Origin of the sequence: Arthrobacter sp. N199823, from assembly GCF_002929705.1 — a bacterium.
Classification (GTDB): Bacteria; Actinomycetota; Actinomycetes; order Actinomycetales; family Micrococcaceae; genus Specibacter.
Window position 1 is genome coordinate 1 of record NZ_PJIN01000013.1, and the last position, 57,671, is coordinate 57,671.

Below are 57,671 nucleotides of genomic sequence, written 5' to 3' on the forward strand. Positions count from 1 at the left end.
GTTCCTCGCAGACCCGACACGCGTCCCCGAGTGGGAACCTAGCATCGGTTCCGTCGAACACAGCGGACAGGAAACGAGGGTAGGTGCGGTCTGGCAAGGTCTCGCACCCACAAGTCACCCAGATGGGAAGCCGGTGAAGATAAAGCCCCAGTTTCGCCGCCGCAGCATTGAACTCGTCGCAGCGCTCCGACCGGAAAGGATTGCGTGGAGCTTCGCGCATCCCGACGTTGACCGAAGCAGTTCGGTTCTGACCGAGTTCACCTTGATGAACACAACCGGTGGTACTCAGGTCCAGATCACTAAGTCATGGTCTCGACGCCATGGTTGGCGGAGTCTCGTCGCATTGCCGTTACGACCCATCCAGAAATTCCTCGCGTGGATCACCCTGTTCCAGACTGGCAGCGCGATCAGCCGAGCATTTCGCTAACCCCAGGGGCGAGAACCAACTGACCCACTTGGAGCCGCGGCGAACACCTAAACCGAGAAAAGCCGACACGGAGGGCTGCGACTCTTAGCCACACGTCATCGACTTCGTCTGTGTATCGTGCCCGCAAGAGGAGCCAGGCAGAGCACTACTTTTGACTACCGAATCAGAGTCGTCGTCCCGTTAGGGGTCTGTCCGGATTGACGTTTCGGATCGTACCGCAAGGGGGTCAGGTTCCGGACGCGGCCGCGCCTCGAAATGGTCGCAGTCCTTGAGGCGCGGGTGCGGTGAATGCGTAGCGGCCCAACATGTTGATGTGAGCGTCAGCCAGCGGGGATAACCTCGTGATGTCCTCTTCCGGGATTTCTTGCCCATTTTCACGCAGTTCCGTGATGGCGGCATCGGTGTATTTGGTGTTCCAGAGCACGACGGCGTTAACTACCAGCCCCAGCGCGCCGAGCTGGTCTTCCTGGCCCTCGCGGTAACGCTGGTAGATTTGCCCGCGCCTGCCGTGGAAAATCGCCCGGGCCAGACGATGACGTGACTCCTGCACGGTGAGCTGGGAGTTGATGGCCCGCCGGTAGCTCTCATCGCTCGGGTCGATCAGGGACAACAAATGCAGGGTCTTGGCGATGCGTCCGTACTCAATGAGCGCTGCCCCGAGCGGAGCCGGGGAACCATTCTCACGGGTGAGCATGCGCAGCAGATCGTAAGCGCGCACCGATCCGGTCACCAAAGAAGCGGCCACACGAGTCATATCCTCCCAGTGCGTCGTGATCTTTCCCAGGTTGATCCTGTGCCGTGCGACGTCATTGAGTACCCCATAGTCGGCGGCCACCTCGCCAGGGAAAGTTGCGCGCCACAGGCGCTGGTCGCTCAGGTCCGCGATGCGTGGCGAGAATCTGTAGCCGAGCAGCGTGAAGATCCCAAAGACCATGTCCGAGTAGGAAGCGGTGTCCGAGGCGACGATCTCGGGTTTGGGTCCGCCGTCGAGATTGAGCATCGTGTCCAGCACGTACAACGAGTCCCGGGCCGTCCCCGGGACCACCACGGCACCGATGCCGGCGACCTGGTCGTTGACGGCGTTGAACCATGTCAGACCCCGCCCGTGGCCAAAGTACTTCGGGTTCGGGGCCGCGTTGATCGTGCGCACCGGGACAACAAACCGCAGCCCGTCCACAGAGGCCAGCAGCCCGCCGCCCCAAGAACGGGCTACCGGAACATTCGACTGGGCCTCGATGAGGAACTCGTTCGCGGCGGTGTGGGTCTCGGCGCGGATGTAGTTTGCATCCACATGCCCCAGCCGGTCCCGAGTCAACGCGGGATGCCCGTCGGCCACGACAGGGGTCAACCCCACATTGCAGGCCTGGGCGATGAGCGCGGCAGCCACCGACACCGGCAGCTCATCCATTCTGGGAACAGACCCGGAAATGTGAGTGTAGGCGTCAAGGAAACCGGTCCACGAATGCACTTCAAGCAGGATCTCGGGAAGATCCACCCTCGGCAGCATATCCGCGATTTGTACCCGCAACCGGGTGAGCGATTCCGGGATATCCAGGGCATCGAGCGGTGACACCGACAGTTTGGCTTTCCCCTCACCGTCATCGACCAGACGGACGCTGGCCTCCGGACCAGCCTGCCCGATTGATTCCGCCAAACCTCTCCAGGCGGCGTCTAACACCTCGAGCTTCGCCTGCAAGTGCTCGCCCACCGGGGCATCCAGACTCAACGACCGCAAGACCGGTTCGCGTGCCGCGTCCCACGCCGGGCCCGCGAGCAGTTGTGCGCGCGGATCACCCCATCGGGTTGACGTTGTTGCGAACACGTCACGGCGGCGCAGGCTCGCACGTAGCTGTTCCAACACGCACACCACCCACGCATCGCGGTCAACTTCGGCCTCGTTGCTCGCTCCGAACACGGCCGTGTGCCAGGACGGCGGCACCAGTGCCTCGTCGATTTCATCTCGGCGTACTTTGCGCCGCCCATGCAGAGCATCAACCCCAACCAGTGCCTCCACGACCCGTTCCCCGGCCGGTGTAGCGCCCCAGGGAATCGTGGTTCCAAGCAGCCTCAGGAATGGGGCAACCGTGCGGAAGCGTCGGGACATTTGCTCGCGCATCGCACCCTCAGCACTCGTTCCGTCCGGGACGAGTTCGCCCACTTTCGCCACTGCATCGACAATCCGGTCCCGGGTAGTGATCTTCTCCAGGGCAGCCCAAGCGGCACTGACATCAAGACTCTCACCCGCACCTTCAAGCACGCGCAGCAGCTCGGCTCCGACCCGGGCCAAGACGCTGGAGGCTTTCTCGAGCTCGGGCATCTTCGCCAATCGCTCCGCGGCCGCGGCACGACGAGAGGGACCCAGCACCTTTGTTGCCATCAGGAGATCAAATAGGTCCCGTGCATCATCGACTGTGGACGCTTCCAAGGCCGCGACCGTGGCCACCAACGTTGCCGTGCGGCGTGGCTCGGCAAGCCGACCCAGCGTCTGGGCCTTCGACCCCAAACCGTACCGGGCCAAAGAACGCACCCGTGCCGGAGGCACCATCGATAGATCCACCGCACCGGCCCCGAACGAACGCACCACAGCCGCCCGCTGCAAAGCCCTTTCCAACGCCGGGCCCGAAACCCGCGTTGGCCCAGTACGCAACAATTCCAGGCGGCTTGCCCGATCGCACTGACCAATCGTCAGCAAGCTCCACAACACCGCCGGCAACCGCGGATCGGCACTCTCCGCCGCAACAGCAATCTGTGCGTGCAAACGTACTGTCGCCTGTTCACGGGTCGCAGCCACGAGCCGTGCCAGGACGCTCACGCCCGGCAAAAGGACCTTCTCCCGGCGCAACCAGGCAACCGCGTGTCCGAACAACATGGTGAGCCCCTCGCCATGCGTCCAGGACCGCGAAAAGACGAACGCCGTCAATGCTTCAGTTAGCGGAGCATCAAGATCCCGGTACCCGTAAACGGCACGGATCTCGCGCGCATGCGCGTTGGCTGTCTCAACGCGCTCGGTGTATCGCTTGACCACCGAGGGATCCGCGACTCCGAGCTGCGCCGCAACGTAATCGACCACGGACCATGGCACATCGAGCGGGTCAGCAAGAAGCGCCCCCAAAAATCGTGCCGTCCCGACCTGTACGGCAAACCCAAGCCGACTGTGCTCACCCCTGCGCCTGCGGATCAACTCCTGATCGGTGTCGTCGAGATGGAAGAACCGCTCCAGATCGTTCTGCGAAGGTTCTCCCACGAACCGCCCGAACGCGGCAGCCTGCGCATCACTCAAGAATTCAACTGGCACAACCTACAGACTACCGACAGTCACGTAGCCGAGGGCTAAACGCGCAATCCTGTTCCATTACTACTCATACCCCAACGAATACTTACATGACCCCGACACGACAGCTGACCTGGTGAGCATGTTCGACGTGATGGCCGCGGGCGACAACCTGCCGGAGCCAGCGTGGAACATCAAGCCCACGAACCGGGTCCCTGTGGTGTTGGAATCTGCCAAGGGTGAGGATGAGCCTGTGCGCCGGCTTGAGGCCGGCAGGTGGTCCCTCACCCCCGTCCTATTCCAAGGAACTGAAAACGAAGTTCGCCACCTTCAATGCACGCTCCGAGACGGCGGCCGAGAAGGCCACGTTCCGGGGGTCGGTCAAGAGCAAGCGGGCGATCCTGCCGGCCGACTTCTATTACGAGTGGGAAACCGAGGGCAAGACCAAGACTCCCTATGCGATCCATTCCCCTGGGGATGAGATCCTGGCGTTCGCCGGCTTGTACACCTGGTGGCCGGATAAGTCCCTGCCAGAGGACCATGAGGACTACTGGACACTGACGGCCACGATCCTGACACGCGCAGCGGTCGGAGAAGTGAGCCAGCTCCATGACCGCACACCCGTGACCCTGCCACCCAGTTTCTGGGACGAATGGTTGGACGCTGACCAGGACGGCGACCAAACACTGGTAGACGCCGCAGTTGCGGCCGCTACACCTGTCGCCGAGGCATTGCAGTTCCACCGGGTAGGCCCGCTCAAGGGCGACGGCCCGGGGTTGGTGACGCCAGCTGAGTCGGTCTGAGTTGGGCTTCGGCCCCCATACTCCCAACCCCCGCGGACGCTACACCTCGGGGGGTGGAAGTTTCTAGGCGAATGTCGTCAAGAGAGGCTTTGGGACCTCGTCTTCGAATGTAGCCAGTAGAAAATGGCAGACTCCGGAAACTGACGTAACGACTAGTTCAGCAAGAATGGCGTCTGCTTGTGGTCCACGGACTGACCCATGTCCTGTCCCAAGTCCCAAATTCCTTAGTTCGGCGACTGCAACGGTGATCTGGGTGAGAGCACCAAATATTCGAACCCTTTGCTCGTCACCTGGCTTGTCCGAAACTTCAAGCTTGAGTTTGGTCTTGACCTCTTTGATGAGTTCAGGCAGGTCCTTACCGCGTGCGGCTTTGTCGTTGCCGTGGAGGCCAAGGATTTCCTTGCAAACAGTTTCAAGCAGGTCCTTGGCTTGGCCTATAGCCTGCTGTGGGTCATTGATCAATCCCTCACGTATTCTGCGCGAGTGGGCATCAACTTCCTTGATGTTTAAACGTTGAGCAACTTTCTCCAGGCCCGAGGTTGCATCTACAGCTCCTTGGGCCCTGTAAAGCGCATTGAAGAGTTCTGGTTCAACGCGCTCCAACCAAGAGCTGGTTCGGAAGACTTTCTCGATTCTGGCGAGTACTTCGGGGTCGATTACGGCTGGTTTCCCGGAGGACTTAGACGCTGTGAGGCCCATCTTGTCGAGGGCCTTCGTGCCGAATTTCACGGCATGCTCCGAGTAGTCTTCATCACCCCAGTCCAGGGAACGGAGCAGACGGTCGTGCTTGCTGATCTCATCGACCATGCCGACTTCTAGGCCCATTTCAATCCAGTCGGACCGCTCGAATGTCTTAGTGATGTAAAGCAGGATCGAGTCCCGCAGTCGCCCAGCGATTTCTTTATTGTCCATAGTTGATCAGATTACAGCCTTTACCAGGCCCGATAGGTGTCCTCAAATGAGAGACAGATTCCAGAGAATGGGGCAACAAAAAAAGACTAGCGCTGCACTCGTACATTGATGATGCGCTGCCCATCAGGCACATCTTTGCGCAGCTGGGCGAAGCCGGAGGCGTAGTCCTTTGCCTCTACTTCAGTGGTGGTGAAGGTGCTGCCGTCGATGGTTTCAAGGGTGGCGATGATGATCATGGAATGGTTACTTCTTTCATGAGGCTTTGACGAGTAGGAGCTCGTCCCAGTGGGTCGTGTAGCGCGGTGAGAGCATGTCGCGTTTCATGGACCAGTCCGGCCCGCCCCGGACGCCGGCACTTCCCAGGCCGATACTCCCCCGCCCGTACTTCTTGGACACGGATTCCATCAACGTTCCGATGCCGCGTTCCTCGTGCGGGTTCTCGAAGAGCTCCAGCGGTGATTGGTTGCCGGTGGGGCGCAGGTCGGTGACCATGATCCCGGCCCGGACATATTTCACGCCCTCATAGATCCGTTCACACAAACTGTTGGCGGCCTTGTGAAGCAGTACGGGATCCGCGGTGGGCATCGGCAACGGGACACACACCGACGGGTACGAAATATTGTCCTGGTTGTAGTGCGACGTGCCAGCAAAAGCAGTGAGTACCTTGGCTTGGAGGCCGTGCTTGGCTAGGCGGGCACTGGCTTGTTGGGCGTAGACGCTCATGACCTGGCCCATGGCCGCGGCCGTGGTGACAGGGGTGGAGAAGGAGCGGGAGAAGATGAGTTGGTCCCGTCCCACTCGTTCCTCTTCCATGGGGATGCAGGGCGTTCCCTGCAGCTCCAACACGGTGCGCATCAGCACCACGGAGAAGCGATCACGGATCATGACCGGGTTGGCGTTCTTCAAGTCCAGAATGGTGCGGATCCCCATGGCGTTCAGCCGCTTGGTCAAGCGGGTGGCCACGCCCCACAACTCCACCACGGACAACCTGGACATCAAACCATCCCGCACGTCCTCGGGGATGGATTCCCAGTGGCATACTCCGGCGAAGTCCTGATTGTGCTTGGCCAATTTATTGGCCAGCTTTGCCAGGCCTTTCGTCCGGGCGATACCGACGCATACCGGCACGCCGACGTGCCGGCGGACAGCATCTTTGATGGTGCGGCCAAGCTGGCGCATCTGCACAGGCGTGCCGTTCACGCCCAGGAAAGCCTCATCTATCGAGTACACCTCGACCCAGGCGCTGTAGCGGCCCAGCAGTTCCATGACCCTGGCGCTGATGTCGCCGTAGAGCTCGTAGTTGCTGGAGAGTGCCACAAGTCCCCAGGATTTGGCGCGGGGTGCGAGTTTGAACCATGGCTCCCCCATCGGGATCCCCAGTGCTTTCGCCTCGGCGGTGCGGGTAACCACGCAGCCGTCGTTGTTGGACAGCACCACCACGGGGATACCTTCCAGGGAGGGATTGAATGCCCGTTCTGCGCTGGCGTAGAAGGAGTTCACATCGACGTGGGCAATGTAGTCACTGCCAGGCATCAGGGCCGGGCTAGAGGGGTCAGCGGTGCGGATACGCATCAAAGCACCTGACCTATGGCCGGAGGTCGTGCAAGCACGTCTCGGCGGTTGCCCAAATCTCCAAGGACGCTGCGTCCGGCACTTTGATGTCCGGGTACCTGGGGTTCTCCGCATGCAGGACCACTCCCCCGGCTTTGAGCTGCAGGCGCTTGACGGTCAGCTCACCGTCCAGGATGGCAATCACGATTGACCCGTCCCGAGGCGTGAGGGCCCGGTTGACGATCAGCTCGTCACCGTCACTGATCCCGGCGCCCTCCATGGAATCACCACTGACCCTCACCACGAAGGTGCTGGTGACGTCCTTGATCAAGTGCTCGTTGAGGTTAATCCGGCCATCGAAGTAATCCTGTGATGGCGAAGGCCACCCACATGCCACCGATTCGCCAACCAGCAACGGGTGCACCGCCGCAACCGTAGCGGGCAACCCTACAGCAACAACATTCGAAACATGAGCCATGACACACCAACTACTAGAACAAAAATCTTATAGCTCTAGTGTAGGCCCGACCCCCGACATTGAATATCAGGTTGATCGTGAGTAGTTACTGGCTTTACAGTCTTTACAGTCTTTACTGTCTTTGCCTGTAAAGCCAGTAATCAAACCTTTCTTCCTGGAGGCAGCTTCTCGTTGTCGGTCTTGAAGGGCTGGTTTTCGTTGTATTTCTTCTGGCGTTTGTTGGCTTCGGAAAGGACCGCGTTTGCAATGAAGTTTGACCAGGTGCGGTCGCCTTCCAATCCCCCTGTTGCTTTGTAAGCAGCCTTAGCCCGAGCAAGGTCTGCTGGATCCATGTAGAAAGTGACCTGTTGAGGTTTGCCTTCAGGTTCCCTCTTGGTTGCGATGCCCTGAGCTGGGGGCGATGGCTTGTCCAACTCAGTGGGCCTCTCAAGCTTTGGTGGAGCAGAAGCCGCTTGAGCCGGTGAGGCAGGAGAAGCATTTCTGTTGGCCTTCACGAGGCTCTGGACAGCGGTTGGGCGCCGAGGGGGTAGGCCAATCGGCTCACGTACTGAGTCGGTCATGATGCGTTCCTTTCCTCGGCCTTCAACAGCCTGGATACCAATTCTTGTGTGATCTGGTGCAGATCTTCTGCGACATTGCCAGCTGAGCGAGGCTGGTTGGCAACACCTTCGGCTTTGCCGTTGAGCACTTCATACCATTTGGGGCCGTCTTTGACCTGCTGTTCAAGCTCGTGGACCAGCACCCCCTTCTCACGTGCCGCCTGGGCTGTGGCCTCCGCATAGCGGACCGTTCCATTGAAGAGAACGTCATGGGTACCAAAGGCCTCTGCGATTGCTTCCCTGGCAACGCGCTGGACATTTGTCGCTGAGGACGTGGTGGCAGTAACGACAACGCCAAGGAGATCGAGGTCGGGGTTCACATCGAGGACGGTATCCAAACGCTTGGCTACTCCAAGCAGACCTTCCCGTCCTCCCTTGTCGGTTTTTGTGGGAACAATGACGAATGCTGCCGCACCAAGGGCTGCAACCTGCAGGGGTTCATTGCCAGGAGGGCAGTCAATGAAGATCGCGTCGTAGTCAGTTGCCAGCTTTGAAATGGCCTTGGCTAGAGCAAGCTTTGCCTGGTCACCGTTCTTGCTGCCCATTGCAACTAGCCCAGCGGCCGCCTGGTCCAACTGCTCTCCCCCAGGAACCACATCAAGGTTCTCTCTAACGCCTTTGAGGGGCACGAGAGGGGATTCAAACATGAGACTCTGCGCCAAGTTCTTGCCATCGTCGTCATTGGGCCCATGCCTGTACCCAAGGTCAAGACCCAGATTCCCCTGGGGATCCATATCTATCAGTAGGACGCGCCACCCGGACGCAGCCAGAAGTCCGCCAACGTTGGCAGTCAAGGTCGTCTTAAGTACGCCACCCTTGCCATTCACGAAGCCGCAAACTCGTTCCATGCCTACCCGATCAAAGGGTGCTGATTTCGTCATAGTTCAACCCTACTGTCTTTACTGTCAAAAGGTGGGTTGACAGTAAATAAATACTGTCAATGTGTTCTTTACTGTCAAAGACAGCATAGCACGCTTTACTTGCTTTACTGTCAAAGACAGGATTGACAGTAAAAACTTCCTGTTGGTCTTACTCGTTCCAACTGCCTTGAACGAGAGCTAGGCGGTCGCGCCAGGGGATCCTTGGGGTGAAAAGGGCCGGCTTGGTGAGGCCGCTGGGGACGGCCACAAATCGGCAGAACTACCCATTGAGTCCACACGGCTCTGTCCCTAGTCTGTTGAAATGATGAATACGTTGAAGAAACGAATCCTTTCCACTGCAGTTGCGGCCGCGCTTCTTGGGGGTGGCGCAGTGGCGCTTGCGACCCCGGCAGAGGCGGCCGGCAACTATTACTTCTACTGGTATGGGTCAAAAGCCCAGTGCGACGCCGCACTGATCAAGGCCCGTCCGAACTTGCACGGGTATGTTCGCCTTGTCCACCCTTGTATCGCCAATGGCAGCGGGTACATGTACAAGGTCCAGTTCCTCTTCTAGGGCCGCGAGATCAGGTGTCCCACCCGGTTGCTCCACGCCTGTGGAGCTTCTTTGTATGGCTCATGACCTAAGTCTTTCAAGCGATGGATGCTGGGTGGGGGAGGGGTGCCGGTTCAGCGCTCCTTTTTTGCCAGGCTCATTTCAATTCCGGCGGCGAAGGAGGAGGCGTGAGTTTCGCGCCAACCTGGGCGAGCCGGGGTCCGAGGAAGATCGGTACGGAAATTCACGCTAAGGAATTGTGTGGTGTCGCCTGCGCGTTTGATGGCACGGTAGACGGTGGAACGGGCTACGCTGAAAAGCTCGGTAATTTGGGATCTGAGTAGTAACGGAATAGCACTGCTCGTTTGGGCACCGGCGTCTGCTTGGGGTACACCCCAACCAGGCGTAAATCCGCAGTAACACGATCCCAATGAACACGTGTCAACTTGAGGTCCGAAATATCCTATCTTGACACTTATGCATCAGGCTCTTAGAGTTGCCTTGACGCTATTTCGAGGGGAACAATGACTGGTCAATCATTCGGTTACATCCGGGTCAGCACCCTAGATCAAAATACGATCCGACAACTAGACGGCGAACCTCTCGACCGGGTATTCACTGACCATGCGTCCGGGAAAGACCAGAACCGTCCCCAACTGGAGGCGTTGATTGATTTTGCCCGTGATGGCGACACTGTTCTGGTGCATTCGATGGATCGTCTGGCCCGGAACCTCGATGACCTCCGTGCGATCGTCCGCCGGCTAACCGAGAAGAAGGTTCAGGTTCGGTTCGTGAAGGAAAATCTGGCCTTCACCGGAGACGACACCGCGATGTCTACTTTCCTGCTCTCCGTGATGGGGGCGTTCGCCGAGTTCGAACGAGCACTCATCCGAGAACGACAACGCGAGGGCATCACCTTGGCCAAAAAGGCTGGCGTCTACAAAGGCAGAGGAAAAATGCTCAATGCCGAGCAGGCGGCCGCACTCATTCGGCGCGCTGCTGCTGGCGAAGCGAAGGCCGACCTTGCCCGAGAATTCGGAGTCAGTCGCCAAACCATCTACCAATACATACGCCCTAACCCTTAGATTGCCCCTGACGACACCTTTAGGAGTACCGGGCCTTGTCGGGGTCGGCACACGTGAGGCATACCTTGCCGTGAGGTCAGATGACCAGCTGGAGAACAGGTTCGAACCGTTCGTTTTGCCGCTCTGGGAGGTGGGCGATGAAACCCGGTCGCTGCTGGCCAGCTTCGCTGCCTCGTTCCCTCTCCGCTCACCATCATGCATCGATGACGAGGACATGGCCCGGTACCTGCTTGCGCGTAGTGAGGGCACTATCGGAGAGCTCGCCCGTCTTCTGACTGCAGCTGCGGTTGCAGCAGTTGAAAGCGGGGAAGAGCAGATCAACCGCAAGACGCTGACCATGGCCGATTACATCGGGCCCAGCGAACGGCGCAAGCTGTTCGAAAAGCAACTGCTGTGACCGATTCGCGCCGCTGGCCAGTGCATCCTGCACCGATCCCCGGCGAGGCACTCTCGTCATGGCTGCGACGAATCGCCGTTCGCTACGATGTCAACCTTGACGATCTCGTGTCGGACTTAGGATTTGCGCCGGGCGACCCGAAGGACCTGGATACATTTCCGCCAACTGGATTCGCTCGCGAGCTGGCACAACGAACAGGTGTTGACGTACACCGGATTCAAAGGATGAGCCTCAGCGGCTGGGCACCCTGGCTTATTGATCAGACGGAACCGGACGCTGAGGCGTTTACGACCTATACACGACAGTTTTCCGTGCTGCTGCCGGCAGGAAGGCGGCGCCCGCGGGAGATCTCCGCGTGGCTGGCATGGCTTCCCTCACGAGAAGCACTCCGGGCGTGCCCGCTATGTATTGCGACCTCAATGCCACCGTACCCGTACCAATTGTTGTGGTTGCTTTCGTTGACGCTAAGCTGCCCTGCCCACGGGTGCCTCCTTGAACCGCGCGCAAAAGCTGCCAGCTATTTCTCCGACTGGGAGCGCAAGCCGCCTACCCCGCGGCCAGTCTCCGTTACGGCCCTCGCAATGGACAGCCGGACCGGGCAGGCCATGACAACGGGATCGGTCGACCTGCCCCGGCGACAGGTTCACGCCGGGATCTGGTTTCGCCTGATACGGACAATCATTGACGAGCTCGGAGCAACTCTGTCCGAGTGCCGCACCACCGCTGGCCGCCTGAACAAGCGCTTCTGGAAGGAAGCGGGTTATCCTCAGCGATTAGGGCCGCGGAGCTGGCAGCCGCACGAAGGCTATCCACTCGATGTGCAACTTCGTACTCTCGAAGCAACCGCGACTGCCATCCACCTCCTTGAAAGCAAAGTCCTCATAGGCCAAGGAACAGAGGCGGCGCTCTTCCTGCCCGATGACGCCACCAGCGGGGAACAGGCCGGGCAGTAACAAAATCGCTACGGGCAGGACAGAGGCTTCCGCCGTCTCAGACGACGTTGTTGCAAAGGCCTATGGCAACAAGACCGCCCACCAGGGGCGTAGTGAAGAGGACTTCTGACATTTAGTGCCGTCAGCTTCTGAAAATGACACACCGAGCGCCGTGCACGCCAGAATCAACACTCAAACCCGTCTATTTTTTGCTGTTTAAATTCCTTGAAATGTAGGGATAAAAGACCTATTTATTCATATGAATGAAGAGTATAATTAAACATATACAGCAGCACAGACGAACGAAACTTTTGACCATACGAAACCAGGTACTGACCATGCTGACCATTACTCTCTATTCAAAGCCCGGATGCTTCGGATGCCGCAAGACAGCTGAGAAGTTCACCGCACTAGGGGTCCCTTTCCATGAGGTTGACCTGACAGCAACACCGAACGCCATGGAGTACGTCACCGAAGACCTCGGCTACTCCCAGGCCCCGGTTGTCGTGGTGGATGACCATTTCCATTGGTCAGGTCTCCGCCTGGACTACATCGCCGAAGCCGCAGCCATGCACGCCGCCAACACAGCTGGCATCGCCAGCGGGGAAGAGTAGGGGAGAGGGATGGACGAGGAAGAGATGGCCATTTTCATTACCCGCGACCCAGTGGCTTGGCGTATCTGGATGACCGGCTATGCAGCAGGACTGGCCGACGGCCACAAGGACGAACGAGCCGGCATGGAGCAACTCGCCGATCTCATCGCCCGCAGGAAGATCATCCTTGAACAGTGCCAGGAGCACATCGTGTCGGAGCGAGCCAATACTATGACCATGGCAGAGGTCCTCAGAGCCAGAGATCGCACAGAAATCGGCAGCTACACGGGCGGCCCGGTCCCCTGGGAAGAGAAAGACCATGAGTAAAAAGAAGCCTTCATCATTTGCCCCCTACTTCACGACCATGGACGCGGACCAGGTCAGGGCAGCATTCCTGGCCGCCGGCCATCTCGAAGGCTACGCCTCGATCTCCGAGCTGATCGAAACGGCCACTCTAAAGGAAGTGAGGCGGCTCCAGCGCAAACATAACAATGCCCACCCCTGGGACGGTGCCAGCCCTGGAAGCCTGCGTCCTGGGCAACGAACCCGAGCCGAACAAATCCCAGAACACCGGGACAAACCGTGAGAATCGACAAGGCCCACCTACGAGACACCCCAGCCCTGGCCTGGACTGCTGCCCAAGCCTTCGCCGCCGAATCCACCCAAACCAATGTCCGCCGGCGGGCCCGGGGCCTATACCTGATGCACCTCTACTCACTGGCTTTGCTGACCTATGGCGGCCGGCTGTGGCATTGGGAGAAGAAAGCGATCATCGCCATCGAACACAAGAAACCGCCAGTTAGATGGCGATGGCTCGCACCCACCGGACTCTGTGCCGTCGCGACCATTGCACTGACAGTTTGGATCTCCACGGCAGACAGAGAAGGACTGCAGATCCTGCTGGCGATCATGAAGGCTGGCGGGGGAGTTCTTGTCATTGTCCTTCTACTGCTGTTCCCTGCCGTCGTCCCAGCACTCTGGGAACTGCACCCCCAACGCTCCGCCCAGAACGCGGACGCCATCCGACAATGGCGGAGGGAACTGCCCCGGCGGGAGGCCTACAAAGTCTCCTACCTCGCGATGTACCCGCAAACCCATGAAGGCCTGACCTTCGCGAGGGCAGCCATAGGCCAAGTCGTTCCGGCCGGCGCGTCGCTGTACACGGAAGCGCGCAGCAACAGCCACAAAACCATCTACGCCCGCCGCGGCTTCCACCAGCTCGCGACCGCAGACGGCACGCCCACTATGGCCATGGGTACCCGCTAAACAGGCCGCGGATGCCGCCGCGACGGGTGCCCAATGCTGGCGCGGAGAACGGAGGGGGAGCCTCCAAATTCATGCGGCGGAGCGATGGTAATCGTAGTAGTATTACTACTACGATTACTACTCGAGGAGAGCCACCGTGGCCGAACAATCAGTCAAGGATCGCGTTTACGCCGCCGCCGAGCGCATCAGTGCAGAGAAGAACCCCACGGTCGCCACCGTGCGCGAAGCCGCCGGCGTGTCCAACGCCGACGCCACCCGTTATTTGAAGGAATGGCGCACCGAACGGGACAGCGCCGGTTCCAAGATCGCCGCCACCCCGGCCACCATCACCGAGCAATCCCTGCGCCTTGCTGGAACCGTCTGGGAGGAAGCTGTCCGCGCCGCTACGGCAGAGCACGCCATCATCGAAAAAGCCTGGCGGGACGAGAAGGCCCACAAAGACCGGGAAATCAACGAACTCGCCACCGACCTCGATACTGCCGCCCGCATGCACCAGGAAACTGTCAAAGAACTAAAAACCCAAGTCGAGGAAAGTAACACGGCTGCCCGCAACAACGCAGCAACCGCTGCCGAGGACCGCGAAAAGCTCGCCGTCGCCGAACGGAAACAAGCCGAAGAGATCGCCGAGCTCAAAAGCCAGCTCGCCGAATCCCGCGCCACCATAACCACACTGCAACAAACCCAAGACGCCCTCATTGCCCGGATTCAACCAGTTCAGGAGCCGAAGAAGAATTAGCGCGCTGAGGTTGTTGGCGGTTTAGCTGGTTATATCGACATGCAGATTGGCTAAGAAGCCGGTTACGGCTGAGCCGGCAGATCTTCAGTGATGACGTTGGTGAGCCCTGTACTGGATATTGGGTATTACTTATGGTGCGGCTGAACCGCCGGTCCTAGACAGCATAAGATCATAGGTAGTTTTCTCGTAGCTTCGCTTGTGTTCTTCTACTGGGGGTTTTCGTTGTCGACGATGTTTGATGTGCTGCTTGATTCTTACCGTGATCTTGCCGATTCGGAACGGATGAAAGGCAACTATTTTGAGCAGCTTGCCGCGAACTTCTTAGCGGCCGACGGAGTTCACGCTCTCCAGTACCGCAACGTGTGGCTTTGGAAGGATTGGCCGGACCGCGACGGACGTAAGGACAACGGGATTGACCTGGTCGCCGAACGCCAAGATGGTGGTTTCACCGCTATCCAGTGCAAGTTCTATGTTGAGGGTCACCGCATCCAGAAGACGGATATTGATTCGTTTATTTCCGCCTCGGGTAAGCCACCGTTCACACACCGGCTGATCATTGACACGACCGGACGTGAATGGTCTGCAAATGCTGATGAAATGCTCGAGGGGCAGCACCTGCCGGTGCAGCGGATCGGTCTGTCAGATTTTCGCAACTCCAACATTGACTGGTCCACCTACGAACTCACTGACCCCGCCACCGCTCCACGGTTGTTCGACAAGAAGCAACTTCGCACGCACCAGCATGAGGCTGTGGAGAAGGCCCTTGCTGGTTTCGAAGAGCATGACCGCGGGAAACTGATCATGGCCTGCGGCACGGGTAAGACCTTTACCGCTTTGAAGATCGCCGAACGCGTGGCAGAACGTGAAGGCCATGCACGCATCTTGTTCCTTGTGCCCTCTCTTGCCTTGATGTCTCAGTCATTGAAGGAATGGTCCGATGAAACTTCGCTTGCCATGCACGCCTATGCGGTGTGCTCGGATACCAAGGTAGGTCGGCAAAAGAATTCTGATCTGACCGACGTCGCTCTCCATGACCTGCAGATTCCAGCCACCACTGACGGCCGGACTCTCGTTACGGCGATGGGACAGCGCGAGCTGGACGAGGGGATGACGGTGGTGTTCTCCACCTACCAATCCATCGAAGCAGTATCAATTGCTCAAAAGGCCGGGCTGGCGGACTTTGACTTGGTGATCTGTGACGAGGCGCACCGTACCACCGGGGCGACCCTGGCAGGGAGCGATGAATCCAACTTCGTGAAAGTGCACGATAACGCAGTGATCGCTGCGAGCAAGCGCCTGTATATGACGGCTACCCCACGACTGTTCAATGACGCGACGAAGGACAAGGCGCAGGAACGCGATGCGATCCTGTGCTCCATGGACGACGAGGCACTCTATGGGCCGGTGTTTTATCGGATCGGGTTCGGTGAGGCAGTGACCAAGAAACTTCTGACCGATTACAAGGTTATGGTGTTGGGGGTTGATGAATCCCAGGTGGTTTCTAGCTTCCAAGGGCAGCTTGCCGACTCCAACATGGAGTTGCAGATCGATGACGTGGCGAAGCTGATTGGGTGCTGGAACGGTTTGGCTAAGCGCCGTTCGGGCATGCATGAAGTCTCCTTCGGCACCGATCTGGCGCCTATGCGCCGGGCCGTGGCATTCAACCGGGATATTAAGTCGTCCAAGCTGGTCGAAACCGAATTCCCGGAATTGGTGCAGGTCCACCTATCAAACCTGAGCAACGATGATCCGACCGATGACCTTCAGGTACAGGTCAAGCACGTTGATGGTGGGTTCAATGCAATCACCCGGGCAGAACGCCTGGACTGGCTCAAGGAAGACATCGACACCACTAACCCGGTGTGCCGAATTCTCACCAACGCCCGCTGCCTCACCGAAGGCGTCGATGTTCCTTCCCTGGATGCAGTGCTGTTTCTGAACCCGCGTAATTCCATGGTCGATGTGATCCAGGCCGTGGGACGAGTGATGCGCATTTCTGAGGGCAAGCAGTTCGGCTACATCATCTTGCCCATCGCCATCCCCGAGGGGATGTCGACTTCCCAGGCACTTCAGGACAACAACCGCTACAAGGTGGTCTGGCAGGTTCTGCAAGCATTGCGCGCCCACGATGAGCGCATGGATGCCTCGATTAACCAGATTGAACTCAACCACAAAGCCCCCGAGTCGATCCTCGTGGAAACCGTGGACTTGGTCCCCAAGAAGAAGGCAAAGACCAACGTCGGAGGAAGCGCAGGAAATGAAGATTCCACCGGTTCCGGAGACACCACTACCGATGATTCAGGCTCCGAATACGAGCAACCGTCCCTCCAATTCCCTGTCGAGGAATGGAAAGACTCGGTCTATGCAAAGATCGTCGACAAATGCGGCAACCGCATGTACTGGGCCGACTGGTCTAAAGACATCGCAGACATTGCGAACAAGCACATCGTCCTCATCAACGAACTCCTTGCCGGCGCCAACCCCGCCCACCGCAAAGCGTTCAATGACTTCGTTGAAGGCCTCCAAGAGAGCCTGAACCCGGCCATCGACGAAGAGCAGGGCATTGAGATGCTCGCCCAGCATCTGGTCACCAAACCCGTGTTTGACGCGATGTTCCAAGACTCAAACTTCACCGAGCACAACCCTGTATCAGTGGCAATGCAAAACATCCTGGCCCAACTGGATGAGCACTCCGCATTTGAAAATGAACGAACCGGACTGGAAAAGTTCTACGCCTCAGTCCGCGCTCGGGTGAAGTCCATCGACAATGCCGAAGCCAAGCAAAAGATCATCCTCGAGCTCTACGACAACTTCTTCCGCAACGCCTTCCCTCGAGTGGCGGATCGCCTCGGCATCGTCTTCACCCCTGTCCCTGTGGTTGACTACATCTTGCGTTCGGCCGACGCCGCGCTGCGGCTGGAATTCGGCAAGTCCCTCTCCGACGAGGGTGTCTCCATTTTGGAGCCATTCGTCGGCACGGGCACCTTCGTCACCCGGCTCCTACAGTCCGGGCTGATCAAACCCGAAGACTTGCACCGCAAATACACTCAAGAGCTCTTTGCCAACGAAATCGTCTTGCTGAGCTACTACATCGCGGCGATCAACATCGAAACTGTTTACGCTGAGGAAGCAGCCAAACACGGTATTGACCAGGGATATGTCCCCTTTGAAGGAATCGCGCTCACTGACACGTTCCAGTTGAACGAGACCGACGGGCAGATCCAATCCAGTGAATTCTTCCCCGAAAACCATGAACGGGTAAAGCGGCAAAAGAACGCTCCCATCAAGGTCATTGTCATGAACCCCCCTTACTCTGCCGGGCAATCCAGCGCGAACGATGACAACCAAAACCAAAAATACCCGGTACTCGATGCGTCCGTCGCCGAAACATACGTGAGGCTGTCCACGGGCACGAACAAGAACAGTTTGTATGACTCCTACATCCGCGGAATCCGGTGGGCGTCCAACCGTATCCAGGGCGACGGGGTAATTGCCTTTGTGTCCAATGGTTCTTTCATTGACGGCAACACCGCAGACGGTATCCGCAAAACCTTCGCCCACGAATTCAGCCGCATCTTCATTTACAACCTACGGGGCAACGCGCGAACCTCGGGCGAACAACGACGCAAGGAATCGGGCAACGTCTTCCAAGAAGGTTCGCGCACCCAGGTGGCCATGGCCATCTTGATCAAGAACACCACACACAGTGGTCCCGCAGATATCCAATACCGCGACATCGGCGACTATCTCACCCGGGAGCAAAAACTCGACATCCTCAGCTTCGAGCAGTCCCTGGAGAGCACCGATTGGGAAACCATCACCCCTAACGAACATGGGGACTGGATCAACCACCGAGACGAAAAATACGAGACTTACCAGCCCATCGGCGACAAGACCACCAAGGGCAAAGTTAACACCCCGGGCATCTTTGAAAATTATTCATCCGGCCTCAAAACAAACCGGGACGCTTGGTGCTACAACTTCAGTAAGCAAGCCGTTGAATCAAATTTGCGTAGGATGATTGATTTCTACAATCATGAACTGAGCAGATTCAAGGCCCTAGAAACAAATTTTGATGATGCTGCCGCTTTGGCATTCATTGACAAAGATCCGACCAGAATCAGTTGGGACAGGTCACTACGCACCGAGCTCCGCCGACTGCGAAGCATGGAAATTGATTTGAGCCGGAGCCGAATAGGGCAGTACCGGCCCTTCTCGAAGCAATGGGTCTATTTCGCTAAGGAACTTAACAACGATCAGAGCCAGCTGCCGAAACTATTTCCAACGCCAAACCACGAGAACATCGCCATTGTCACCTCGGTTGAGAAGAGCAAGAATCCAAGTTCATTGGTAGTTCGAGATCTTCCAGACCTTCACCTCGTGGGCGATGCTCAAACGTTCAGCCTCTTCAGCTATGAACCGGTCGTGGCGATGCCACAAAGTGGCTTGTTTGATGAGGTCGATCCTGATGTTTTCGATGGGTATCGCCGCAAAGACAACATTACGGACGCAACGTTGTCTTCTTACCGAGGTTTCTATGAAGACCTTACGATTGCAAAAATAGACATTTTCTTCTACATCTATGGGTTGCTTCACAATTCAGACTACAAAGAGCAGTACAGAGCAGATCTGGCAAAGATGTTGCCGCGTATCCCTAAAGCCAAGGATTTCTGGGGTTTCAGCACGGCTGGTCGTAAACTATCTGACCTGCACCTAAGCTACGAAACGGTCGAGCCTTACCCGCTAGAGGAAATCACCTCGGGAACGACCAGTGATGAGTACGAGTTCTACAGAGTTACGAAGCTCTCGTTCGGGAGCCGTAAGGACCGCACCAAGATCATCTACAACAACAACGTCACCTTGGCCGGCATCCCCGAGGAAGTCTTTGAGTACCAGGTCAACGGGAAATCAGCCTTGGAATGGATCTTGGAACGCTACCAAGTCACCACGCCTAGGGATTCACAGATCACCAACGATCCGAACAATTATTCAAGGGAAATTGGGGATCCTCGCTACATCATTGACTTGATCAAGCGGATTGTCACTGTATCGATAGACACCAATAAGATCGTCGCCGGTTTGCCCGCCTTTAAGGTTGCCGAGTAGTGGCCCTAGTCGCAAAATGAGTCATAAGGAATATCTATTCCACAACCATGTGAACATCATTCTGTACTCGGCTCAAACTAGTCGCGTCGCACTCCTTGAAGCACCACTTAGCGATTACAGAGCGCCACAAAAGAGAGCGATTACATCCACCCCATACCCGGGTATGGGTTCAAGGTGGCTCCCGGGTGTGATGTGCGCGGCATGGCTTGTCCGTAACCTTGAAGGTAGATTCAGACTTTTTCGTTTACGTGATGATTGGGCATCCGTGAGGCACCAAGAGGAGCACAATGTCATCCGCAACGCTCGACTCGATCGATCTATTGAACGAGACGCCGGCCGAAAAGGCTGCGCGGAAACGTCCTGCCCGTGATCGCCATGTCACAGACTTCATTGCGCTGACCGAGCAGGTCCGTGCAGCTGGCCTCATGGAGCGCGACATCAAGTGGTACGTGTTGCGGATCGTCCGCCAGAGCATTGGCTACTTGGCCGTGCTGGCGTTGTTCCTGACACTGGGACAGAGCTGGTGGCAGATGGTTACCGCAGTGCTGTTTGCTTTCATGTGTACCCAGACCGCCTTCATTTCACATGACGCGGCGCACCGTCAGGTGTTCGCCTCAGCCAAGAAGAACGCTTGGCTGGCCCGCATTGCCGGCAATCTGTTCGTGGGCCTGTCCTACGGCTGGTGGATGAACAAGCACGGTAAGCACCACCTGAACCCGAACAAGATCGGCGTGGATGGCGATATCGATCCCGGCGCGCTCGTGTTTGACCCCGAGAACGCCGCCAAGCGGACCGGCTTTGCCAAGTGGTTTGCCCGCCGTCAGGGTGCCTTCTTCTTCCCGCTGTTGACCCTCGCCGCGCTTGATCTGCACATCGCCGCCGTAAAGCGCGTGCTTGACCTCAAGCAGGTCGTACCCGAGCGCACCGCGGAGATCGGGCTGCTCGTAGTCCGTCTGGTGCTGCTCCCCGCTTTCACGGTCTGGTTCCTTGGTTGGGGCATCGGCCTGGCCTTCGTCGCCGTGCAGATCATGGGCTTGGGTCTGTACATGGGTTGCGCGTTCGCCCCGAACCACAAGGGCATGCCGCTGGTCCCCAAGGACGTCAAGATCGACTTCATGCGCCGTCAGACGCTCATGAGTCGCAACATCTCAGGTGGTTGGTGGGTTGATGTTGGCATGGGTGGCTTGAACTACCAGATCGAACACCACCTGTTCCCCACCATGTCCTCCAAGAACCTGAAGGCCGTCCAGCCCATGGTCCGCGAGTACTGCGCAGAACGCAACATCGCGTACACGGAAACCACGCTGGGCCAGTCGTACATGATCGTGATGCGCTACCTGAACCGGGTTGGCCTGGGCCAGCGCGATCCCTTCGAGTGCCCCATCACAGCGAGCATGCGCACCGCCCGCTAACAACGTTTCCAACTGGCCCGCAGTAGTGGTCGAAAAATCGTGATTTCGCGGTGTTTTTCGACCACTACTGCGGGCCAGTTCTGTGGGGGATAGATTTGGGGCCAGAGACTCTATACGCATGGCGCGCACTAAGGCCGAAGTGTGTTCTTCGTCACATTCTTTCGCGCTGAGCGTTTCATCTATTACATTTATCTTATCTGCCACACAGAAGCGAGGAGGGCCTCGCAACTCCCAGGAGGAGAGACAATGCAGACGATTAGAGCGCAAGAAACAGTGCAGACCATCCGAGCGCAAGACGTTGAACGTGAAGAAATTAATGAAGTCGAACGAGTGCTGGCGACGTTGCCTAACTCGGAGTTGGCTCATCATCTCCAACACATCCTGCGATCGGTACGCCGAGGTTTTGACCTCAACGTCATCTCCCGAGACGGAAAGCTGACACCAAAACAAGCAGCTGAGATACTGCAGGTCAGTCGTCCTCACGTCATGGCTCTAATAAAGCGTGGAGAACTTTCAGCAGAGATCGTTGGCCAACGTGACCGCCGCATTCCTCTATCGGAAATCACGGATTTTCTGAAACGCAAGGAGCGTGCCTCCCACGACGTTGCTGCTTCCTTCGCCCGTCGCGATTCGTCTAAGCGTGCCCTGGTTGCACGAAGCGCAGGCGTTGACCCGGATCGCGCAAAGTCCTTGGGCTACTGAATTCACCCTGCGCTCCCAGGCGTCCTTTGCCTAAGGAACCTGTGAACCGCGGATGCTTCCGGGAGCGCATCTAAGCACTCCTCACAAATGGGGAAACCGTCAGGAACTCTGGAACTAACAAACCAAAACCCGCATACCGACCGAATGGCCCGCTTCTCGACGACTGATGCCACTATCTCGGTGCGAGTGACGTAATGGGCAGACTGGGTTGCCTGTGGTTCTTTGGGCGCTTCTTCCGTCTCCTCATCGGATTCTGCCGAGTAGATCAGTTGAGACGCCCGTGCGACCGAAATGAAATACGAAAAACACAGGTCACCGTTCTTGCTGTAGTACCCGGCGTCTTTGGTCCACCTCTCTTCGTCTGGGTCTATAACAGGCAAAACTGCAGACAGGATTAGATCCTTAAGGATCTCGTCAACCTTCCAGGGCTCAAATGAGATCCCTAGTTCGATTGCGTCGTCTTGCTCCTTATGCGCTTCGTCGAAGCTGCAGTCCTCGTCGCTGTCTCGCATGACAGTCAGAGTGATATTTGCGTTCAAGCCATCTACGCCCGCGGGAAGCAGATCCTTGGGTGGCTCCGGAATGAGTTTGGTTATCTCGGAACCCTCTGCGCCTTCTGAAAGGTATGCCTCACGGAAGAGATCCAGCATTGTCCGAACCATCTCACGTTGCCAATTTTTGATAGCGGCGTTGGTTTCGTCTTCCTTGAGTTTGATTTCGTGGATGGTTATGTCATCTTCTGAGGGCTCTAGGTACTGTTTGCGCTTGAAGGCGTTCGGAGCGCTGGCGTGGAACTTATCGTGGGTATCGGCGAAAACAGCCCATGTCGTGCCATGCATGTTGATCATGGCAGTACGCCAACCAGGTCCCTTGCTTGTGTCTCTCGCTTCGACGACTTTGTAGCCGGCCGTCCTGGTTGATCCCTTGTGCTCCTCATATTTGTCGCTGGCGGGGTTATCGGAAAAGCCTTGACACACCTGAATTGCCGGATGTCCCAGTTGACTGAAGGGGGGCATCTCGCTCCATGCGCTACTGGCAACGAGCGCTTCATGACGCTTGTCGGTCCAGCCGTGCTTGAGGCTAGCGAGTAGACGGAATGTAGGCCAGGTCATCGTACTAATCTACTTCGTCAGTCAGACACTTCTCCTCGCGACCGCCTTATTCCGCCTTTTCTGTTGTGTATTCCACTCGTGTGGCTGACGGGGCAGTTCAATAACGACCGTTTTAGATAGACCGGCCCGCCCATTCTGGACGAGGCCGGTTTATTAGGGCTAGAGTATGTCATAACTCGACTACGAAAACTAAATGCGTCAAAGATAGGCGCGGACCGTTTTTGACCAGGAAGGACAAGGGTCATGAACTTGATTGGCTACGCCAGAGTTAGCACGACTGAGCAGTCGCTAGATTCGCAATTGGACGCTTTGGACCAGGCGGGGACGTTCAAAGTCTTTTTTGACAAGGCTTCGGGGGCGACGCAGGAGCGCCCAGGGTGGGAGGAATGCAGGGCGTACTTGCAGCCCGGAAACATTCTGGTGGTCAACGATCTGACAAGGCTTGGTCGCAGCGCGGCAGACCTTGCCAATATCGTTGCTTCACTATCTGAACAGAATGTAGGGTTCCGCTCCTTGAAGGAGCCCTATTTAGATACGTCCACATCTCACGGATTGATGATCTTCCAGATATTTTCTGCTCTCGCCGAGTACGAGAGGAACAGGCTCAGGGAGCGGACGATGGACGGACTTATAGCCGCCAAAGCTAGAGGCCGAATAGGGGGCCGGCCTACGAAGATGACGCCAGATAAAGCGGCGACAGCTCACCGAATGAGAGGAGAAAAACGCACCATCAAGGCCATTGCAGAAACAATTGATGTCAGTGAGTCCACAGTGGTCAGAGAGCTAGCCAAGGAACGCAAGTCGCTGAGAGAAAGCACGGCAAAGACGCCATAAAGCAGCAGAAAATCAACCCTCCCCGCTACCGTGGTACCAGTATCCGTTGAATAGGGGACCCGGTCGTGGCAATCAAAAAGACGAAGTACGACATAGACGGCCAAATGAGTTTGGATTCATTGTGGTCAGAGCCAGAGGAGATACGCAATGAACACGCACGGTCAACACGCCATGGAAACTATGAAGAACCACGACCCGCTAGCGTTCAATCAGATCCAGAATCCCGAGGAGTACTTTTCGACTTTGGGGAACCAGATCGACGAGCAGATCGGGGACACGATGGACGCCCTGATTCAGCGGGACACCCAGGGACGATCGACTCTGGAAATTCTGGGAGAACGGAACATGGCCAGGCTGAGAGCACGGGAGCTGGTGTACCAAGAGATGATCTACTCGTCGTTGCCCCCGGAAGTGGAAGAGATGGAAGACTTCACGCCACTGACAGACGGGACGGACAGCGAACTGGACCAGTAGAACAGCCAGCAGCAGCGGGCCAGTCGTTCCGACCCACAAGCCAAGACGACTTAGCTCCTTCGGGCCAGAAGGCCCGCTTCGCCGCAAACTATGAGGCTATTCGGATTGTCCGCTTACTCGAGGCCGAGCAACGTGCAGCAACAGGGGAAGAGCAGCGCAGCTTGGCTAAATGGTCCAGCTGGGGCGCAGTCCCACAACTCTTCGACAAAGACGATTGGGCCGAGGAACGGGCCAAGCTCCGAGAGGTCCTGACAGACAAAGAATTCGACGCAGCCTCGCGGACAACGATCAACGCCCACTACACAGACGCCGCTATAGTGCGAGAAATGTGGGCAGCAGTCGAACAGCTGGGATTCACCGGGGGAGAGGTCCTAGAACCAGGGTCTGGCTCCGGAACATTCATTGGCATGGCACCGGTCGGGGCACAAATGACCGGCGTCGAGCTTGACCCGATCACGGCAAGCATTGCTCAGGCTCTCTACCCGCAGGCAATGATCCGCACGGAGTCCTTCGCCGATACCCCCTTGCAGAAGAACTCGTTTGATCTAGCAGTAGGAAACGTCCCCTTCGGTAAGACCCCCCTCTACGACAAAACGTTCAACCCGAACAATCACTCGATCCACAACCACTTCATCATCAAGTCATTAGAAGCAGTCAAACCTGGTAGCTACGTCGTCGTGTTGTCCTCTAGCTTCACCCTTGATGCCGCCAACCCGTCAGCCCGACGGGAAATGAGCGCCATGGCGGACTTGGTAGGAGCAGTCAGGCTGCCCACAGCAGCCCACCGCCGCGCCGCAGGAACGGATGCCCTCACCGACGTTCTCATGTTCCGCAAGCGGGAACCAGGCCGGGAACCAATCAATACAGAATGGGAAACCGTCGGGCCAGTAATCATTGACGGCAAGAACATCAAGATCAACAACTACTACGACACACACCCCCAGAACGTTCTCGGCAAGATCACTGTGGGGAACGGCATGTACGGCGAGGATACTGTCAAAGTCAAAGCTGACGGAGACCTCTCAACGGTGCCGTCCCTGCTGAGGGAGCGGCTGCAAAACATCACCGGCGAGGCACTGGCTCAGGAGCGGGGCCACAACCCCACGCAAACAGCGCCCGGAAAAGAACCGGCAGCTATGTTGAGTGCCAGCAAAGACGCTTGGGATGGGACCATCACTGCGGCACTGGATGGGTCCTTCACTGTCCAGCAAAACAACCAAGACGTGCCTTTGGATATCCCCAAAACCCACGCAGTAGAACTGCGCGCATTGTTGGGTCTGCGTGACGGCGCGCGATCGCTGATGGAATTGGAAGCGTCAGACCAGAACGACACCCCTGAAATGGACATCAAAAGGGCTGAACTCCTAGTTGATTACACCAGCTACACCGAGAAGTATGGCCCGATAAACCGGTTCACGGCCAGGGAACGTGTAGACAAAGAAACCGGCGAAAGCATCACCACCCGAGTTTCTGCGCCTGCCGTCAAGAAGCTGCAGGCCCTTGACCCCTTCGGTAGCCTTCCGAGCGCACTAGAGGACTTCAACACCGAGACACAAAAGGCGAAACCAGCCGGACTGCTGCAGCACCGTCAAGTACAGGTGCGAAAGCCTGTGATGGGCGCGGACACCATTGACGAAGCGTTAGCGATCTGTCTGGACACCTATGGTTCCCCCGACATAGACGTTATAGCCGACCTAGTAGGTAGCACCGCAGACGAAGCGCGCGAGCAGCTGGGCACGCTTGTCTTTAACGATCCTATGACCCAAGACCTTGTGACCGCACCGGAGTACCTGTCAGGGAACGTAAGGGCAAAACTCGACGCGGCCAGGGAAGCAGCGAATGAAGATCCGCGGTGGAGCACCAACGTGGAGGCCCTTGAAAAGGTCCAGCCCGTTCCTGTAGGAATGGACGACGTTGAAGCCCGACTCGGAGCTGTATGGATCAGTATCGAAGACCATCACAAGTTCGTCCGCGAAACACTCAATGACCCCTCAGCGAGGGTTACCAGTGTTGGTAGCGGCATCTGGCGCGTCAAGGCAGATCGTGGCACATTGAAGGCCACCAGTGAGTGGGGCACACACCGCAGGCCCGCACCGGACCTGCTGCAAAGCATTCTGGAACAAAAAAGTATTCAAGTCACCGATAAGGACGACGAAGGCAAACAGGTTGCCAACCTCGAAGAAACCGAAGCAGCCCAAGAGGCAGCGAACCAGCTGCAGGAACGCTTCGCAGAGTGGGTCTGGGAAGAACCGGAACGAGCCACCCGCCTCATTGGCGAGTACAACCGCCGATTCAATTCAATTGCCTTGCGTGACTACAGCCAGGAAGGCGAACGCCTATCCCTTCCAGGGCTGGCAGCATCATTTAAACCTCACCCACATCAGCGCACAGCAGTGGCGAGAATTGTTTCAGAACCTGCTGTAGGCCTGTTCCATGAGGTAGGTGCCGGGAAGACCGCTGAAATGGTCATGGGCGCGATGGAACTTAAACGACTGGGCATGGCCACCAAACCCATGATCGTGGTGCCTAACCACATGCTGGAGCAGTTCACCCGTGAGTGGCTGGAACTGTACCCCCAGGCACGTTTGCTCTCTGCCGGTAGTGACGACATCAAGACCAGTGGAACGAATAGCAGTGCGCGCCGGCTCTTTGTCTCACGTGCCGCAGCGAACGATTGGGACGGCATTATCATCACCCAAACTGCTTTCAAGAGCATTGGGGTGAAGGCCGAAACGATCGAGGCGTATCAGCATACTTTGATCAAAGACGTGCGCGAGACGATCACCAACGCCATGGATTCTGGCGAGGATCGAACGACGGTGAAGAAGCTGGAGACGAAGCTCCAGGCCGAAGAAGAACGTATGAAAAAGCTCATGGACACGGCCCCCGATCCGGGACTGACGTTCGAAGACATGGGCGTGGACTACCTCTTCGTTGATGAGGCTCACGACTTCAAGAACCTTCGCACGGTAACCAATATTAAGGGTGCCGAGATTGGCGGCTCCATCCGCGCCACTGACATGCACCTGAAACTTGAATACTTGCGCGCCACTCACGGTGAACGCGTAGCGACCATGGCCACCGGAACACCCATCGCCAATAGCCTCACCGAGGCCCATGTGATGCAGCGTTACCTTCGTCCGGACCTGTTGAGGGATGCAGGGGTGGAGAACTTCGATATTTGGGGTGCCACGTTCGGGGAGACCGTTACCGCCATTGAGATGGACGCGGGCGGCCGCTTGAAGAACAAGGCCCGGTTCTCCAAGTTCAAGAACGTCCCGGAAATGCTACGCACATTCCATGTCTTTGCTGACGTGAAACTCTCCGAAGACCTAAACCTTGCAACCCCTGATCTAGTGAAACGAGCTAAAGATGGGGAACGTCAACCCGACTTGGTTTTGATTCCCCAACCTCCTGAACTAGCCGAGTACATGGAGGTTCTGGGGCGCCGGTTAGACAACCTCAAGGGCTGGGCGCAAAAAGGAGAAGACAACGCCCTATCCGTCTACGGAGACGGGCGAAAGGCTGCCCTTGATCTACGCATGGTGGGCATCGAACCGCAGTCGGAGACGAAGATTGATCGTGTTGTGGCGAACACCCTTAAAGTCTGGGAAGAGAACCGCGACAACCAGTATGAAACAGAGTTCGATTCAGGGGTGATCTCCGAACAAAGGGGAGCGCTACAGATCATCTTCAGCGACATGAGTACGCCTTCAAAGGACAAGGGACCGGATGGAAAACCAGTCTGGACGGCCTACCAGCAGATCAAGGATCAGCTCGTTGCAGGTGGTATTCAAGCCGACCAGGTGAAGTTCATCCATGACTTCCCTAAAGCCGAACAAAAGGCTGCGCTTTTTGACCAGTGCCGCAGCGGAGATGTTGCTGTTCTGTTGGGATCCACGGCCATGATGGGCACCGGCACGAACATCCAACTACGTGCCAAGGCCATTCACCATGTGACTTGTCCATGGCGGCCTGCCGACTTGACGCAACGCGACGGACGCATCATTCGTCAGGGCAACGCCAACGATGAAGTGCACAACTTCCAATACGCGACCGTCGGCAGCTACGACAGCGCGGCATGGGATGGCATTCAGCGTAAAGCCACTATGATCAACCAGGTGCTGCGCGGACGGCTCGATATTCGCGAGCTGGAAGACGTGGGAGACCTTGCCCTCAACGCGGCACAGATCAAAGCCGCCACCAGCGGTAATCCGCTAGTGATGGAAAAGATCGAAGCGGACGCGGCCCGAACGAAGTTGGAAAGACTTAAACGGGCGTTCGAAAAAAACCAAAGCTCGCTCACGTGGTCCCGAGGATCAGCTGTTACGTCCATGGGTATGGCGGAGAAGAAACTGCCAGCGGTACTTGCCGCGATCCCTACCGTTAGATCCACACAGGGTGAAGGGTTCACAATGACCTTTGCCGACAACAGGACAGTAGATAAGCGTGCGGATGCCGTAGCCGGCATCTACGACTGGGTAAAGATAAACGTTCCCGAGTACGGGAACTTTGCCAACAGACAACACGACTACGGAACCATGGCGACTCTTGGTGGGCAAGAATTGGTGGTTTCAAACGCAGCCACCCAGTCACGACTCGGTTCATATCAAGACCTACTAATCCAAGTGAAAGGGTTACCTGACACAGCGACACTTGTCAGCCGTAACGAAGTGATGGAGGCCGGTACCGGACTCGTAACCAGGCTAGAGAACAAGGTTGCTTCCCTGCCAGAAATCGCGGACAAGTTGCAGCGGCTCATTGCAGATAAGCAGCTCGTCATCATCGAAACAGATGCGCAGATGGCCCGACCATTCAAGTACGAAGACAAACTTGTTCAAGCGAGGCAAACAAGCAAGGACCTGGATGCAAAACTCAAAGCGTCCATGGAACCAGGGAAGGTCAAAGTGCAAGACAAGGCCCCCACCAGCACAGGTCTTGAATCAGGGAAGCCGTTTGAGTCACTAGACCCTGAGTTGCAAGCACTCAAAAAGCAAATGGCATCCGACTTCCCTTTTGCTCCAGGATCACGCGGTCAGGGGATCCCTTCAACGAAACCAGGTAGTCAAATGGAGGCGAGATCAACCATAAAAGCTTCCAAAAGGGATGCGAAATTCGAGGGACGATAGGACTTGCGTGAGCCCGAAAATGAAAATCAACCATTATTGGTTGACGTAATATCAATTTTCGGAGGAATTTACAGGGGTACCAAAGGCGTAGGTTATTCGGGTTGGTTGATGAATCTTCCGGTGCTCAATCTAAGGGAAGCGCGGGCTTCGACCGCAGTGAGCGAGTCAGAGGCAACTTTCGACAGAAGGCCGAATAGCTGAGTCGTGTCTACGACAAGTCCTGAATTGCCTTCAGCGAAAGCTCTCACATCCTCGTCCTTGCCGTTGAGCACAGGCTGTCGCTCGCTTGGGTCACGGTTCATGAACTGATTGACTACATACCAGTTCGCGGAAGGTGGTTTCCCATTGGCCAGAACGTAACGGTTGTTGAATCGAATGAACTGAGAAATAGCTGCTGTGGTTGCACCCTTTGAGTACCCCTTTACCTCAACGAGCGCCACCCATCCCGGCGCCTCTGGGTCAGTTACTCGAAGGTCTTCCAAATCATCACCAGGATCAGCGATTTGATCTCTGTCTTCGACAATGAAACCAATCTCACTGAGACACCTAGCAACAGCATTCTTAAGTGTTTCGGACTGGCTCGTTAGCAACGCTCGTTCATAGTTATCTGCTTCCTCGGCTGCCGCTTGAAGAGCAGATTCCAAGTCGCGGACAACCTCTATGTGGTCTCTCCTGACGACAGCGAATTTGGCCTTGGCATTGTCAATCTCACGATGGATTCGTTGTTCAGCTGAGTTCATCCAGTCTGGGTTCTGTGACCAGCTTGGGTTCCCGGGGAAGCGACTCGGATTTATCTCATGCCACTCAGCAATTGCACCCTTGATCCAAGGGATTGGGTCCGAGATATCGGATGGGAGAAGCCAAGCTTCTGACGTAGTTGACCGCTTGTATCGTCCCGCTAAGACTTGGTTGTCGCCACTCAATATGAATGGGTCGATATCTGGTCCCGGTTCTGCATTGGCAGGTATGAATCGGTGAGCTGCGGACCACAGGGCAAAGTAGGTGTGGTCCGTGCGCGTCCTAAATATTGGCTCTAGATGCTCGTGGGTCAGACGCCCGATGCGTTCAGGGAGAGAGTTTACTCGCTGCAACTCCTGCGAGACACTGCCGTGTCGGCTTCGAACCTCTGATTTCCAGGGTGAACGCCAATCAAGTGTCTGTGGGTTATCGCTGTCCGGTGCGATGTATATAACGCACAGATCAGTACTTACGTCCATGTAAGGACGGTCAGTTACAACAAGATCCCACTCAGCCTGCCGGACGTTGTGGATGCCGTAGGTATGCGAGACAGTCGGAGCGAAAGCTTTGATCTGGTCAACTAAGGAAGCAAGGTGCGGACTCCCCAGCACGAGAATTCGTGGACGAGGTGACGTATTGATTAGTGCGGTTTCAGTCATGCTCTGTCCTTGAATGGGTACATGGTAACGATTGAAAGGTTAGGGGGTCATCCAGCTCATGAAGCTACATTTTAGGGTCATCATCATGACGGAACACCTACGGAGGCTGTACATGGCCGCTGCTCTCCCGAGGTGACCTCTTAAAGTGTCGGTGCCGTGGCGGTTGTGTGCAGCCGGTCAGCTGGTCCCTGTCGTCCACCTGTGTGCAGGAAAAGACCGAAGGATTAATCTTTTGCTGTGCACCTGTGGGCGAGAGGCAACCTAGTGGTGAGCCACGTTATCTGCGGACGGCTCCGGCTGCGGTGTAGCGGCCGTCTTGCGTGTAGCGCGCTTACGCACGCGCAGCTTCTTTTCCGGCTCGGGTAGGCCAGAGGCGCGCAGCTCGTCGGCCGTCCATCCCGCACTAATCGCGGCTTGGTACTGGCGTGCGTCTTCGTTTTCGGCTAGGTCGAGTGCTTCGCGTGCGTCCGCCACTACCTGGCGAGTTTTCACCAGGGCGCGTACCGAGTCCATGCGGCTGTTGAGTCGCTGCTGTAGTTCGTGTTCGATCTTCTGCGCATCAATTTGAGTAGCCATGGCACCGAGTCTAGTGCAGCAGGTTCTCAGCCCGCTAGGGCGTCGAAAAGAAGAAGCACGGCGAAGCCTTTCACTCCCCTTCTACGGAGGCGAGTTTTCCGCATGATGTGACCAGACGGAGCAAGCTATACACTTATGGGCCATAAGTGGGCTTGCACCTCGACTTCGTGTCGAGGATGCGTCACACTGGAAGTGTGATCCCGGAGAATCCGGGGCGCTGCGCTGGGCATGGAAAGGCGGTAAGTCAATGGCTGAAGAACTGAGTTCCAGCCGTCGTTTGAGCCGTCGTCGCCGTGCGAACATTGACGGTCAAACGCAGTACGTACGGGTGTCCATGTCGGAGCAGGAACGCACCCGCCTCTACGTACTGGAAGAACAGACCGGCCGCAGCCCGTCAGAAATCCTGGTCAGTGCCGCCCTGTACGCCAAGTCGGCCGAGTCATTGGCCGAACGCCGCGCTCTAGCTACGGAGTTTATGGCAGCTCGTCGCTACCTGGCCGCGCTGTCCAACAACGTGAACCAGCTCGCCAAGCAGGCCAATGCTACCGATGAGTTCCCCGATGAAGCACGGGCCGCACTGCGACGGGTCCGCGACATAGCGGAGCGGATGAACGGCATGGTTGACAGGCTGGCCGGCTAATGATCCCTAACATCACAAAGGGTGACCGCATGGCCGGTCTGCTGGTCTATCTGGCAGGCCCTGGCCGCGCCAACGAACACACCGACCCTCACTTGGTGACCGGCTCCGCACCGATCATGGCGTGGCACAACGACGACGAGCTGGGACGCGACGCCGCCCTTTCCGTAGCTCATGAACTGGACCAGGCTAGGAACATCCTGGGCGTTGAGGTTAAGGGCGGACACGTATGGCATTGCTCGCTCAGCCTGCGCGCCGAGGAAGGCGACCTTACCGACCAGAAGTGGGCGGAGATTGCCAACGACTTCATGGACGAGATGGGGTTCACTGAGGCAAGCGGCAGAGCGCCAGTTTCATGGGTTGCCGTTCGCCACGGCCACAGCAAGGCTGGCAATGACCATATCCATATTGCTGCTTCAATGGTGCGTGAGGACGGCACTAAATGGAGTTGCCACCTTGACTTCAAAAGGGCACAAGAAACGGCCCGATCACTGGAAAAGAAGTACGGTCTAGAAGAACTTTCTCCCGTTTACGCCATGCGCGGCCTGCGCCCTGGCGAACGTGAAGCCGCCGAACGCCGAGGGTCACCAGAACCAGAACGCCGTTCGCTGGCCCGTAAGGTTCGAGCCTGCGCCACGGCAACGGAAGATGAGGCAGAGTTTGTGCGTCGGTTCCGCCGCACGGGTGCCATGATCAAACCGCGTTACGCAGCTGGCCGCGACGACGTAGTCGTTGGCTACTCTGTAGCAGAACGTCCCCCCAAAGGTGTGCGCCCTGTCTGGTACGGAGGCGGACACCTTGCCAAGGACTTGACCCTGCCGAAACTGCGCAACGACTGGAACGACAGCCCACAACTGGCCACGGAGGCAGTGGCAGAGTGGGGAGCCGCAGCACGAGGCCGCCGCCCGGTCAACGTCGGACGGGAAGCCAACGAGCCAGACCCTCAAATGTGGGAACGGTACAGCAATGAAGTTGCGCAGCTGCGCGAGAGCTTGCGCAACGTTCCGTTGGACGATCACGCGACCTGGGCACACGTGGCCCGGGAAACGTCCGGCGCTTTTGCCGCCTGGTCAACAGCCACCGAGGTCACACCCGGCCCGTTGGCAGCAGCGGCCGATGAACTTTCTAAAACTGCCCAACTGCGCCGCTACCCAGTACGTCCAATCAAGAGCGTCGGACCGTCCGCACGCGGGGCCTCCATGATCCTCATGGCTGCAACCATGGGCGGACAGGGAACCGCTGCCCAAGCAATCATGCTGCGCCAGCTCCTAAACGTATCCAAGGCCGTCCACGACATGCACAAGGCATCCAACGACTTGCGCCGAGCCCGCCAGATCAGCGAGCTTGTTAAGACACAGCTAAGCCAGGTCGCAGCCACACTGCCGAGCATTAATGTTCCATCACCGGCCATTGACAACGAAGCAGCAGCAGCCGTCCGCATGAGCGCCGCCGGGGAAGCGCCGGCCCGAGTTGCTGGCTCCGTAGTGCCGCCCAAGTACGAACAGGCACTTACCCCCGTAACCACCCGCGGCGGGGCCACCCGCCCGGACATTGAGAGATAGCAGGAGGAGGCAAGACCATGAGTGAATCTGACGGTATTGAGGAAGCTATCGAAGGAATGTCCCGCGTCGGGATGACCGTTGCCAGCCGGCTGGGCGAACAGCTGGCCAGGGCGCGGGAAACGACCCTGCGGCGCGCTCAGGCGGCCGAGGAACAGCAAGGGCGGGAACTGCAAGCACGATTCGATGCCGAACGTGCAGGAGCGCGTGCACAGCTCGCACCTGTCATGGACAACCGATGGTGGGACACCGCCAGCGGGCGCGACATTGAACGCGTCCACGAGACAGCCACCGTGTGGAAAGATCACGACCCAGCGGCCCGCAACTCGGCCGACACAATTAAGGACCAGGTACAACGCCGGTACGGGCTGGACGTCAACAACCTGGGCGCTGACGAAACATCCGTGGCCACCGCCTTAGCGAAAACTGAACGGGATCGGGAACAGGCCGAGGCGGAGCGCGGTAAGAGTCGGGAAGAGACGGCCCAGGTAACCCAGCTGTTGGCAGAAGCTGCCCGGGAAGACCAGGACCGTCAGAAGACTACGGCCGAAGCGAACGAACACCCCGAGGCATTGCGGGATGAGGCCGGCCTCAAGTATGACTCGGCCGAGCGGCGCGAAGGACTGGCCGTCAGCTTGGACGGCGTTGCCGACAAGGAAGCCGTACAAGCACGGTTAAGCGCAGACCAGGACCAGGGCACCCCGCCAAGCGCGGCCCTAGCCAAGGCCTCCGGAAAGTCCCCCAAGGCACGCAAGACGCGCGGCACCAGCGGGCCGTCGAAGCTCTTGCAAAAGGGCATGAGCCGCTAACGATTCGAGCATGGAGAAGGGGTGGCTTACTGGTAGCCACCGCTATTCAAGTGGTCTGTATTCCTGCCACCTCAGGACCCCGGCTGCGGTGTCCAGGTCCCGAGTATGCGCCACCAGAACGTCCCCGTCGCGGACGTGCGCCAAGGCGGCTGCGAGCCCTGGACGGGCCGTGGTGGCACAGGATTGCTTATCCACGTGGATTTATTCGTGAGGGATGCCGAGGCGGCCAGCAGCCGCGCAAGGTCTTGTTTTGTTGTCCAGAAGCGGGTGTAATCAATATCCACGCCTGTACCGTGCCGAAAGTTTCTTCTGTACGGGGCCATTTGGAGCGACGTTGACATAGCTTGTGGGACGGTCACGTTTCGCGAAATCTAGGCGTTGTTCATTGAGCCGGTAGGTCCCAGCGGAGCGGGTCTCGGTTCCAGAACAGGGATGCACTTGGCTGGTGTGGTAGCTGATGCATCGGTGGCGTGGCTAGAACCGTTCGTTTTCTAGCCACGCCACCGAAGATTGTGGGACTTATGGCGTCCAGGACAGGGAGGTTCCCTTGTCGCTAAGAACACCCAACCAAGGATTGTTGGAATATCCTCCTACATGGGCGCCTCCTTGGTTGGCGTTCTCCCAGATCTTCATATTGCATCCACTGCGGGGTTGCATGGCACTTGCCCGGTCGTTCCAGCCGATTGTTCCGAGGTTGTTGTAGTACCAGTTTTGACCGCCGCAAGAGCTGCCGGAGCCAGCCTGACCGGTGATGTAGGTGCTGCCCCCGCCGTAGTTGATGTCGTCATAGATGTACCCGAGAATGATGGTCACGGCCATGGGTGAGACCGTGCGGGATCGAGACGCCAGAGCATCGTAGCTCGCCTTGTATTCGGCTGCGGTGGCAGCGACAATCACGGGCGTGCCGGTCAGCTTTTCGGTTGCGCTTGCCCAGTCTGTTCCCTCGGTGTAGCAAGTTTGGCTTCCGGTCTCAATCTGGGCGACGCAAACCTGATTGCTCGCATCGGCGCTTTCTCCCTTCTGTGTTGAGGCGCTGGCCGGGGCGATGGAGAACATCCCGATCAGCGCAGCCGCCACAACGGACACAGACAGTTTTAGTGTTTGTTTTGAAACTTTCATTTGAACCCCTCAGTAGTGACGTATGATGATTTTCGACACAATTAGAGGTTTCTCTAGTGGTCTGTCCAGTTTGGGCGCCAGCACTTTTCTTAGCGGATTAGCTGGCACCCAAACTCAATTATTTGGTTGCTGCACGTAGACTGAGCTTCTGGCAAAGTTCCTCTGGGGTCAGGACCGTCCCAGCTGCACTGGTGAGTGGAAACACTGCCAAGATGTCGTTGGGTTGGAGGCATACGCCTAACGGCGGGGCCGCGGCGATTGGCTGTTGGTTGTCCGTGATGTGGACCTGCCCGAGGGTGATGTTTCCGTAGGCCCAGGCTGCTCCACAGTTGGTTATGGCGCTGGACTGGTTGAGCTCCGCTTGGCCGTCTGCTAGGGCTACGTCGGAATACTGGGATTCCGTGCTCTGGTCGCTGTAGCAGCGTGCCGTTGAATCCAGTTGAGTTTGTGTAGCTGGAATGATAATTGCACCTGCCGTGATGCCCAGTGCCAGGGCGCCAGATCCGGCGATCAGGGTGACTTTACGCCGGTGGGCGGTCTTTGCCTGCTTGGTAATGGCCGTCTGAGTGGAATCCCAGATCCGGTCCATATCTGCATCTGAGGGCCACTGACGGTCATATGAGTTAGACATGGTTCCTCCTTCAATTTTTTGCTGTGAGAAAAGTACGGAGTTTCAACTTCAGGCGGGAAAGCCTGTTGCGAACGGATGACTTCGTTATGCCCAAGCTCTGGGCGGCACTGTCGTAGCTGAATCCTTCGATGAGACAGAGCCGGAAAATTTCGCGGTCGACCTGGGACATTTTGGAAATCTCGCGATCAAGGCTCTGGATCAGTGCCGCATCGATGACCTGATCCTCAAGGGAGCGATCCCCCGCTTGGAGTTGGGGGAAATCATCGATGGAGGTGTGGTCTCGTCGCCATTCTTTCTTCTGGATATTGCGGCACTGCAACCTACACACTGTCGCAAGCCACGGCATGAGTGACGAGTCGGCGAGAACGATCTCTTTCGACTTCTGCCACAGAACGAGAAACGTTGCTTGAACGGCATCTTCGCTGAGCTCTTTGGAGCCAAGGAACCTCAAAGCGATCCACGCCACCGCCTTGAAGTGGCGTTCATATATCTGCCGGAAGGCATCCCTGTCTCCGGACTGGACTAGGGACAGCAACGCAATGTCAAGAGACATGTTGCGGTCGGTCTCGATATCCGTATAGTGCTCCATGTCTCCCCCCAATTCCCATGCAACTGCTTCCCTTATGCCTACTTATGTCCTGTGAAACCAAAACGTCTCACAAGTGACAAATCTTTTTTTGGGGCTTGCTGGTGATGGTCTGTATTAGAGTTGCCTGCTTTCGTGTGGTTTCTGGATTCCGTCTGCGGTTGCCTAGTCGTGGCCTCCTGATGCGTAGCCGGACCAAGGGGAACCGGATTCTGCGGCGATTCTGGTGGTGCTGGTGTGGTGGTAGCCGAGCGCCTGGGCTAGGACGGGGGCCGGTACTTGGAGCACTAAGTGTCGTAGTGCGGAGGTTCGTCCGCGTTGGGGTGGGATGCCTTGTTTGTGCAGGAAGGCCCGGAGGGTGACCGGGTGAATGGGTTGACCGGCGCGTTGTCCGGGGAAGAGCCAGTGGGATCCGGGGTTGGTTGCGGCGTCCAGGTTGATGCGGTTCGTCAGGTAGTCCTGCAGGAGCCGGGCCACTGATTCGGGTACCGGTGTCGGAGGATCACCAAACCGGATGGTGGTGGTGTTGTAATCTGTGGTGATGTCCCCGACCGTGAGCCTGACGATGCGTGTTGCAGGCTGGGCGTAGAGCAGAACCAACAGGCCCGCTATTCTGGCATGCAGCGGGATATTCTCCTCGGCGAGAAGGCGTCGGATGGCGTTGATTCTGTGGTGTTGACTCATAGGCGCCTGACGCGCCGCTTGTCGGGAATGGATGGTCAGGACGGGCATGCGGCCCGTGTTCATGCACCAGGTCAGGAATGCGTGGGACGCCCGGCGCGTGAAATAGTTCTCGCTTTGCCAGGCGTCCAGATCGCCTTGCCGGGTGTCGTTTACGGCGGTGCCGCGGTGGTTGAGCCAGTTCAGGAACGCCAAAGCCTGGATTTGTTGCTCATGGGCTTCCCGGACTGTCGAATCGCCCAGCGGGGCTTTAGCTGCTTTGGCCCGTAGCTTGCGTAGTTGATGCCAGGTGGCGAAACGGCGCAGCAGCTTGGCATGGTCGGGATCGGCCACGGCGCCCAGATGGGTCTCCAGCCATCGTTCAAAGAGGAGGAGTTGCCTGTCTTTGAGCGGCAAGACTCCGCTTTGCATGAGCAGATCGCGTAGATAGGCAGCGCTTCTCCAATTGGGTACTTGCTGGAATGCTTCATGGGTCAAGGCAAGTCGCCCGGCGGCAATATCTCTGAGCATCGCGTGGGGCTGGGCACTCTGGATCCAGCCCAGCCCCAAGACAGGCTTCTGCATGGTCCTGAGCTGATCAAAAAGCGGGATCAGTGGCGGATGGATCCGGCCGGTTCCATCATCGAGCAGTGAGCGCAGACGGTCAGTGAGGGTGCAGCGTTCGCACAACCTTCCACCAAGTAAACGTCCCTCAAAATGACAACGATCGCAGAAGAAATCGCGGCTAATTCCTGCACAATCTCGGCAAACAGGTTGGCCAGTGCTGTCCCGGCCCGGCAATAGACGCTCCGTACCGCAGCCGGTGCAGGAACCGTAGGTGCGGCTGGCCTTATCGAGGCAGTTCCGACAGATTGGCCCATCTGACCAGTTCGCCGCCTTGGCAGCTTGCCGGCCGCAACGAGCGCAGATCCGTATATGCCACCGCTCATACTTTTCACGGCTGTCGTAGGACGGACTCACCGTGCGGGGGTGATCCGGGCACGCTTGGGCCGGATAGTGGCCGCGAGATCCACGACCTCGGCACCACCGGTGGCCGTGCGGCGTGGAGCCACGGCCTCTGCCCGGGTGGCGATCAGCTCGGCAGGGGTCACATCCAGGATGTCGCAGAGCGCGGCAAGAACTGGCAGAGAAAGCCGCTCCGGGACCTGAGTAACCAGCCGCCAGACCTGCACCGAGGACAGCTCAATGCCGCGCTGAAGCAGTAGCGGGGACAGGTCGGTGGCGTTGAAAATCCCCCGGGTGGCCATGACTTCCCGCAGCCTCCATTGGTAACTTACCTGGCGTTTCATCAAAGTTTCCTTTCCAGCTGCAAGGCAGCAGCAAGCGTGGTGTCCAGGGCACGGCGGAGTGTTCTGGTGCGGAAGTCTGAAGAGACACACGTGTAGATCGAGGTCGTGGAAGCGTGTTCGTGTCCTACTTGTTCCTGAACGAACCTCGCATCCCAGCCGTCCTCGATCAGGTGCGTGACGTAGGAGCGCCGAAAGGAATGAAAATCCAGACCCTTATCCAGACCGAGACTGTCCCGATAGGTCCCGAAACGGGTATTCATCTGGGTAAATCCCACACGCGGGGAACGTTCCGAAGGCCACAGCGCCCCGGAACCAGCCGTGGAGAACAAGGGACGGACCTCTTCAGTCCACTGCTGCAAAATCTCCGCCGACCAATTAAAGACCGTCAACACACTGCGGCGCTTGGGCGCAGAGCCCTTCATGGCCTTGCCATGAAGGACATAGAGAACGCCGTAGTCCCCAAACTCCGACCCTTGGGGATTGCGGCCAAAATCCACAACATCCAGCATCCTCGCCTCGTTGCGGCGCAGCCCGAAAGCATAAGCCGTCTTGAAGAGCATCGCATCACGGAAAGCCGGCAACCAACCCTTGCGTCCACGCCCGCGCACCCGCACAACCTGTTCATCGGCATAATCGAAGAACGCCTGCAACTCATCACGCGTGAAGGCACGCTTCACCGGGCCAGATTCGGCCTCCTGAACATGCACGGCCGCGTTCCACTCGTGGATCACCTGTATCGGGTGGGTGCCGAAGCGATCCTGGCAAATGGTCGCCCAGCCATAGCCCGGGTCGGTCACAAACCCGCAAAAGGAACGGATGGTCCCCTGGTAGGTCCGCAATGTGGAGTGGTGCAGATTCCGGACCGACCGCAAATCACCCATCCACTCATCCACCATCAGCGGCGTCCAGGCCCACGGGAAAGCGTCGGCATGTAGGGCGAATGCTCGCACCGCCTTCTCACGACCCTCGATCGTGGAGAATGCCAAGTTGCGGGCCAACTGCTGGTTGCGCCAACCATCCAACATGGCCGTGAAGACCTGTTCCTCCGGCCGCAGCAAGGGCAGATCACCGATCAGATGCAGACTCGGTGCCCCAGGTGCAAAGCTATTCCCGACCATCCAAAAACACCCCCTCCACATCTTGCATTAGATGAATATATCTTTCATCAGATGCAATCTGATTGCAAGGGTGCAGGTCAGGAAGCTTTCTGACCTGCACGGAGACAAGGTAGAGAAAAATATCCAAGTGGAGTCCAGAGACGGATTAGGGCCCTGACCTGCATAAATGGCGACGATCCTCGGACTAATTTAACTAACCTCAATAGAGTATTGGATGAAATAGCGGCCATAATGTGAAAAAGTGAAATATCCGACGTTAGGACTCGGCTCTCCTGAAGGTGCCGCCAGTGGCAATCCGTTCAGTTTGTAGATCTGGTGCAGCCCTTTGCAGGCATTGTGTATCACATAGGCCGGTGACCGTTACATTGGCGCGTACACGGGAAGCGTTACATCGTAGGCCGCGCAGTTCTGTGGTTCCGTAAAGCGTGGTTGGAGTGTCTCGCGAACGATCGTTGACGGACGTACCTAGGCTTAGCGTCGAATATTCAACGAATTCACAAGGTTCCCCTTCATACACCCATGCGCGGGGAGAAACCAAGCGAAGCTCTTAGGCACAAACCATAGGCGCGGTCAGGAACGCCGCCGGGAAGCCTGCCGCCGCAGGGTCCGAAGCTCTTGTTCCGCATCTCGATAGGCCACTAAGAGCATATCGACATGCGAAACAAGCTCCAGCATTGTCGAACTCACCAGGAACAATATTTTTTGCGATCACTGCCCCTTGAGGACGCGGTTCGTCCTACTTGAGCTTGTAGCTCGTCTTGCCGAGTTCGGTCATACCCATATCGATTGATGCAACGAGATCCACAGGAGTTTCTTCGTCGTCAAGTTCATAGGCGATCGCATTTTCAACGGTTCCGTCCTTCTTGATCTTCTCCGTCTGGCTCTCCAGGAAGCTGTCATCGGGAAGAGCCCCAACCTCAAGCTTGTTTTCAGCATTAGGGTTGTTGTCTTGGTACGCCGTGAGGTTGAACAAGAAATTCATCGGACTGACATCCTTTGCACTCAGGTTCGTGGTCTTGTACCAGAACGCAATGACGGGCTTCTTGCCATACTCATTACCCTCCGCGCCTACCGCGATGACCTTGTGGTCGGTGATTTCAATCTTCAGTTCCGCAGTGGTGAGTACGCCGTCCTTGAATGACGAGTCGCTTTTCGGTGCCGTAGTCGAAGCAGCACTCGTCTCACTCGAGGAGCTCTTTGCATCAGATCCCTTGCTTTCGGCCGCCGGTCCGGCGCACCCGCTGAGCACGAGAGCAATCGATGCGGCCGCAATCAGTACTAAAGACTTCTTCATCTGGATCCTTATCCCCCAAGCTTGCCAACGCAAGCAAAAAATTAACCACCAGTAGCCTACCGGCTCAATTCCCAAATCCGGGCTTGCTTTAGTAATAGACGAACTATCGTTACCGAACGCCTACCTCACACGCCTTAGCGTCGGATATTCGACGAATTCACAAGCCACCCCAACAATGCCGAGGACGAGAAGTTGCGGAACGTTGCACCAAGCCACGACCCGAGCTTTTCATTTTTGCTGAGGAAAGCGGCCACAGAGAGAACGACAGCAACAACCACCGCCCATACGGCCAGCACAGGGACCGCCGTTGGGGTTACTTCCCAGATGACGACCAAGGCTATAAGGGCGGTGGGGGCACCTCGCCATGCTCCGGGAATTGTAGAAAGACCTTTACCGTCGCCAACGTTAAAGGCAACCCCCGTAAGAAGAAAAAACCATGCGAGGGGCACCACCACTGTCTGCCGCATCGTCAGCCAGTCTGTGATGTTCTGGGCGACGTCCGGTGCCGGGTGCACGCCGAGGGTTGCCACAAGCTGTCCAAGCGCATCAAATGGGCTGGAAGCGTCAACCCAGCCCCAGAGGACGCAGGCGCAACCAATGCTCACAAATGATGCCAGGAGTCGATAAGGAGTGTCCCAACTCAGATTAAGGGCGCTCATTCCGGCCATGATGGGGTCTGCCGTGGTGTTCCAATCTCTACTTCGTTCTACGGTCGTTTGAGGTAGGTCGAATTAATCCGGTCTAGTCCTAAACAAACATGCGTAGACGAGCCGTTCAGTGTGTGCAGCGGTTAGAACAGACCCTCTGGCGGTTCTTCACAGGGCAGCGGCGGCAGCTTGGCCTTGTGCCCGTCATCCGGGCTACAGCCCTTGAAAGGGCCGTCGCCCGAGAGCAGCACGGACATGTGGTGGTCAGCGTGGTCACGCCACCACACACTCATGCCCGTGGCACCGTCCATGCGCAGAAACTCCCAGGCACGCCAGAGCGCTTCAAGCCGGCTAATCGCTTCGGCATGCTTCCACCATTGCGGGCACCAAGTGATTCCGCCGGCAGGGTTGATGTGCCGGCGATACGTCGGGGACAGCTTCTGCCCCACGAACTCGGCCACGTTGGCATAGAACAGTTCAGGGGCATCCTTGCCCTCTTCTACAGGATCGGCGGCTGTAGCTGTGCCGTCCAGCTCGTCGTCCCACTCCCCCAAACCGTCACTCATCGGAGGCCCCCGCAGCAATCCAACGGTTGACAGCGGTGGCCGCCGGCCGGTTCGCCGGATCATGAGCAGCAATGGACGCTCTGACAGCCTCCGCGTGTGGTCCGCTCATCCACGGCACTGTTTCCAGAAGGGCGGCCGGCGCACCGGAGGCAAACATGATTGCCCTGCCCCGGGGGAATGCGGCGAGGTCCGAAACGTCCAAAGTCCGTTCTTTACGGTCGTCGTCATGACTGTAGGACGTGCCTTGTTTGGAACGGCTCTGGGTGGTGTTGGAGTACTTGTACTCCCCCACCAGCTGCGCCAGCTCGTTCAAGAACTCCGCTTCTGCCACGCCTCCCCCGTAGACCTTGATATTCGCCGCTGACCAGAGCTTGCGCATACCGTCGCGCCCCCAGACTTCCACGCCCTGGGACCAGGATTGAAGAATGGTCATCAGGACAATGCCACGGGAGCCGTAGTGACTGTACAGGTTTGGCAGCTCGCGCCAGCGGCAGACGTTGGCCGCCTCATCCAGAACACCAATCATGGGTGTGGCCAAGCGGCCACCCGGGGAATGCACGGCTAGTTCTTCAGCCGCTTCCACCGTGGCCACGGTCAACGCGGTCACCAACGGGCCGGCGGTTCCCTTGCCCTCCTTGGAGAGGCTGTACAGGGTGCCCTTGGACCGCACGAACGCGGAAGGGTCAAACTGTGGCCGTGTGTCGGCCGGACCCTGCGGGGTGACCCACCGGGACACCTGGCGATTAGTCAGGCAGGACGCCATTTGCAGCGCCGTGCCGTAGACACCCCCACGCTGCTTATCGGGAGCGTTGACGACGCCGGCCACTGCGTTGGACGTTTGGGTGAATCCGTGGGTTTTGAGAATGTCCACGGCCTCATCGTCCGTCGGCCGCGTCAACCAGGTGTGCACCTGCGTGATGGGTTGACCGTCGAGTGCGGCAGCGAGCAGCAGGCCGGCGAGGAGGTCCTGCCCGGCCGGGTCGAAATAGGCATCCGTTTTCGCATCGGGACCGCGAGAGCCGGATGCAAAATGGTCAGCGAGTCGTGCAGCTCGTACTTCGTCCGTCACGTAGGAGAGCGGGTTCCACCACCAGGCCGGTTCTTCAAGGGCCACTGACTGGGGATCGAAGACCCACACTGGACCTTCTGCGGCGCGCACGTCACGAGTGCCGTCCACAATGTCGCGCTTGTTGGAGGTGACCAGGGCCGCGCCCGGGGCGGCGAGAATCGCCGGGATCGCCCTCGAGGTCGTCTTACCTGTTCGAGGCCCCCAAATGTCGATGTGCATGTCTTCCCACGAGCCAAAAACCATCTGCTTGCCAAGGACGGTTTTACCGACCGGCACACCGGGTGAGCCCTTCACGCCGAGGCGTTCGGCCGTGGCCGTTGCCCCTCGCAGGCTCAGGGCCCGCAAGTCCTTGCCCTTGGCCATGTGCTGGGCGGCAACGTCCACGCGGGACCGCTTGGACTTCCGGCGCAGCACCACCCGCAGCACCAACACGGCCAGGGCCAGAACAACCACGCCCAAGCCGATCAAGGCCCAGGTGGCAGCAGCCGGCCACACGACGGTGCCCTTGAACAGGCCGACGACCAGGGCGAACGGGTTGCCCGGGAGTTGCTGGCCGTCGCCGGACAGCAACGACCCCAAATGCACAGCCCCGGTTACGGAGCCGACACCCAGAACCACCACTGTAATGATCACCCAAAGAATGATCGTTTCGCCGCCCAGCTGGGACCGCTTGTTGCTACTGGGTGCACCCATTATTCTTCCCCCTCATCGTGCCAGCGCTTATTCGTATCGTGCAGCGACTTTTCAACACTGGTCAGCTTCAAAGCCACCGGAATACCAGGGCGGCCGCCGACCTTGAAAAGAAACTTTCCCAGCCCGGGCCGTACCCGTTTGCGGGAGCCGCCCACGTCCGTCCAGGAGCCGGGGTCAGCCCAGGAAATGAGCCGGGCCTGTTCCGCCCGAGAGAGCGTCACAGCCTTGTTCAGCTTCTCCATTTCTCCTCCTGGCAGGGCACCACACACCACCATGCCGGAGCGCTCCACGAATCCGCGGGCTTTCATCCGTTCGGACTCTGTGGGCAATGCCTCCAAGTCGCTCATGGTGTGAGTGATCATGGCCTGCCCCACGCCCTCAGTACGGTTCAGGCGGGTCAGGGAATCTACCCGGTCCACCATGCCTTCACCGGAGCGCAGCGCCCGCCACAGCTCATCCATCACCACAAAGTAGTTCCGGCGGGGTTCGAGCCCCGCATCAGCCAGGGCGTGAGCGACCTGCACCGTAGCGAAGCCGGTAGACCAGCAGGCCAGCAGCGAGGCCGCTTGAATGTCCCGCTGGGTATCTGAAATTCCCGAAAGATCGAAGACGACCGGCTTTCCTAGGTTCATCGGTTGATCCGTTGGCTGCGAGAACATATCCCCGAAGCGGCCCGAACCGTTGAGGGAGTAGAGCGAGGTGCGTAGCTGGTCCGTGGCGTCCAAGTAACGCTCCATGTCCCCACGATCTAGGGCAATATCGCGCAGCTCGTCAGGAGCGGCCTTAATGACCTCGATCAAATCCCCGATCAACGGCACCCGTTCCAGACGTTCATCCAGAATGTGCAGCGCCCGGTCGATCATGGATTCTTCGTGAGCGCTGGGCTTCTGATTCCGCACAATTGTAATCAGCGCCGTCACCATGTTCAGCCGGCGGTTATGGGCATCGGCCATGAGTTCTTCGGCCAGCTTTTCAGCTTTCACGGCCGCGCCCAGCAGCCGCTTCTTCTCGTTCTCATCCGCAGCACGATTAGCCTTGGCCCGGTTCTCTTCGGCAGCCGTCAGCAGCCGAACGGCCGCGCCAGTAGCCTCGCCAGGATCAAGAACGTTCAGGTGCCCACGGCCCGGACCTAGGCTAATGACCTGGCCACCCATGGCCTTGATGAGGTCCACATAGTCAGGCTTCAAGTCCCCCAGGATCAGCGGGTTAATGCCCCGGCCCGCCAAGCCCAGGACCATATGCCGCACCAGTGTGGACTTGCCATAGTGAGGCAGACCCAGGACAAACATGGACGGGTTGTTGATCATCCCGTGCATGAACCAGCTAATAGGATCACCGCCAAACGGTGCCCCCGTGTCCGTATGAACCCCAATTGGTACACCGAGAATCGGTGTACCGCTGCCCCCAACAAAGGGCCACATACCGCAGACCTGCACGGACGTGCCGCGCCACTCATCGGCGGCCGTCACATAGGCCGCTTCACCCTGGCCACGGCCACGCCAGCCCCGCAAACCCGGACGGCGGACCACGGCGGCTGGGAGCGTCCGCGTCTTGGTGCTGGTCCTCTTATGCTGTGTCTTGCTGCCGAACATCACATAGCCTCGCGGATCTCTTCGGGAACCTTCAAATGCTTGGGCAGAACCAAGCCAAGCGGCAGCGACGCCGCAAAGGCCGAATCTTGGGAACCATAAGCCCGGCGTAGGAGCAACCGCGCTGACGGGCCAAGGTTGCCTTCCACCGTGGCCACGGCGTCCGCCAGACCCTCAGATGAGAGCACAGTGGCCGTGACGACCATGCCAAAGTTGACCAGCCCGGCCCCCTTGGCTTCCTCAGCTGCCGTGGCCTGCGCCGCGCGTGCATCCACGAGTGAGCGGGCCGTGGGCCGGTTTGTCGATGACGCCCTGGTCAGCGCATTTGTCTGGTCAGACTCAACAATGGCCGCCGCCCGGCCGGACTCAATCGGCCGGTACAGCAGCGTGACACGCTTACGGTCAATCTCCCCATGAGGAGCCACCAGCCTGGCAAGCACGGAGGAGAGGATGTGCCCGCGCGGGGCACCGGTCATAGTCCAGGACACCGAGTGGCCCGAGTCGTGCCGGTAGCCGTCCCAATTCGCCTGATGGGCCGAAGGGCCAACGTCGCCCCAGCCCAGATCAACCGGTGTGCCCTGATAGTGAGCTTCGTCAATGAGGCGTGCAGCCGCCGGATCATAGGCAATCCGCACAACCTCGCACAGCTCCTGCGCAGCCAACGGGGCGCAGGCGCCAGCTCCTGTGGATTCCAGGCGTTCAGTCAGCCCAGGCAGCCTGGACGCCAGATCACGGGCGATTTCCTCAGCCGTGCGCCGCTTGCCACCGGACCGGGCAGCGGCACTAAAGGTCAACGCCACCCAGGCACGAATCGTGGCCGACCCCTGAGGGTAGGTTTCCAAAGCCTCGCGCAACATGGCCTTGGCAATTTCCGGCGCGTCCTCATGAATGTTGGACTCAACTTCTCGGCGCAAACGCGCCCCGGAATCCGGGGCAGTCTCTACCGTCACGGACGCGGCCACCACGGCCGGCTCATTGGACAAGCCAGCCAGCCAGCCGCCCCAGTTAGCCACCCAGGCGTCTACTTGCTCCGGATCGACCAACGACGCCCCGTCAGGCTGCGTGCCAAAGACAACGGTGTAGTGGGCAGTTGACGGCAGATGAATCAAGGCAAAGGGCCGGCCGTAGGAGTCGTTGAACTCATACAGTTTCGAGCCGGCCGAGATACCAGGCAGCTGGAACTCCCCCCACGGCGTCAGCCCAAGCGGGCCGGAACGGTAAAGGTTGGACTTCCGCCGACGGGCAGAGCTGAACGCCAGTCGCCCAAATGCTCGTTCACCCACCGACTTGTTGTGCTTGTCATTGATTGACACGACAGCCAGAGCCAGGCCCAGCACAATCAACGCAATCAGACCGGCGAGCCAGCCGCCAATGAAGAAACAAACCACAGTCACGATCAGTCCCAGGAAGAGGCCGGCCGTGGCCAATCCTCCCAAAGTCCCGATGCCGGCCTTACGCGGCCGACGCCAATTCCCGTAGGTAGGTTCCCTGTACGTGTTCTCGATAGCCGCCATATCAGGCACCCCCTGTAGATTCTTCACTCATCTGTTTGGCCGCGCCTGCGGCGGCCTTGCCTGCCTGGACACCCGCAGCAGCGGCTATACCAACCGGGCCTGCCGCTGCGGCAGCACCGCCTGCAGCTGCGCCACCACCGGCCGCACCGCCTGCAGCTGCGCCACCGCCAGCAGCACCGCCACCAGCTGCGGCAGCTCCACCGCCAGCTGAGCCGGCCGAAGACGCCTCAGCGCCCGATGCAGCCGGCGCGCTGCCATTAGTCCCAGAGCCGCCAGCCTTACCGGCAGTTCCCGAAGAACCAGCGTCGCCCTGGCTCCCTGTGCCCGACGGTCCAGAAGAACCGGAGGACTCGCCACCGCCTCCACTGGGAACGCTGCCGCTAGAGCTACCACCGCCCCGGCCAGCACTGCCCATATTGATAGCACCCGAAGCGAGGCCGCCCACGGCCCCACCAGCCAAGGCCCCACCACCGCCAGCTACTGCCCCGACCATGGGAGTGACAAACCGCATCAAAGCCGGGAGGGCGAACAATGCAACAACCATCAGAGCCAGGCCGGTCACAGTGCTCAACAGGGCAGCACCGAAAGTTTTACCGTCTCCAACGTTGCCAAAGACGTTCGTTCCGACGAGTTTGAATGCCGTGGCGTAGACAATCGCGGCGGCTGGCTTATAGAGGATGAAAGCAATCAGCCAGGCGGCGCACTTCTGGAACCAGCCCTTACCCGCTTCCGTATTCGTGAAGGCAGCCGCTGTAGGGAAAATGCCAGTCAGTACGACAAGCAACCCACCGCGAACAATCATGAGAACGATCTGAATCACGGAGGCAAAGATCGCAACCAGACCTAGCAAGATGATCATGATGGACCCAAGGGGACTGTTCGCTGTGATCGCCAGCATGGCCGTAATGTTTTCGTTGAAGGTCTGGCCAGTGGAGTTTTCAATGATCCATACGGAGAATTTGTCCGCCGAAACGGTAAGCAAACCAATGGCTCCAACACCCGCACCGGAAATGACAACAAGGGTTGCCAGTGACCGGCCGAGGTCACGCATGGGTGCGCCCCTGCGCTCGATGATCACCTTTGCTGCGCCCACCAAGACAGACAGCACGGCCAGGGCAGCCGTCCAGAACCAAAGACTGTTTTGCAAGAATGCAACGGGATCACTGGCATCACTGCCCCCGGGGGAAGACGTCAAGTTCGGAGTACCGACATTGACCCAGAACGTACCAAGGGTTTGAACTGTCTGTCCCACAGCATCAGCAATGGCTTTTGCCATGTTCTTGATGGTGTCACCAGCTGCGTCTTGGACGACTTGGCCTACCTGGCATCCGGGATTAAAGAAGTCCCACCCCGTGCATGCCATTACACACCTGCCCAGGGGATATAGCCGGTTAGATCAGCAATCTGCCCAGCTCCAGTGCTACCAGTCGCAGGGACAATAATTTTCCAATCGCCGCCAGACCATTTCAGGGGAACAGGGATAGATACAAACGCCCCGTTTGCTCCCCTGAACGCCAAGTCGATCACTGCCTGATCTGAGCTGTAAGAACGAATCGCAAATCCAGCTAGTTGTGCAGTGTCCGTTGAAGGGGCCGGCTCCGGCTGGCCTAGAAGGGCGTCCCTTTCCGGACTTGGAACGGCCAGATTCTCTAGGACAAGGCGAGTCTTTCCGATCGCTGAAAGCGTTGTGACGTTGGCAGCTGCATATAGCGCCCCTGTGGGCGAGTGAGCAAAGCAGGAGCGCAGGCCGTCAGCCACCGTCGTTCCTGGCCCGTATTGCTTCGGTGATGTTGGTGCAGCAACCTTCCCAACCAATTCCCATGTGGTGTCAGTAGGCGGTGTCGCCGGCTTGCTCTGGTTACCGGCGGGAAGGCCGCACACGCTAGCACTGGACGATGCATCAGACTGGCTGTTGGTAGCTGTTGGGCTATTGTTCGGGGCTGTTGTCGGGGTGGCCGTTCCGCTCCCTCTAGGAGTCAAGGCAAAGATGAGGCCCAGAGCGACAAGTAGTGCCACGACTACGGCCGAGATGATGAACTTAGGCTTCGTCAGTGGATTTTGGGCTTCGTTCGTTTCTGCTGGCTCAGTCATGGCTCTACTCCTTAGATGAGTGCGCCTACAAGGGCGGAGGCGACGCTGGCGAGGATGCAGCCGCCGAGAACCCATGACAGGCGTCCTGCGTGCTCGCCGCCTTCACCGCGACGGTTGTTCACCATCATGGTTCCGGCTGTGACGAGGATGCCGACGACAGCGAGGGCAAAGACAATCCAAGCGACCCATTGGAGGATGGTGAGGATTCCCTCGGACCCGGGAGGGGCCGTCCCCGTGCCGGGGTTGGGAACCTCAGCGATTATGACGCCGGACCAGTGCAAAGCTTTGGAGAGCAACATGGTTTTCCTGCTTTCTAGTTAGCCGGGAATTCGGCCGTGGTTGATGATGCAGCAATACGCACTTGCTCAAGTACAGTGCGCAAATCTCTGGGGAGCAGGTCATGGGGCACTTCGTGGCCCAATCGCCAACCCTCAATCCAGGGCACGTGCCACAAGTGCGGAACTCCCCCGCCCACAACCCGGGCGAAATCACGGATTTCTTTAGGAAGCCGGCCCGGGGCATCGGCCACGACGACAAGGCCGGCAAGTTGGATGCCTGGCAATGACCCCGAGGCCCATTCAGTCGCAGCACGTTGGGCTGCCCGCAGGCCGTGAATGTTGGACCGTGCAACCAAGACGACGACTGCGCCGGCAGCGTCCTGTGGCCAATGATGCTCGGCAGCACGGGTACTTTTGTCGAGGCGAGCCAGGGAGGATTCCCCTGCTCCACCGTGGACTCCCAACCACCAGTAGTCCGCAGAGCCGTCCGCGACGCTTCGGCGCGGAAGCCGGTCCACATGATCCGGCTGAGGGACACTGAGTTGGGGTTTTGATGGCCCCGTGAGTAGGAGCATTGACGGCTCATGAGCTATTACGGGTGCTGGATCGTCAACGGGCTCATTGCCGAGACTTATCCAGCGGTTCTTTGAAACTGGCATTTAGTATCCCCCTGTCATCTCCGCAATGATCGTATCTGTAAGCACTTTCACTGAAAGGTAACCTATGTACTCAATGATACTAGATTGTACTGATTTATACTGTATTGTATATCCATGGAATGGGGAAATGTCCTAATGGATAGGAAGTACCTGGACGCACTGTTTGGCGCGTACCCGGAGCGAATGACGGTCACGCAGCTTTCTGAGGCGTTGAATCAGTCGAAGCAGACCACCTACAAGTGGTTGCAGACAGGAGTGATCCCGGCCTACCAGATCGAAAAGACTTGGCTGATTTCCCGGGATGAAGTCAGGGATTGGGTATGGGACAACCGCAACTCGCTGCGGATGGGTGAAGTACCGAATCCGAACGCCGACTAGAGAGCCAGTGCGATGCAGTTAAGGGGGGCACATGCAGAACGTTAAGACCGGGCCCGTCGTGATCGTGGCAGCAATTTTTGCTCCGATCTTCCTGGTTCTTTCCATTATTCTGTTTGGCGGCGGAGACAAAGCCGCCGCCAACGTCTGCACTCCCACAGGCGGCAGCATCAGTGTGGACGAAAGCAAGCTCCCCAAAGTTCCCATAGCCGGCTACGAGGGTGAGCAACTGAAAAATGCGGCCCTGGTGATCAATGCCGGAAAGGCCCTCAAACTATCGGCCCGAGGACAGACCATCGGCGTCATGACCGCCATGGGTGAATCCGGGTTGAAAGTCCTCAACTATGGCGACGGTCCCGGCCCGGACTCCCGAGGCCTGTTCCAACAGCGCGACAACGGCGCATGGGGCAGCTACACGGACCGCATGGACCCAACTATCTCGGCCACGAACTTTTTCAAGGCCCTGCAGAAGGTGGATGGTTGGGAAAAGCTCGAGCCCACCAAAGCAGCCAACCGGGTCCAGCGCAACGAGGACCCCTACCACTACCAGAGCTACTGGCCAGCAGCCGTAGCAGTGGCAGCCGCCCTAGGCGATGTTCCGGCCACGGATGGTAGCTGGGAAAGCTCCTGTGGCATTCCCGGCGAATCCGGCAAGGGCGACGACCTGCCCTGGCCCAATTCGCCCATCTATCAGCCCAGCCCCCTTGGGATGTACAACCGCGAATGCGTTGACTTCGCGCTCTGGCGCGTCAACCAGCAACTGGGCAGCACCAGCGCCCCGTACAAGGTCGTCAACGGCACGTTCCGACCCGACGGTGTGCTGCTCGGCTCGGCCGTCACCTGGAAAGACGGCTGGGACGTGAAGGGCTGGCCCACCGGTAAGACCCCCCGCGTCGGGGCCGTCGTCTGGTACGCCCCGGGAGCCGGCGGCGCAGACGCCACCTTCGGCCACGTGGCCGTCGTGAAAGCCGTTAACGGAGACGGAAGCTATGTGGAAGAGGGCTACAACGGAAACCCTGCCCCCAACGACCATACCTATTACACGCGCACGGTCCAGAACAGCGTCCCAAGCGCTTTCCTGTACATGCCTGGCAGCAAGTAAGCGGAGGAACTATGAAACGACCCCTGACAGTCCTGTCGGCAGCCGTACTGCTATGCACAGCGTGCGCGCCGGCATCCAACAACACCCCGGCGGAACAACTAACCACCAGCACCGTGACGGCCCCGGCCTCGCTTAGTGCAGGCGGCAAGGAGCAAGCCCCCGGCGGCACCGCCCCGGCCACCTTGGGTATCGCCTGGGATGAGGCCAGCAAGAAAGCCGCGCTGGACACAGCAACGCAGGCCATGACCCTCTACGCGCGCCCCACTGTTTCGGACAAGGTATGGATTCAGGAACTCGGCCAGCTCATGACCTCCCAGGCCGTGGCTGATTACCAGTACGTGGACCCGGCCAACATTCCCGTAAAGAAGATCATCGGGCCGGGACAGCTGAGAGTCGATGAGAACAATGGGTTCGGCTGCAACGTCGTCTTCACGACCGATGCCGGCAGCTACGACGTGCAGCTGCTGCGCGCCGCCGCCGACAAACCCTGGCAGGTCAACCGCTTCACACCCCCAAACGGCACTAAGTAAAGGAATGATGATGGAAACCCAAGCACTTGACTTTCCCAAAATCGATGCCGTTCTGCGGGCCAATGGCACCGGAGAAGTCACAATCAACGGCACATCCCACCCGATCCAGGCAGAAGACGAGCCAGGCGTACTGCGCGAGGCCCTGCGCCTCATTACCGACACGGCCGCCCAGCTCGGACGGCCCGTGAAAGTCTCCACCACCGACCCCGACGGGCAAGGCCGGATTATTGTCTCCCCCGAGGGAGCCGTGAGCGAAGCCGATCCCGTAAAGCCCGCCCCCCGACGACAAAAAGACCCCGTGGCGGCCCCGTTGATCACTTCCGTACCAGAAACCACAGCGGCCCCCGTGGAAGCCGTGTCGGCCCCGATACAGACCCCTATGCCGATTCAGGAGCTGGCAGCACCGGGTCCTCCCGTCACCTTTGCCTCCGCAGTAGACCAACCCCCAGCCGCCACGACCGGTCCGGAGGCACCGGTCCCCGAACCAACACGCCGAAGCTTGAAAGACACCTCGTTCCTCGTCAGCGCACCTGTCCTGGAACCTGCCGCGCGCGGCTGGCGCGGCACCCTCACCAAGCTTGGTTTCCGCATGGAACCCTCACCCGAAGAACTGGCCGAACGTGAGGACATTCGCACCGTGAGCCAGCACTGGCCCGGCCCGCGCACCGTTGCCGTTGTCAACCGCAAGGGAGGGGCCAACAAGACACCCACCGTCGTAATGCTCTCGGCCATTCTTGCCCGCTACAGCGGCGCCGCCACCGTCGCCTGGGACAACAACGAGTCTCAAGGCACGCTCGGCTGGCGCACAGAGCAAGGTGGGCACAGCAACAGCGTCCTTGACCTCATCGACTCATCCCAAACGCTACTCTCCCCCAGCACCAACGCCGCCGAAATCGCCCGCTTCGTCCACCACCAGACCTCAGATAAGTTCGACGTCCTGCGCTCGGACGAAAACGAAGAAGGCGACCACGAAGTAACTGCCGAGGAAGTGGACATTGCCCACCAAGTACTCACCCGCTACTACCGACTCATAGTTATGGATTCCGGCAACACAGCCAGGGCCGCTAACTGGCGGCAGATGATCCACCACACCAACCAGCTTGTGGTGCCCGTAACCGCCATTGAAGACCGCGCCGAGGCCGCCCGCCTGACGCTGCAGACCCTTGAATCCCGTGGTGGCCATGACGCCGAGCTGGCGCGCAACGCCGTCGTGATTGTCTCCGAATCGACCGACGCCAAACGCAGCATGAGCGGCGACGCCCTCAAACGCGCCAAGGCAGAAGCGCAGCGCATTGCTGACGGGTTCTTCCCCTACGTCCGCACCGTCGTACGAATCCCCTACGACCCGGCCTTGGTCAACGGGCCCATCCGCTATGAAGCCTTACAACCAACGACACAACGGGCTTGGTTGGCCGCGGCTGCCGCTGTTGCTGAAGGTTTCTAAACGACACGCCGAAGCCAGCGCTAGCGCTGGCGCTTGATGAGGTTTATGTTTGATCTATGGCTGACTACATACCCCCCAAGCTCAAAGGGAACAAAGTACCCTTGAACAATTTGGTGCAGCCTGCCCAACATGAACGGGCATGGTATGCAGCCCACAGGGCAGGACTCTCCCTCGCCGACTATGTCGGCGCCCTCATTGATCGTGATGCAGGACTGCCCAACAAAATTGACGATGCAAAGCAGGGGGCCTTGCCTATCGCGAAAGCTTCTTAAAAGGCAAAAGGCCCGCAAACTGCGGGCCTTTCCTGACACTCAATCGGTAGCTAAAAACCTCTATCCGCCAAGATTCACGGTTGCTAGCTACTTCGACAACAGCGGCTTTGTCATGCCCGCTCTTGCTTAGGAATGGTTCCATCATACACGCACACGATTTTTTAGGTAAAGGTGCCCCCTCCGACACATCAATCGTGTCGGGCACCTCCGTCCATGCCCAGGCGTGGGCTGCTCTCGCGCCGCTGATCGCTGGCGTTCCCGTCATGCGGTTTGCCACACGCGAGGGAAAGTATCCCCGCCCGCGTGCCAGTCCTCCTCGCATTTCCAAAACCTTGCCCAATCGGGCCGTTGCTGTCATGGTCCATGGTGTAGATGGTTCCGTGCAGACCTTGTGCTTGGACCTTGACACCTCCAAGGCACTGCAGCTCGTGGTGGATTCCGACGCGACCGCCATTGGCGCCCTTCTAGACTCTTGTGGCCTTGCCTATGTTGCCGACCACTCCCCCAGCGGCGGCCGACACATTTACATTCCGGTGCAGGATCGCCTGGCAGCCGAGGACGCTCGTGAGCTCGTGGAAGCCCTCGCTACCCGCTTCCCCAGCCTTGACCCAGGCCCCCACCAAAACATCACGGACGGATGTATCCGCCCCCCAGGTTCGTGGCATAAATCCATGACCGGCCACCAAGTCCTGGACACGCCCCTTGCCCAGGCATACGACGTGCTGCGCCGCCGCAACCCTGCACCTGCCATTGCAGCCCTGCGACAGGCCTTGGCGGCTTCCATCCACCAGGTGCGTGCCCGCAAAACCGCACGTGTGAAACCTGCTAAGACCGTGGCCACCGGTTCCACAGCCCCATCCGCGTCCTCGACGGAGAGCGTCTTGTTGCGCGGCTCGGTGCTGCGCCAGGTCGCCCGTACGGGGATCTACGACACAGCCAAGTACAAGAGCCCCTCTGAGGCTCGCATGGCCGTGCTGAATCACCTCTGTGCCTGGCAAGTGAGCCTGCCCGAGATTCAGGCACGGATCAGTAGCGATTTCGCCGGGCTCGGGGCCCTGTACGGGACGCGGACCCGCCAAGAAGCGCTGCTGGCTAAGGAATGGCAGAACGCGTCCACCTGGGTTGCCCAGAAAAACGACGCCCCCCAAGCAGGGAAGAGCTATAGCAACAAATACGACACAGAGCCCTCTTTAACCCACAGCGGGGGGGCTGGCACCCTTCGTTCGCCTATTTCGGTTCAGGCCGAGATTAATGATCTTGAAAATGTTCTGTACTCTTTTCTTGACCAACGGCTGGCCCGCACTGGCCGGGAAGGCATCATGCTGCGGTTCCTGTTCCGTGCGGTCCTGGGCTTTGCCCGGGCCAAGGGCACCCTGGTGGTTGATGTGGGATGCCGGTCTTTTGCCCGGGAGATGGGCACACACCACGCCACCATTGCTCGCCTGCTCCCCCGGCTGGTCAAACACTCTGGTGGGATGCTGTCCAAGATCGAAGATGCCCGCGGGAAACGAGCCGACAGCTACCTGTTGGGCCTGCCGGAACAATTTGAGGACGTTGCAAAAGCCACAGCCTGGCGAAAAGGGAAGATTCACGGCATCCGCACCGTCTTCAGAGCCCTTGGGGCACCATCAGCCCTGGTCTACGAGGCCGTCGAACGGGCGCGCCACTGCCCCACGACTGCTGAGATCGTGCGTGCTACCGGGTTGAGCCGGCCCACGGTCGCCAAAGAGCTCACCGTCTTGGCAGAACTGTCCATGGTAGAACGCCGCCATGGCCTCTGGCAGATCATTCACACCACCAACTTGGGAAAAATCGCCGAATGGTTGGGTGTCCAGGAAGACTACGAGCGGCAAAGCGCCCTCATCAGGGAACAACGCCGGCAGTGGCATGCTCACCTCGAACGCTTCACCGAACCAGTGATTCGTGAGGAAGACCTCTATGACCAAGAACGAAACGAATGGGACCCATGGATCCCCTATAACAATGACCAATCCGCCTTGCAACGCTTCCTGCAGGCAGCTTAACCCGCTGTAGCCTTCGTGCATATCTGGCGCAACAAGGGGGTAGAACAGGATAGACCTGAAAAGGGCAGTGCCTAATCGTCGGTGGGTAGGGTATGAGGATGAGTCTTCCAACGGATGTTCCCAGCCCTGATCTAAGCATTGAGCAGATCGAGTTGCTGATCTCGACTTTTGAAGCCGAGATCAGCGCCGCTAAGGAACTTCTTCACTTCATGATCACGTACGCGAACGCTGGCGGAAGAGATTTCGAGAGTTACGAACGAATCTTGGACCATCTGGCCCGCTCTGGAATGAAAATAACCATGGCAGGCCGTGGTGTGATCGATCCAGCCTTGCCGGGCAAGGCCACCGATATCATCTCAACTCTCCCCACGGAAGCGGGGTCTGAGGAGGATCGGTACGGAAATTCACGCTAAGGAGTGCGCTGCCTGTTGAATGGGTGACATGGCAGTCGATTTCCTAAGTGATGAGCAGGCCGCGGGGTTCGGCAGATTCCCCAATGAAATCTCGGCGGAGGATCTTGAGCGGTTCTGTTGGTTGGACGACGCTGATCTGTCGGTAGTCGATCGCCACCGGGGACTGCACAACCGTTTGGGATTTGCGGTCCAGCTGATCTCGGTGCGGGTGGTGGGCCGGTTTCTGACGGATCCGCGGGATGTCCCGTGGCCAGTGGTGGAGTCCCTGGCCGGTCAGCTGGGTATTGCTGATGCTTCCGTTCTCAAGCTTTACGCGCAGCGGGGTCAGACCAGTTACGAGCACGCTGCCGAGATTTCCACCGTGTATGGGTACGTGGAATTCGCTGATCGAGACAAACACGAGGAACTGAGACTGTTTCTGGCGGCCCGGGCGTGGACGTCGCCCGAGGGACCTGTGCGCTTGTTTGAACGGGCGACGCTCTGGTTGCGTGAGTGCAAGGTCCTCCTCCCTGGTGTCTCGACGTTGACACGTCTGGTTTCAGAGGTCCGCGCCGGAGCAAATGAAAGACTCTATTCCATGCTGGTGGACGCGGCCGGCCCGGCCTTGATCCAGGGTCTTGAAGACTTGCTTCGCGTCGAAGAGGGTTCCAGGCTGACTGCTTGGGAAAGGCTGAGGACAGGGCCCTCGAGGGTCTCGGTGCCGGAGTTGCTGCGGCAGTTAGACCGGCTGGCGCGGTTGCGGGACCTGGGTGCTGGCACTATCGATGTGGAGACTGTGCCCGAGGGCCGGATGAATGCCCTGGCCCGCTACGGGTTGGCGGGTAAGGCCTCAGCGCTCCAGGGATTGTCCGGGCAGCGCCGGGGTGCGACGCTGCTCTGTGCCGTGCGCGCATTGACATCGGAGGTTGCTGATGATTTATGCGATGCCCTGGACGCCATCGTCACTGAACGTGTTGTCCGCAAGGCAGCCAGGGAATCTGCTGCCGCCCGGTTGAAGTCTCTGCCGCGTTTGTCGAGGGCCTCACTGCAGTTGGCAAAGGCTGCGAAGACGCTGGTGGAGGTCTTGGGCAATTCGGAATATTCAAGCGCAGAGGCCGCCTCGGTGCTGGCTGAGCAGGTGTCTCTACCCGAGTTACGCACCGCGGTAGACGTGGTGAATGAATTGGTGAATCCTGACGGTACAGAGGGCGACACGGCGGCCGAGATGATGCGCCGTTTCGCCACCGTCCGGTCTTTCCTACCGGCGCTTGCATCGGCTGCACCCTTTGGAGCCACCGTGGGCGGGACGCCAACCTTGGCGGCTCTGACAGCGTTACCGGAGGTTTTGGACGGCCGCAAAAAGGATCTTGGCGAGGTTGATCTGTCCGTACTGTCTGTGGCGTGGCAGCGCCTCGCTACGCCCGGGGAAGAAATCGATCGCAAGCCCTACACGGTCGCTGTGATGGACGCCGTCCATAAGGCGCTGCGGCGCAGGGAC

General features: G+C 58.5%; 53 protein-coding genes and 3 pseudogenes (1 of these 56 running past the window's edge). 28 read left to right on the forward strand and 28 right to left on the reverse strand.

Annotated features, from left to right (window positions below):
- Window positions 1-427, forward strand: a pseudogene (locus tag CXQ93_RS20900) (Clp protease); the annotation flags it as partial.
- Between the two features lie 226 nt (window positions 428-653).
- On the opposite strand, the gene CXQ93_RS18255 reads toward CXQ93_RS20900, so the two are convergent.
- Window positions 654-3,722, reverse strand: a complete 3,069-nt coding sequence (locus CXQ93_RS18255) for a Tn3 family transposase (protein ID WP_104111848.1) — start codon at window positions 3,720-3,722, stop codon at window positions 654-656.
- Window positions 3,723-3,943: 221 nt separating this feature from the next.
- On the opposite strand from CXQ93_RS18255, the gene CXQ93_RS18260 reads away from it, so the two are divergent.
- Complete coding sequence (locus CXQ93_RS18260; protein WP_104111849.1) at window positions 3,944-4,501, forward strand: SOS response-associated peptidase; 558 nt, start codon at window positions 3,944-3,946, stop codon at window positions 4,499-4,501.
- Window positions 4,502-4,564: 63 nt separating this feature from the next.
- Here CXQ93_RS18260 and CXQ93_RS18265 read toward each other — a convergent pair whose 3' ends face one another.
- The 6 genes from CXQ93_RS18265 to CXQ93_RS18285 form a co-directional block, all read right to left on the reverse strand.
- Window positions 4,565-5,413 (reverse strand): abortive infection family protein, encoded by an 849-nt coding sequence (locus CXQ93_RS18265; RefSeq protein ID WP_104111850.1) that lies wholly within the window; start codon window positions 5,411-5,413, stop codon window positions 4,565-4,567.
- An 86-nt stretch (window positions 5,414-5,499) separates the two neighbouring features.
- Window positions 5,500-5,649 (reverse strand): hypothetical protein, encoded by a 150-nt coding sequence (locus CXQ93_RS20730; RefSeq protein WP_181036213.1) that lies wholly within the window; start codon window positions 5,647-5,649, stop codon window positions 5,500-5,502.
- A gap of 16 nt (window positions 5,650-5,665) precedes the next feature.
- The gene (locus CXQ93_RS18270) at window positions 5,666-6,985 is read right to left on the reverse strand and encodes a Y-family DNA polymerase (protein ID WP_258069103.1); all 1,320 of its coding nucleotides are present in this window, start codon (window positions 6,983-6,985) and stop codon (window positions 5,666-5,668) included.
- A gap of 13 nt (window positions 6,986-6,998) precedes the next feature.
- On the reverse strand, window positions 6,999-7,442 hold the full coding sequence (locus tag CXQ93_RS18275; protein WP_104111851.1) for a LexA family transcriptional regulator: 444 nt from the start codon (window positions 7,440-7,442) through the stop codon (window positions 6,999-7,001).
- Between the two features lie 140 nt (window positions 7,443-7,582).
- Window positions 7,583-8,002 carry a hypothetical protein gene (locus CXQ93_RS18280; RefSeq protein WP_104111852.1) on the reverse strand — a complete coding sequence of 140 codons (420 nt, stop codon included), beginning with the start codon at window positions 8,000-8,002 and terminating at the stop codon, window positions 7,583-7,585.
- Entirely contained in the window at window positions 7,999-8,922 is a 924-nt protein-coding gene (locus tag CXQ93_RS18285; protein ID WP_181036214.1) for a ParA family protein, read from the reverse strand. Before CXQ93_RS18285 ends, CXQ93_RS18280 begins: the two co-directional genes overlap by 4 nt.
- Before the next feature lie 301 nt (window positions 8,923-9,223).
- Here CXQ93_RS18285 and CXQ93_RS18290 point away from each other — a divergent pair, with 301 nt between their 5' ends.
- From CXQ93_RS18290 to CXQ93_RS18345, 13 genes and pseudogenes are all read left to right on the forward strand, one after another.
- Window positions 9,224-9,475, forward strand: coding sequence for a hypothetical protein (locus tag CXQ93_RS18290; protein ID WP_104111853.1), 252 nt, complete (start codon window positions 9,224-9,226; stop codon window positions 9,473-9,475).
- Window positions 9,476-9,978: 503 nt separating this feature from the next.
- On the forward strand, window positions 9,979-10,539 hold the full coding sequence (locus tag CXQ93_RS18295) for a recombinase family protein (protein ID WP_104111854.1): 561 nt from the start codon (window positions 9,979-9,981) through the stop codon (window positions 10,537-10,539).
- 34 nt (window positions 10,540-10,573) lie between these two features.
- Window positions 10,574-10,936: pseudogene (locus CXQ93_RS18300) on the forward strand (TniB family NTP-binding protein); the annotation flags it as partial.
- A gap of 20 nt (window positions 10,937-10,956) precedes the next feature.
- Window positions 10,957-11,418, forward strand: a pseudogene (locus CXQ93_RS21375) (TniQ family protein); the annotation flags it as partial.
- Between the two features lie 99 nt (window positions 11,419-11,517).
- Complete coding sequence (locus CXQ93_RS21180; RefSeq protein ID WP_258069104.1) at window positions 11,518-11,889, forward strand: hypothetical protein; 372 nt, start codon at window positions 11,518-11,520, stop codon at window positions 11,887-11,889.
- A 317-nt stretch (window positions 11,890-12,206) separates the two neighbouring features.
- Complete coding sequence (locus CXQ93_RS18310) at window positions 12,207-12,482, forward strand: glutaredoxin family protein (protein ID WP_374953426.1); 276 nt, start codon at window positions 12,207-12,209, stop codon at window positions 12,480-12,482.
- Between the two features lie 9 nt (window positions 12,483-12,491).
- Window positions 12,492-12,788 carry a hypothetical protein gene (locus tag CXQ93_RS18315; RefSeq protein WP_104111856.1) on the forward strand — a complete coding sequence of 99 codons (297 nt, stop codon included), beginning with the start codon at window positions 12,492-12,494 and terminating at the stop codon, window positions 12,786-12,788.
- The gene (locus CXQ93_RS18320) at window positions 12,781-13,047 is read left to right on the forward strand and encodes a hypothetical protein (RefSeq protein WP_104111857.1); all 267 of its coding nucleotides are present in this window, start codon (window positions 12,781-12,783) and stop codon (window positions 13,045-13,047) included. The genes CXQ93_RS18315 and CXQ93_RS18320 overlap by 8 nt, the downstream gene beginning before the upstream one ends.
- Window positions 13,044-13,727: a hypothetical protein gene (locus CXQ93_RS18325; RefSeq protein WP_104111858.1), complete on the forward strand. Its 684-nt coding sequence runs from the start codon at window positions 13,044-13,046 to the stop codon at window positions 13,725-13,727. Before CXQ93_RS18320 ends, CXQ93_RS18325 begins: the two co-directional genes overlap by 4 nt.
- Before the next feature lie 136 nt (window positions 13,728-13,863).
- Window positions 13,864-14,463, forward strand: coding sequence for a DNA-binding protein (locus CXQ93_RS18330; RefSeq protein WP_104111859.1), 600 nt, complete (start codon window positions 13,864-13,866; stop codon window positions 14,461-14,463).
- Between the two features lie 231 nt (window positions 14,464-14,694).
- Window positions 14,695-19,569, forward strand: a complete 4,875-nt coding sequence (locus tag CXQ93_RS18335) for a type ISP restriction/modification enzyme (protein WP_104111860.1) — start codon at window positions 14,695-14,697, stop codon at window positions 19,567-19,569.
- Window positions 19,570-19,856: 287 nt separating this feature from the next.
- Window positions 19,857-20,981 (forward strand): acyl-CoA desaturase, encoded by a 1,125-nt coding sequence (locus CXQ93_RS18340; RefSeq protein WP_104111861.1) that lies wholly within the window; start codon window positions 19,857-19,859, stop codon window positions 20,979-20,981.
- A 246-nt stretch (window positions 20,982-21,227) separates the two neighbouring features.
- A complete protein-coding gene (locus CXQ93_RS18345; protein ID WP_104111862.1) occupies window positions 21,228-21,683 on the forward strand; it encodes a helix-turn-helix domain-containing protein in 456 nt (151 codons plus the stop codon).
- Between the two features lie 2 nt (window positions 21,684-21,685).
- On the opposite strand, the gene CXQ93_RS18350 is transcribed toward CXQ93_RS18345, so the two are convergent.
- Window positions 21,686-22,795, reverse strand: a complete 1,110-nt coding sequence (locus CXQ93_RS18350) for a DUF3039 domain-containing protein (protein ID WP_104111863.1) — start codon at window positions 22,793-22,795, stop codon at window positions 21,686-21,688.
- Between the two features lie 243 nt (window positions 22,796-23,038).
- Between CXQ93_RS18350 and CXQ93_RS18355 the strand changes: the two genes are divergently transcribed.
- The 3 genes from CXQ93_RS18355 (at window position 23,039) to CXQ93_RS18365 (ending at window position 29,232) form a co-directional block, all read left to right on the forward strand.
- Window positions 23,039-23,629, forward strand: coding sequence for a recombinase family protein (locus CXQ93_RS18355; protein ID WP_104111864.1), 591 nt, complete (start codon window positions 23,039-23,041; stop codon window positions 23,627-23,629).
- 147 nt (window positions 23,630-23,776) lie between these two features.
- A complete protein-coding gene (locus CXQ93_RS20735) occupies window positions 23,777-24,103 on the forward strand; it encodes a hypothetical protein (RefSeq protein WP_104111865.1) in 327 nt (108 codons plus the stop codon).
- Window positions 24,104-24,264: 161 nt separating this feature from the next.
- A complete protein-coding gene (locus tag CXQ93_RS18365) occupies window positions 24,265-29,232 on the forward strand; it encodes a helicase-related protein (RefSeq protein ID WP_104111866.1) in 4,968 nt (1,655 codons plus the stop codon).
- A gap of 92 nt (window positions 29,233-29,324) precedes the next feature.
- Here the strand turns inward: CXQ93_RS18365 and CXQ93_RS20445 are convergent, their stop codons facing one another.
- Window positions 29,325-30,629: a hypothetical protein gene (locus CXQ93_RS20445; RefSeq protein WP_146073260.1), complete on the reverse strand. Its 1,305-nt coding sequence runs from the start codon at window positions 30,627-30,629 to the stop codon at window positions 29,325-29,327.
- 261 nt (window positions 30,630-30,890) lie between these two features.
- The gene (locus tag CXQ93_RS18375; RefSeq protein ID WP_104111868.1) at window positions 30,891-31,205 is read right to left on the reverse strand and encodes a hypothetical protein; all 315 of its coding nucleotides are present in this window, start codon (window positions 31,203-31,205) and stop codon (window positions 30,891-30,893) included.
- Window positions 31,206-31,452: 247 nt separating this feature from the next.
- On the opposite strand from CXQ93_RS18375, the gene CXQ93_RS18380 reads away from it, so the two are divergent.
- The 3 genes from CXQ93_RS18380 to CXQ93_RS18390 are packed head-to-tail and all read left to right on the forward strand — an operon-like array spanning window position 31,453 to window position 34,210.
- Window positions 31,453-31,845, forward strand: a complete 393-nt coding sequence (locus CXQ93_RS18380; RefSeq protein WP_258069105.1) for a MobC family plasmid mobilization relaxosome protein — start codon at window positions 31,453-31,455, stop codon at window positions 31,843-31,845.
- Complete coding sequence (locus CXQ93_RS18385) at window positions 31,845-33,404, forward strand: relaxase/mobilization nuclease domain-containing protein (protein ID WP_104111869.1); 1,560 nt, start codon at window positions 31,845-31,847, stop codon at window positions 33,402-33,404. The genes CXQ93_RS18380 and CXQ93_RS18385 overlap by 1 nt, the downstream gene beginning before the upstream one ends.
- A gap of 17 nt (window positions 33,405-33,421) precedes the next feature.
- Window positions 33,422-34,210: a hypothetical protein gene (locus CXQ93_RS18390; protein ID WP_104111870.1), complete on the forward strand. Its 789-nt coding sequence runs from the start codon at window positions 33,422-33,424 to the stop codon at window positions 34,208-34,210.
- A 42-nt stretch (window positions 34,211-34,252) separates the two neighbouring features.
- Here the strand turns inward: CXQ93_RS18390 and CXQ93_RS20740 are convergent, their stop codons facing one another.
- From CXQ93_RS20740 to CXQ93_RS18470, 18 genes are all read right to left on the reverse strand, one after another.
- Entirely contained in the window at window positions 34,253-34,405 is a 153-nt protein-coding gene (locus CXQ93_RS20740; protein WP_181036215.1) for a hypothetical protein, read from the reverse strand.
- A 324-nt stretch (window positions 34,406-34,729) separates the two neighbouring features.
- Entirely contained in the window at window positions 34,730-35,329 is a 600-nt protein-coding gene (locus CXQ93_RS18395) for a hypothetical protein (protein WP_146073261.1), read from the reverse strand.
- Between the two features lie 118 nt (window positions 35,330-35,447).
- Complete coding sequence (locus CXQ93_RS18400) at window positions 35,448-35,960, reverse strand: hypothetical protein (RefSeq protein WP_104111872.1); 513 nt, start codon at window positions 35,958-35,960, stop codon at window positions 35,448-35,450.
- Window positions 35,961-35,970: 10 nt separating this feature from the next.
- Window positions 35,971-36,549 carry an RNA polymerase sigma factor gene (locus CXQ93_RS18405; RefSeq protein WP_104111873.1) on the reverse strand — a complete coding sequence of 193 codons (579 nt, stop codon included), beginning with the start codon at window positions 36,547-36,549 and terminating at the stop codon, window positions 35,971-35,973.
- Between the two features lie 162 nt (window positions 36,550-36,711).
- Window positions 36,712-37,791: a phage integrase family protein gene (locus CXQ93_RS18410; RefSeq protein WP_146073262.1), complete on the reverse strand. Its 1,080-nt coding sequence runs from the start codon at window positions 37,789-37,791 to the stop codon at window positions 36,712-36,714.
- Window positions 37,792-37,817: 26 nt separating this feature from the next.
- Window positions 37,818-38,087, reverse strand: a complete 270-nt coding sequence (locus CXQ93_RS20450) for a hypothetical protein (RefSeq protein WP_146073263.1) — start codon at window positions 38,085-38,087, stop codon at window positions 37,818-37,820.
- 96 nt (window positions 38,088-38,183) lie between these two features.
- The gene (locus tag CXQ93_RS18415; RefSeq protein WP_104111875.1) at window positions 38,184-38,516 is read right to left on the reverse strand and encodes a helix-turn-helix transcriptional regulator; all 333 of its coding nucleotides are present in this window, start codon (window positions 38,514-38,516) and stop codon (window positions 38,184-38,186) included.
- Window positions 38,516-39,634 (reverse strand): site-specific integrase, encoded by a 1,119-nt coding sequence (locus CXQ93_RS18420; RefSeq protein WP_104111876.1) that lies wholly within the window; start codon window positions 39,632-39,634, stop codon window positions 38,516-38,518. Before CXQ93_RS18420 ends, CXQ93_RS18415 begins: the two co-directional genes overlap by 1 nt.
- Before the next feature lie 736 nt (window positions 39,635-40,370).
- Window positions 40,371-40,928, reverse strand: a complete 558-nt coding sequence (locus CXQ93_RS18425; protein WP_104111877.1) for a DUF5067 domain-containing protein — start codon at window positions 40,926-40,928, stop codon at window positions 40,371-40,373.
- A gap of 134 nt (window positions 40,929-41,062) precedes the next feature.
- Entirely contained in the window at window positions 41,063-41,587 is a 525-nt protein-coding gene (locus CXQ93_RS18430; RefSeq protein ID WP_146073264.1) for a hypothetical protein, read from the reverse strand.
- Window positions 41,588-41,718: 131 nt separating this feature from the next.
- Complete coding sequence (locus CXQ93_RS18435) at window positions 41,719-42,141, reverse strand: DUF4913 domain-containing protein (protein ID WP_104111879.1); 423 nt, start codon at window positions 42,139-42,141, stop codon at window positions 41,719-41,721.
- Window positions 42,134-43,903 carry a type IV secretory system conjugative DNA transfer family protein gene (locus tag CXQ93_RS18440; protein WP_104111880.1) on the reverse strand — a complete coding sequence of 590 codons (1,770 nt, stop codon included), beginning with the start codon at window positions 43,901-43,903 and terminating at the stop codon, window positions 42,134-42,136. Before CXQ93_RS18440 ends, CXQ93_RS18435 begins: the two co-directional genes overlap by 8 nt.
- A complete protein-coding gene (locus tag CXQ93_RS18445) occupies window positions 43,903-45,495 on the reverse strand; it encodes an ATP/GTP-binding protein (RefSeq protein WP_104111881.1) in 1,593 nt (530 codons plus the stop codon). The genes CXQ93_RS18440 and CXQ93_RS18445 overlap by 1 nt, the downstream gene beginning before the upstream one ends.
- On the reverse strand, window positions 45,495-47,006 hold the full coding sequence (locus CXQ93_RS18450; RefSeq protein WP_104111882.1) for an SCO6880 family protein: 1,512 nt from the start codon (window positions 47,004-47,006) through the stop codon (window positions 45,495-45,497). The genes CXQ93_RS18445 and CXQ93_RS18450 overlap by 1 nt, the downstream gene beginning before the upstream one ends.
- Before the next feature lies 1 nt (window position 47,007).
- Window positions 47,008-48,282, reverse strand: a complete 1,275-nt coding sequence (locus CXQ93_RS18455) for a hypothetical protein (protein WP_181036216.1) — start codon at window positions 48,280-48,282, stop codon at window positions 47,008-47,010.
- 86 nt (window positions 48,283-48,368) lie between these two features.
- Window positions 48,369-49,097, reverse strand: a complete 729-nt coding sequence (locus CXQ93_RS18460; RefSeq protein ID WP_104111884.1) for a hypothetical protein — start codon at window positions 49,095-49,097, stop codon at window positions 48,369-48,371.
- Between the two features lie 11 nt (window positions 49,098-49,108).
- Window positions 49,109-49,396 carry a hypothetical protein gene (locus tag CXQ93_RS18465; protein ID WP_104111885.1) on the reverse strand — a complete coding sequence of 96 codons (288 nt, stop codon included), beginning with the start codon at window positions 49,394-49,396 and terminating at the stop codon, window positions 49,109-49,111.
- Between the two features lie 14 nt (window positions 49,397-49,410).
- The gene (locus CXQ93_RS18470; protein ID WP_104111886.1) at window positions 49,411-50,034 is read right to left on the reverse strand and encodes a DUF6668 family protein; all 624 of its coding nucleotides are present in this window, start codon (window positions 50,032-50,034) and stop codon (window positions 49,411-49,413) included.
- A 114-nt stretch (window positions 50,035-50,148) separates the two neighbouring features.
- Between CXQ93_RS18470 and CXQ93_RS18475 the strand changes: the two genes are divergently transcribed.
- The 7 genes from CXQ93_RS18475 to CXQ93_RS18510 all read left to right on the forward strand — a co-directional run.
- Window positions 50,149-50,412: a helix-turn-helix domain-containing protein gene (locus CXQ93_RS18475; protein ID WP_104111887.1), complete on the forward strand. Its 264-nt coding sequence runs from the start codon at window positions 50,149-50,151 to the stop codon at window positions 50,410-50,412.
- Between the two features lie 31 nt (window positions 50,413-50,443).
- Window positions 50,444-51,511 carry a CHAP domain-containing protein gene (locus CXQ93_RS18480; RefSeq protein ID WP_104111888.1) on the forward strand — a complete coding sequence of 356 codons (1,068 nt, stop codon included), beginning with the start codon at window positions 50,444-50,446 and terminating at the stop codon, window positions 51,509-51,511.
- A gap of 11 nt (window positions 51,512-51,522) precedes the next feature.
- A complete protein-coding gene (locus tag CXQ93_RS18485; protein ID WP_104111889.1) occupies window positions 51,523-52,041 on the forward strand; it encodes a hypothetical protein in 519 nt (172 codons plus the stop codon).
- Between the two features lie 7 nt (window positions 52,042-52,048).
- Entirely contained in the window at window positions 52,049-53,485 is a 1,437-nt protein-coding gene (locus CXQ93_RS18490; RefSeq protein WP_104111890.1) for a chromosome partitioning protein ParA, read from the forward strand.
- 466 nt (window positions 53,486-53,951) lie between these two features.
- Window positions 53,952-55,781, forward strand: a complete 1,830-nt coding sequence (locus CXQ93_RS18500) for a hypothetical protein (protein ID WP_258069106.1) — start codon at window positions 53,952-53,954, stop codon at window positions 55,779-55,781.
- Window positions 55,782-55,879: 98 nt separating this feature from the next.
- Complete coding sequence (locus CXQ93_RS18505; protein WP_104111892.1) at window positions 55,880-56,194, forward strand: hypothetical protein; 315 nt, start codon at window positions 55,880-55,882, stop codon at window positions 56,192-56,194.
- Between the two features lie 28 nt (window positions 56,195-56,222).
- Window positions 56,223-57,671 carry the beginning of a Tn3 family transposase gene (locus CXQ93_RS18510; protein WP_104111906.1) on the forward strand. It continues 1,566 nt past the right edge of the window, so 1,449 of the gene's 3,015 nt are visible here — the first part of the coding sequence; it begins with the start codon at window positions 56,223-56,225; its stop codon lies beyond the right edge, outside the window.

Excerpts from the sequence above, each read along its gene's own strand:
- CXQ93_RS18490 (WP_104111890.1), top strand. The coding sequence starts at position 52,049 with ATGATGGAAACCCAAGCACTTGACTTTCCCAAAATCGATGCCGTTCTG.
- CXQ93_RS21180 (WP_258069104.1), top strand. The coding sequence starts at position 11,518 with ATGGACAGCCGGACCGGGCAGGCCATGACAACGGGATCGGTCGACCTG.
- CXQ93_RS18280 (WP_104111852.1), bottom strand. The coding sequence starts at position 8,002 with ATGACCGACTCAGTACGTGAGCCGATTGGCCTACCCCCTCGGCGCCCA.
- CXQ93_RS18480 (WP_104111888.1), top strand. The coding sequence starts at position 50,444 with ATGCAGAACGTTAAGACCGGGCCCGTCGTGATCGTGGCAGCAATTTTT.
- CXQ93_RS18335 (WP_104111860.1), top strand. The coding sequence starts at position 14,695 with ATGTTTGATGTGCTGCTTGATTCTTACCGTGATCTTGCCGATTCGGAA.
- CXQ93_RS18430 (WP_146073264.1), bottom strand. The coding sequence starts at position 41,587 with ATGAGCGCCCTTAATCTGAGTTGGGACACTCCTTATCGACTCCTGGCA.
- CXQ93_RS18290 (WP_104111853.1), top strand. The coding sequence starts at position 9,224 with ATGATGAATACGTTGAAGAAACGAATCCTTTCCACTGCAGTTGCGGCC.
- CXQ93_RS18285 (WP_181036214.1), bottom strand. The coding sequence starts at position 8,922 with ATGACGAAATCAGCACCCTTTGATCGGGTAGGCATGGAACGAGTTTGC.
- CXQ93_RS18410 (WP_146073262.1), bottom strand. The coding sequence starts at position 37,791 with ATGCAGAAGCCTGTCTTGGGGCTGGGCTGGATCCAGAGTGCCCAGCCC.
- CXQ93_RS18470 (WP_104111886.1), bottom strand. The coding sequence starts at position 50,034 with ATGCCAGTTTCAAAGAACCGCTGGATAAGTCTCGGCAATGAGCCCGTT.
- CXQ93_RS18420 (WP_104111876.1), bottom strand. The coding sequence starts at position 39,634 with ATGGTCGGGAATAGCTTTGCACCTGGGGCACCGAGTCTGCATCTGATC.
- CXQ93_RS18320 (WP_104111857.1), top strand. The coding sequence starts at position 12,781 with ATGAGTAAAAAGAAGCCTTCATCATTTGCCCCCTACTTCACGACCATG.
- CXQ93_RS18265 (WP_104111850.1), bottom strand. The coding sequence starts at position 5,413 with ATGGACAATAAAGAAATCGCTGGGCGACTGCGGGACTCGATCCTGCTT.
- CXQ93_RS18505 (WP_104111892.1), top strand. The coding sequence starts at position 55,880 with ATGAGTCTTCCAACGGATGTTCCCAGCCCTGATCTAAGCATTGAGCAG.
- CXQ93_RS20735 (WP_104111865.1), top strand. The coding sequence starts at position 23,777 with ATGAACACGCACGGTCAACACGCCATGGAAACTATGAAGAACCACGAC.
- CXQ93_RS18345 (WP_104111862.1), top strand. The coding sequence starts at position 21,228 with ATGCAGACGATTAGAGCGCAAGAAACAGTGCAGACCATCCGAGCGCAA.
- CXQ93_RS20450 (WP_146073263.1), bottom strand. The coding sequence starts at position 38,087 with ATGGGCCAATCTGTCGGAACTGCCTCGATAAGGCCAGCCGCACCTACG.
- CXQ93_RS20445 (WP_146073260.1), bottom strand. The coding sequence starts at position 30,629 with ATGACTGAAACCGCACTAATCAATACGTCACCTCGTCCACGAATTCTC.
- CXQ93_RS18340 (WP_104111861.1), top strand. The coding sequence starts at position 19,857 with ATGTCATCCGCAACGCTCGACTCGATCGATCTATTGAACGAGACGCCG.
- CXQ93_RS18485 (WP_104111889.1), top strand. The coding sequence starts at position 51,523 with ATGAAACGACCCCTGACAGTCCTGTCGGCAGCCGTACTGCTATGCACA.
- CXQ93_RS18425 (WP_104111877.1), bottom strand. The coding sequence starts at position 40,928 with ATGAAGAAGTCTTTAGTACTGATTGCGGCCGCATCGATTGCTCTCGTG.
- CXQ93_RS18465 (WP_104111885.1), bottom strand. The coding sequence starts at position 49,396 with ATGTTGCTCTCCAAAGCTTTGCACTGGTCCGGCGTCATAATCGCTGAG.
- CXQ93_RS18380 (WP_258069105.1), top strand. The coding sequence starts at position 31,453 with ATGGCTGAAGAACTGAGTTCCAGCCGTCGTTTGAGCCGTCGTCGCCGT.
- CXQ93_RS18405 (WP_104111873.1), bottom strand. The coding sequence starts at position 36,549 with ATGGAGCACTATACGGATATCGAGACCGACCGCAACATGTCTCTTGAC.
- CXQ93_RS18375 (WP_104111868.1), bottom strand. The coding sequence starts at position 31,205 with ATGGCTACTCAAATTGATGCGCAGAAGATCGAACACGAACTACAGCAG.
- CXQ93_RS18315 (WP_104111856.1), top strand. The coding sequence starts at position 12,492 with ATGGACGAGGAAGAGATGGCCATTTTCATTACCCGCGACCCAGTGGCT.
- CXQ93_RS18415 (WP_104111875.1), bottom strand. The coding sequence starts at position 38,516 with ATGAAACGCCAGGTAAGTTACCAATGGAGGCTGCGGGAAGTCATGGCC.
- CXQ93_RS18440 (WP_104111880.1), bottom strand. The coding sequence starts at position 43,903 with ATGGGTGCACCCAGTAGCAACAAGCGGTCCCAGCTGGGCGGCGAAACG.
- CXQ93_RS18475 (WP_104111887.1), top strand. The coding sequence starts at position 50,149 with ATGGAATGGGGAAATGTCCTAATGGATAGGAAGTACCTGGACGCACTG.
- CXQ93_RS18460 (WP_104111884.1), bottom strand. The coding sequence starts at position 49,097 with ATGACTGAGCCAGCAGAAACGAACGAAGCCCAAAATCCACTGACGAAG.
- CXQ93_RS18275 (WP_104111851.1), bottom strand. The coding sequence starts at position 7,442 with ATGGCTCATGTTTCGAATGTTGTTGCTGTAGGGTTGCCCGCTACGGTT.
- CXQ93_RS18400 (WP_104111872.1), bottom strand. The coding sequence starts at position 35,960 with ATGTCTAACTCATATGACCGTCAGTGGCCCTCAGATGCAGATATGGAC.
- CXQ93_RS18395 (WP_146073261.1), bottom strand. The coding sequence starts at position 35,329 with ATGAAAGTTTCAAAACAAACACTAAAACTGTCTGTGTCCGTTGTGGCG.
- CXQ93_RS20730 (WP_181036213.1), bottom strand. The coding sequence starts at position 5,649 with ATGATCATCATCGCCACCCTTGAAACCATCGACGGCAGCACCTTCACC.
- CXQ93_RS18450 (WP_104111882.1), bottom strand. The coding sequence starts at position 47,006 with ATGGCGGCTATCGAGAACACGTACAGGGAACCTACCTACGGGAATTGG.
- CXQ93_RS18355 (WP_104111864.1), top strand. The coding sequence starts at position 23,039 with ATGAACTTGATTGGCTACGCCAGAGTTAGCACGACTGAGCAGTCGCTA.
- CXQ93_RS18390 (WP_104111870.1), top strand. The coding sequence starts at position 33,422 with ATGAGTGAATCTGACGGTATTGAGGAAGCTATCGAAGGAATGTCCCGC.
- CXQ93_RS18385 (WP_104111869.1), top strand. The coding sequence starts at position 31,845 with ATGATCCCTAACATCACAAAGGGTGACCGCATGGCCGGTCTGCTGGTC.
- CXQ93_RS18310 (WP_374953426.1), top strand. The coding sequence starts at position 12,207 with ATGCTGACCATTACTCTCTATTCAAAGCCCGGATGCTTCGGATGCCGC.
- CXQ93_RS18270 (WP_258069103.1), bottom strand. The coding sequence starts at position 6,985 with ATGCGTATCCGCACCGCTGACCCCTCTAGCCCGGCCCTGATGCCTGGC.
- CXQ93_RS18445 (WP_104111881.1), bottom strand. The coding sequence starts at position 45,495 with ATGTTCGGCAGCAAGACACAGCATAAGAGGACCAGCACCAAGACGCGG.
- CXQ93_RS18455 (WP_181036216.1), bottom strand. The coding sequence starts at position 48,282 with ATGGCAAAAGCCATTGCTGATGCTGTGGGACAGACAGTTCAAACCCTT.
- CXQ93_RS18350 (WP_104111863.1), bottom strand. The coding sequence starts at position 22,795 with ATGACCTGGCCTACATTCCGTCTACTCGCTAGCCTCAAGCACGGCTGG.
- CXQ93_RS18295 (WP_104111854.1), top strand. The coding sequence starts at position 9,979 with ATGACTGGTCAATCATTCGGTTACATCCGGGTCAGCACCCTAGATCAA.
- CXQ93_RS18260 (WP_104111849.1), top strand. The coding sequence starts at position 3,944 with ATGAGCCTGTGCGCCGGCTTGAGGCCGGCAGGTGGTCCCTCACCCCCG.
- CXQ93_RS18435 (WP_104111879.1), bottom strand. The coding sequence starts at position 42,141 with ATGAGTGACGGTTTGGGGGAGTGGGACGACGAGCTGGACGGCACAGCT.